The organism is Lentzea alba (genome assembly GCF_011067745.1).
GTDB lineage: Bacteria > Actinomycetota > Actinomycetes > Mycobacteriales > Pseudonocardiaceae > Lentzea > Lentzea alba.
The window spans coordinates 284,425-340,236 of the sequence record NZ_JAAMPJ010000002.1 but is presented as its reverse complement, the minus strand read 5'-3'; the positions used below and the strand labels follow the sequence as shown (position 1 = coordinate 340,236).

Annotated in this window: 60 protein-coding genes and 1 tRNA gene (2 of these 61 cut by a window edge); 35 read left to right on the top strand and 26 right to left on the bottom strand. The window is 66.3% G+C overall.

Going from position 1 to position 55,812, the window contains the following annotated elements:
* Positions 1–122, bottom strand: partial view of an IniB N-terminal domain-containing protein gene (locus tag G7043_RS09920; RefSeq protein WP_166045277.1) — the 5' end (the start) only. 787 nt of this gene lie to the left of the window's left edge; the window shows 122 of its 909 coding nt (coding positions 1–122); its start codon is at positions 120–122; its stop codon lies beyond the left edge, outside the window.
* A 227-nt stretch (positions 123–349) separates the two neighbouring features.
* Here G7043_RS09920 and G7043_RS09915 point away from each other — a divergent pair, with 227 nt between their 5' ends.
* The 3 genes from G7043_RS09915 (at position 350) to G7043_RS09905 (ending at position 6,154) form a co-directional block, all read left to right on the top strand.
* Entirely contained in the window at positions 350–1,558 is a 1,209-nt protein-coding gene (locus tag G7043_RS09915) for an Hsp70 family protein (RefSeq protein WP_166045276.1), read from the top strand.
* Positions 1,559–1,560: 2 nt separating this feature from the next.
* Positions 1,561–3,876, top strand: coding sequence for a helix-turn-helix transcriptional regulator (locus G7043_RS09910; RefSeq protein ID WP_166045275.1), 2,316 nt, complete (start codon positions 1,561–1,563; stop codon positions 3,874–3,876).
* Positions 3,877–4,099: 223 nt separating this feature from the next.
* Complete coding sequence (locus tag G7043_RS09905) at positions 4,100–6,154, top strand: diguanylate cyclase domain-containing protein (RefSeq protein ID WP_166045274.1); 2,055 nt, start codon at positions 4,100–4,102, stop codon at positions 6,152–6,154.
* Here the strand turns inward: G7043_RS09905 and G7043_RS09900 are convergent.
* The 9 genes from G7043_RS09900 to G7043_RS09865 all read right to left on the bottom strand — a co-directional run bounded on the left by G7043_RS09900 (position 6,129) and on the right by G7043_RS09865 (position 17,263).
* Positions 6,129–6,626, bottom strand: coding sequence for a DUF2165 domain-containing protein (locus G7043_RS09900; protein WP_166045273.1), 498 nt, complete (start codon positions 6,624–6,626; stop codon positions 6,129–6,131). The genes G7043_RS09905 and G7043_RS09900 overlap by 26 nt on opposite strands.
* 69 nt (positions 6,627–6,695) lie before the next feature.
* On the bottom strand, positions 6,696–10,373 hold the full coding sequence (locus G7043_RS09895) for an nSTAND1 domain-containing NTPase (RefSeq protein ID WP_313887782.1): 3,678 nt from the start codon (positions 10,371–10,373) through the stop codon (positions 6,696–6,698).
* A gap of 382 nt (positions 10,374–10,755) precedes the next feature.
* The gene (locus tag G7043_RS09890) at positions 10,756–11,655 is read right to left on the bottom strand and encodes an LCP family protein (RefSeq protein WP_166045271.1); all 900 of its coding nucleotides are present in this window, start codon (positions 11,653–11,655) and stop codon (positions 10,756–10,758) included.
* A gap of 46 nt (positions 11,656–11,701) precedes the next feature.
* On the bottom strand, positions 11,702–12,643 hold the full coding sequence (locus G7043_RS09885; RefSeq protein WP_166045270.1) for a nucleoside hydrolase: 942 nt from the start codon (positions 12,641–12,643) through the stop codon (positions 11,702–11,704).
* 30 nt (positions 12,644–12,673) lie between these two features.
* A complete protein-coding gene (locus tag G7043_RS09880; protein ID WP_166045269.1) occupies positions 12,674–13,435 on the bottom strand; it encodes a hypothetical protein in 762 nt (253 codons plus the stop codon).
* Complete coding sequence (locus tag G7043_RS09875) at positions 13,432–13,962, bottom strand: SigE family RNA polymerase sigma factor (RefSeq protein ID WP_166045268.1); 531 nt, start codon at positions 13,960–13,962, stop codon at positions 13,432–13,434. The genes G7043_RS09880 and G7043_RS09875 overlap by 4 nt, the downstream gene beginning before the upstream one ends.
* Positions 13,963–14,072: 110 nt before the next feature.
* A complete protein-coding gene (locus G7043_RS09870; protein WP_166045267.1) occupies positions 14,073–16,733 on the bottom strand; it encodes an RICIN domain-containing protein in 2,661 nt (886 codons plus the stop codon).
* A gap of 82 nt (positions 16,734–16,815) precedes the next feature.
* Positions 16,816–16,950 (bottom strand): hypothetical protein, encoded by a 135-nt coding sequence (locus G7043_RS49300; RefSeq protein WP_278185721.1) that lies wholly within the window; start codon positions 16,948–16,950, stop codon positions 16,816–16,818.
* Between the two features lies 1 nt (position 16,951).
* A complete protein-coding gene (locus tag G7043_RS09865; protein WP_166045266.1) occupies positions 16,952–17,263 on the bottom strand; it encodes a hypothetical protein in 312 nt (103 codons plus the stop codon).
* Here G7043_RS09865 and G7043_RS09860 point away from each other — a divergent pair.
* Both G7043_RS09860 and G7043_RS09855 read left to right on the top strand, forming a co-directional pair.
* A complete protein-coding gene (locus G7043_RS09860; protein ID WP_242642087.1) occupies positions 17,256–17,459 on the top strand; it encodes an SDR family oxidoreductase in 204 nt (67 codons plus the stop codon). The two genes, G7043_RS09865 and G7043_RS09860, sit on opposite strands and share 8 nt — an antisense overlap.
* A 73-nt stretch (positions 17,460–17,532) precedes the next feature.
* Positions 17,533–18,006 (top strand): GNAT family N-acetyltransferase, encoded by a 474-nt coding sequence (locus G7043_RS09855; RefSeq protein WP_166045265.1) that lies wholly within the window; start codon positions 17,533–17,535, stop codon positions 18,004–18,006.
* Positions 18,007–18,152: 146 nt separating this feature from the next.
* Here G7043_RS09855 and G7043_RS09850 read toward each other — a convergent pair whose 3' ends face one another.
* The gene (locus tag G7043_RS09850) at positions 18,153–18,653 is read right to left on the bottom strand and encodes a hypothetical protein (RefSeq protein WP_166045264.1); all 501 of its coding nucleotides are present in this window, start codon (positions 18,651–18,653) and stop codon (positions 18,153–18,155) included.
* 220 nt (positions 18,654–18,873) lie between these two features.
* Between G7043_RS09850 and G7043_RS09845 the strand changes: the two genes are divergently transcribed.
* From G7043_RS09845 to G7043_RS09835, 4 genes are all read left to right on the top strand, one after another.
* Positions 18,874–19,353, top strand: coding sequence for a hypothetical protein (locus G7043_RS09845; RefSeq protein WP_166045263.1), 480 nt, complete (start codon positions 18,874–18,876; stop codon positions 19,351–19,353).
* A gap of 378 nt (positions 19,354–19,731) precedes the next feature.
* Positions 19,732–19,854, top strand: a complete 123-nt coding sequence (locus tag G7043_RS49295) for a hypothetical protein (RefSeq protein ID WP_278185720.1) — start codon at positions 19,732–19,734, stop codon at positions 19,852–19,854.
* Positions 19,855–20,113: 259 nt separating this feature from the next.
* Positions 20,114–21,673 carry an ATP-dependent nuclease gene (locus G7043_RS09840; protein WP_166045262.1) on the top strand — a complete coding sequence of 520 codons (1,560 nt, stop codon included), beginning with the start codon at positions 20,114–20,116 and terminating at the stop codon, positions 21,671–21,673.
* Positions 21,674–21,901: 228 nt separating this feature from the next.
* Positions 21,902–22,468, top strand: a complete 567-nt coding sequence (locus G7043_RS09835; RefSeq protein WP_313887781.1) for an HD domain-containing protein — start codon at positions 21,902–21,904, stop codon at positions 22,466–22,468.
* Here the strand turns inward: G7043_RS09835 and G7043_RS09830 are convergent.
* Both G7043_RS09830 and G7043_RS09825 read right to left on the bottom strand, forming a co-directional pair.
* The gene (locus tag G7043_RS09830) at positions 22,453–22,926 is read right to left on the bottom strand and encodes an NUDIX hydrolase (RefSeq protein ID WP_166045261.1); all 474 of its coding nucleotides are present in this window, start codon (positions 22,924–22,926) and stop codon (positions 22,453–22,455) included. The two genes, G7043_RS09835 and G7043_RS09830, sit on opposite strands and share 16 nt — an antisense overlap.
* A 10-nt stretch (positions 22,927–22,936) precedes the next feature.
* Entirely contained in the window at positions 22,937–23,680 is a 744-nt protein-coding gene (locus G7043_RS09825) for a DUF5919 domain-containing protein (protein ID WP_166045260.1), read from the bottom strand.
* A 159-nt stretch (positions 23,681–23,839) separates the two neighbouring features.
* On the opposite strand from G7043_RS09825, the gene G7043_RS09820 reads away from it, so the two are divergent.
* From G7043_RS09820 to G7043_RS09780, 10 genes are all read left to right on the top strand, one after another.
* Entirely contained in the window at positions 23,840–24,295 is a 456-nt protein-coding gene (locus G7043_RS09820; protein ID WP_166045259.1) for a hypothetical protein, read from the top strand.
* A 3-nt stretch (positions 24,296–24,298) separates the two neighbouring features.
* The gene (locus G7043_RS09815) at positions 24,299–24,499 is read left to right on the top strand and encodes a hypothetical protein (protein WP_109629226.1); all 201 of its coding nucleotides are present in this window, start codon (positions 24,299–24,301) and stop codon (positions 24,497–24,499) included.
* Positions 24,499–24,759 carry a hypothetical protein gene (locus G7043_RS09810; RefSeq protein ID WP_109629224.1) on the top strand — a complete coding sequence of 87 codons (261 nt, stop codon included), beginning with the start codon at positions 24,499–24,501 and terminating at the stop codon, positions 24,757–24,759. Before G7043_RS09815 ends, G7043_RS09810 begins: the two co-directional genes overlap by 1 nt.
* Positions 24,746–24,997, top strand: coding sequence for an AMED_5909 family protein (locus tag G7043_RS09805; protein WP_242642086.1), 252 nt, complete (start codon positions 24,746–24,748; stop codon positions 24,995–24,997). Before G7043_RS09810 ends, G7043_RS09805 begins: the two co-directional genes overlap by 14 nt.
* A 411-nt stretch (positions 24,998–25,408) precedes the next feature.
* Entirely contained in the window at positions 25,409–25,915 is a 507-nt protein-coding gene (locus G7043_RS48195; protein ID WP_242642085.1) for a hypothetical protein, read from the top strand.
* Positions 25,916–25,992: 77 nt separating this feature from the next.
* The gene (locus tag G7043_RS48190) at positions 25,993–26,898 is read left to right on the top strand and encodes an FtsK/SpoIIIE domain-containing protein (protein ID WP_313887780.1); all 906 of its coding nucleotides are present in this window, start codon (positions 25,993–25,995) and stop codon (positions 26,896–26,898) included.
* Between the two features lie 26 nt (positions 26,899–26,924).
* Positions 26,925–28,499 carry a replication initiator gene (locus G7043_RS09795; protein ID WP_207311009.1) on the top strand — a complete coding sequence of 525 codons (1,575 nt, stop codon included), beginning with the start codon at positions 26,925–26,927 and terminating at the stop codon, positions 28,497–28,499.
* A 12-nt stretch (positions 28,500–28,511) separates the two neighbouring features.
* Positions 28,512–28,721 carry a helix-turn-helix transcriptional regulator gene (locus G7043_RS50360; RefSeq protein ID WP_166045257.1) on the top strand — a complete coding sequence of 70 codons (210 nt, stop codon included), beginning with the start codon at positions 28,512–28,514 and terminating at the stop codon, positions 28,719–28,721.
* Positions 28,718–30,133, top strand: a complete 1,416-nt coding sequence (locus G7043_RS48185) for a tyrosine-type recombinase/integrase (RefSeq protein WP_166045256.1) — start codon at positions 28,718–28,720, stop codon at positions 30,131–30,133. Before G7043_RS50360 ends, G7043_RS48185 begins: the two co-directional genes overlap by 4 nt.
* Positions 30,134–30,204: 71 nt before the next feature.
* Entirely contained in the window at positions 30,205–32,970 is a 2,766-nt protein-coding gene (locus tag G7043_RS09780; protein ID WP_166045255.1) for a hypothetical protein, read from the top strand.
* Between the two features lie 525 nt (positions 32,971–33,495).
* Here the strand turns inward: G7043_RS09780 and G7043_RS09775 are convergent.
* Positions 33,496–33,571 (bottom strand) — tRNA-Arg (locus tag G7043_RS09775).
* A 241-nt stretch (positions 33,572–33,812) separates the two neighbouring features.
* On the opposite strand from G7043_RS09775, the gene G7043_RS09770 reads away from it, so the two are divergent.
* Genes G7043_RS09770 through G7043_RS09760 form a run of 3 tightly spaced genes read left to right on the top strand, consistent with a single transcriptional unit; the run spans position 33,813 to position 35,758 of the window.
* Positions 33,813–34,580: a hypothetical protein gene (locus G7043_RS09770; RefSeq protein WP_313887779.1), complete on the top strand. Its 768-nt coding sequence runs from the start codon at positions 33,813–33,815 to the stop codon at positions 34,578–34,580.
* Positions 34,581–34,590: 10 nt separating this feature from the next.
* A complete protein-coding gene (locus G7043_RS09765) occupies positions 34,591–35,328 on the top strand; it encodes an FkbM family methyltransferase (protein ID WP_166045254.1) in 738 nt (245 codons plus the stop codon).
* Between the two features lie 16 nt (positions 35,329–35,344).
* Positions 35,345–35,758, top strand: coding sequence for a hypothetical protein (locus tag G7043_RS09760; protein ID WP_166045253.1), 414 nt, complete (start codon positions 35,345–35,347; stop codon positions 35,756–35,758).
* Positions 35,759–35,804: 46 nt separating this feature from the next.
* Here G7043_RS09760 and G7043_RS09755 read toward each other — a convergent pair whose 3' ends face one another.
* Positions 35,805–39,002 (bottom strand): penicillin acylase family protein, encoded by a 3,198-nt coding sequence (locus G7043_RS09755; RefSeq protein WP_166045252.1) that lies wholly within the window; start codon positions 39,000–39,002, stop codon positions 35,805–35,807.
* Positions 39,003–39,408: 406 nt separating this feature from the next.
* Between G7043_RS09755 and G7043_RS09750 the strand changes: the two genes are divergently transcribed.
* On the top strand, positions 39,409–40,056 hold the full coding sequence (locus tag G7043_RS09750; RefSeq protein ID WP_030467690.1) for a response regulator: 648 nt from the start codon (positions 39,409–39,411) through the stop codon (positions 40,054–40,056).
* Between the two features lie 62 nt (positions 40,057–40,118).
* Here the strand turns inward: G7043_RS09750 and G7043_RS09745 are convergent, their stop codons facing one another.
* The 3 genes from G7043_RS09745 to bluB all read right to left on the bottom strand — a co-directional run bounded on the left by G7043_RS09745 (position 40,119) and on the right by bluB (position 43,040).
* Positions 40,119–41,576: a GGDEF domain-containing protein gene (locus tag G7043_RS09745; protein ID WP_242642084.1), complete on the bottom strand. Its 1,458-nt coding sequence runs from the start codon at positions 41,574–41,576 to the stop codon at positions 40,119–40,121.
* 86 nt (positions 41,577–41,662) lie between these two features.
* Complete coding sequence (locus tag G7043_RS09740) at positions 41,663–42,409, bottom strand: glycosyltransferase (protein ID WP_242642083.1); 747 nt, start codon at positions 42,407–42,409, stop codon at positions 41,663–41,665.
* A 4-nt stretch (positions 42,410–42,413) separates the two neighbouring features.
* Positions 42,414–43,040: a 5,6-dimethylbenzimidazole synthase gene (bluB, locus tag G7043_RS09735; protein ID WP_166045249.1), complete on the bottom strand. Its 627-nt coding sequence runs from the start codon at positions 43,038–43,040 to the stop codon at positions 42,414–42,416.
* An 84-nt stretch (positions 43,041–43,124) separates the two neighbouring features.
* On the opposite strand from bluB, the gene G7043_RS09730 reads away from it, so the two are divergent.
* The gene (locus tag G7043_RS09730; protein WP_166045248.1) at positions 43,125–43,481 is read left to right on the top strand and encodes a hypothetical protein; all 357 of its coding nucleotides are present in this window, start codon (positions 43,125–43,127) and stop codon (positions 43,479–43,481) included.
* Here the strand turns inward: G7043_RS09730 and rpsR are convergent.
* Genes rpsR through rpmB form a run of 4 tightly spaced genes read right to left on the bottom strand, consistent with a single transcriptional unit; the run spans position 43,429 to position 44,351 of the window.
* Complete coding sequence (gene rpsR / locus G7043_RS09725; RefSeq protein ID WP_166045247.1) at positions 43,429–43,659, bottom strand: 30S ribosomal protein S18; 231 nt, start codon at positions 43,657–43,659, stop codon at positions 43,429–43,431. The two genes, G7043_RS09730 and rpsR, sit on opposite strands and share 53 nt — an antisense overlap.
* Positions 43,659–43,952 carry a 30S ribosomal protein S14 gene (gene rpsN / locus G7043_RS09720; protein ID WP_166045246.1) on the bottom strand — a complete coding sequence of 98 codons (294 nt, stop codon included), beginning with the start codon at positions 43,950–43,952 and terminating at the stop codon, positions 43,659–43,661. Before rpsN ends, rpsR begins: the two co-directional genes overlap by 1 nt.
* 1 nt (position 43,953) lies before the next feature.
* Complete coding sequence (gene rpmG, locus G7043_RS09715) at positions 43,954–44,121, bottom strand: 50S ribosomal protein L33 (protein WP_086666242.1); 168 nt, start codon at positions 44,119–44,121, stop codon at positions 43,954–43,956.
* Positions 44,121–44,351, bottom strand: coding sequence for a 50S ribosomal protein L28 (rpmB, locus tag G7043_RS09710; protein ID WP_207310916.1), 231 nt, complete (start codon positions 44,349–44,351; stop codon positions 44,121–44,123). Before rpmB ends, rpmG begins: the two co-directional genes overlap by 1 nt.
* 49 nt (positions 44,352–44,400) lie before the next feature.
* Between rpmB and G7043_RS49825 the strand changes: the two genes are divergently transcribed.
* The 3 genes from G7043_RS49825 to rpmF are packed head-to-tail and all read left to right on the top strand — an operon-like array spanning position 44,401 to position 45,694.
* Positions 44,401–45,285, top strand: coding sequence for a GTP-binding protein (locus tag G7043_RS49825; protein ID WP_166045244.1), 885 nt, complete (start codon positions 44,401–44,403; stop codon positions 45,283–45,285).
* Positions 45,282–45,533, top strand: coding sequence for a type B 50S ribosomal protein L31 (locus G7043_RS09700; protein WP_166045243.1), 252 nt, complete (start codon positions 45,282–45,284; stop codon positions 45,531–45,533). The genes G7043_RS49825 and G7043_RS09700 overlap by 4 nt, the downstream gene beginning before the upstream one ends.
* A complete protein-coding gene (rpmF, locus tag G7043_RS09695) occupies positions 45,533–45,694 on the top strand; it encodes a 50S ribosomal protein L32 (protein ID WP_166045242.1) in 162 nt (53 codons plus the stop codon). Before G7043_RS09700 ends, rpmF begins: the two co-directional genes overlap by 1 nt.
* Here rpmF and G7043_RS09690 read toward each other — a convergent pair.
* Positions 45,691–46,338, bottom strand: a complete 648-nt coding sequence (locus tag G7043_RS09690) for a histidine phosphatase family protein (protein ID WP_166045241.1) — start codon at positions 46,336–46,338, stop codon at positions 45,691–45,693. The genes rpmF and G7043_RS09690 overlap by 4 nt on opposite strands.
* Before the next feature lie 74 nt (positions 46,339–46,412).
* Here G7043_RS09690 and G7043_RS09685 point away from each other — a divergent pair, with 74 nt between their 5' ends.
* From G7043_RS09685 to lepB, 8 genes are all read left to right on the top strand, one after another.
* Positions 46,413–46,730 (top strand): EthD family reductase, encoded by a 318-nt coding sequence (locus G7043_RS09685; protein WP_166045240.1) that lies wholly within the window; start codon positions 46,413–46,415, stop codon positions 46,728–46,730.
* Positions 46,727–47,542, top strand: coding sequence for a 3-hydroxyacyl-CoA dehydrogenase family protein (locus G7043_RS09680; protein WP_166045239.1), 816 nt, complete (start codon positions 46,727–46,729; stop codon positions 47,540–47,542). The genes G7043_RS09685 and G7043_RS09680 overlap by 4 nt, the downstream gene beginning before the upstream one ends.
* Before the next feature lie 9 nt (positions 47,543–47,551).
* Positions 47,552–48,709 (top strand): GNAT family N-acetyltransferase, encoded by a 1,158-nt coding sequence (locus G7043_RS09675; RefSeq protein ID WP_166045238.1) that lies wholly within the window; start codon positions 47,552–47,554, stop codon positions 48,707–48,709.
* Between the two features lie 97 nt (positions 48,710–48,806).
* A complete protein-coding gene (locus G7043_RS09670) occupies positions 48,807–49,790 on the top strand; it encodes a nucleotidyltransferase domain-containing protein (protein WP_313887778.1) in 984 nt (327 codons plus the stop codon).
* Positions 49,791–49,811: 21 nt separating this feature from the next.
* Positions 49,812–50,423, top strand: a complete 612-nt coding sequence (locus G7043_RS09665; RefSeq protein WP_166045237.1) for a trimeric intracellular cation channel family protein — start codon at positions 49,812–49,814, stop codon at positions 50,421–50,423.
* A gap of 69 nt (positions 50,424–50,492) precedes the next feature.
* On the top strand, positions 50,493–51,188 hold the full coding sequence (locus tag G7043_RS09660) for a response regulator transcription factor (RefSeq protein ID WP_166045236.1): 696 nt from the start codon (positions 50,493–50,495) through the stop codon (positions 51,186–51,188).
* Complete coding sequence (locus G7043_RS09655) at positions 51,185–52,570, top strand: HAMP domain-containing sensor histidine kinase (RefSeq protein WP_390827106.1); 1,386 nt, start codon at positions 51,185–51,187, stop codon at positions 52,568–52,570. Before G7043_RS09660 ends, G7043_RS09655 begins: the two co-directional genes overlap by 4 nt.
* Before the next feature lie 10 nt (positions 52,571–52,580).
* Positions 52,581–53,420: a signal peptidase I gene (gene lepB, locus G7043_RS09650; RefSeq protein WP_313887777.1), complete on the top strand. Its 840-nt coding sequence runs from the start codon at positions 52,581–52,583 to the stop codon at positions 53,418–53,420.
* A gap of 81 nt (positions 53,421–53,501) precedes the next feature.
* On the opposite strand, the gene G7043_RS09645 is transcribed toward lepB, so the two are convergent.
* The 3 genes in view from G7043_RS09645 to G7043_RS09635 are tightly spaced (each overlapping or abutting the next) and all read right to left on the bottom strand, a layout consistent with a single transcriptional unit that may run on beyond the window.
* Positions 53,502–54,404, bottom strand: coding sequence for a carbohydrate ABC transporter permease (locus tag G7043_RS09645; RefSeq protein ID WP_313887776.1), 903 nt, complete (start codon positions 54,402–54,404; stop codon positions 53,502–53,504).
* A complete protein-coding gene (locus tag G7043_RS09640; protein ID WP_313887775.1) occupies positions 54,401–55,357 on the bottom strand; it encodes a carbohydrate ABC transporter permease in 957 nt (318 codons plus the stop codon). Before G7043_RS09640 ends, G7043_RS09645 begins: the two co-directional genes overlap by 4 nt.
* Positions 55,354–55,812, bottom strand: the 3' portion of a protein-coding gene (locus G7043_RS09635) for an ABC transporter substrate-binding protein (protein ID WP_166045235.1). It continues 852 nt past the right edge of the window; 459 of the gene's 1,311 nt are visible here — the last part of the coding sequence; the start codon falls outside the window, past its right edge; its stop codon occupies positions 55,354–55,356. Before G7043_RS09635 ends, G7043_RS09640 begins: the two co-directional genes overlap by 4 nt.

Below are 55,812 nucleotides of genomic sequence, written 5' to 3'. Positions count from 1 at the left end.
GTGATGTCGGCCAGCCCAGCCTGCTCCAGGGTGCCCTGAGCATCGGTGGCGAACGCGGCCTTGAGGGACGGGTCGCTGAGCAGGTTGAGCACGAAGTCGTGGAGCGTGCTGGGCTGGATCATCTGAAGGAACTCCTGTTGAGGCGGTGTTTGCACGTGGCATGGGGTGTGTGCACCCAGAAAGCTATGAGAGCGGGGCCACCCCAACATCGGGGATCACTCCCAGTGAATCCCCGTTCCCCGATGGGGTGACGCTCGTTGACCCCCTAGGGGCTTAGGGGCGGTGCTTGAGTGCCTCTTGTTCACCCGTGTAGGTACTGATCGCTGCTGCGAACAGGTGAGGAAGAGACTTGGCGTACGTACTCGGAGTCGATGTCGGGACCACCCGCACGACTGCTGCGGTGTGCCGCCTCGACGGCGCCAGGGACGCGGAGATCGCGCTGGTGGTTCCGTCGTTTCTGCAGCTCACCGAGGCTGGGACGTTCTCGGTCGGTGAGCACGGGGTGCCCGGCTGGACGGCCACCGGCTTCGCCCGGCGGATCGGCGACGCGGTGCCGTTCTCGCTGGGCCCGGAGACGTGCCCGGCCGAGGAACTGACCGCGTTGCTGATCATGTGGGTCATCGGTGAGGTGGTCGCCCGAGAGGGTGAACAGCCCCGTCACGTGGCGGTGAGCCACCCGGCCGGGTGGGGCCCCTATCGGCGAGGACAGCTCTACGCGGCGTTGCGGGCGGTCGGCGTGCACGACGTGACGCTCGTGCCGGAGCCGTTGGCGGCCGCCGAGAACCACGCCGTGCGCTCCCGTGTGGTGCCTGACGCGTCGTTGGCGGTGTTCTCGCTGGGCAGCCACGCGTTCTCGGCGTCGGTCGTGCGGCGATCGCAGTCGCGGACGTTCGAGCTGGTCAACCACGTCGACGGCGTCGACCACCACACCGGTGCCGACTTCGACGACCTGCTGGCCGGCCTGGTGCGCGGCCGGCTCGGCAAGGACGGACTCGTCTCCGCCGCCGAGTGCGAGGCGGCCAAGCGGGCGTTCGGCGCGTCCGTGGTGATCAGCGGGGTCGAGATCGGCCGCGACGAGTTCGTCGAGGAGATCCGCCCGTCGGTCGACCACCTGGTCAGCACGTTCGTCCGGGCGCTGGGCACGGCGCAGCCCGACGCGGTGCTGCTCGTCGGCGGCGCCTGCCGGATGCCGGTGATCGGCGACGCGCTGTCGGCCTCCGTCGACTGCCGGGTGCTGGCCGAGGTCGCGCCGGAGCACTCGGTCGCGAAGGGCCTGGCGGTCGCCGCCCGGCTGGTCGTGGTGGGCCCGGAGGCCGAGCCGGAACCGTTCGACACGTCCGTTCTGGTGCACACCCGGGAAGCGTCGTTGCGGTTCCCGGTCGGCGAGATCGCCCGCACCGACGACGAGGAGTTCACCGCTCCACCACCGCGCCCACCGGTGGACGTTTCTCCCCTGGAACTGCCGCCGACGCGGGTGAAGCGCGTGGCGACCGCGCTGAAGCCCGCCGGCCGCCGGTCCCGGAACGACTCCCGACACGACGATGAGGATGGCCGTTGAGCGTGACCACGCGAGCCAGGTTGGTGCTGGACCCCTCGGTACGAGGTGTCCTCGACCGGATCAACGACGCCGAGCCGGGCGACCGCCTGCGCGTTGTCGTTGCGGCGCCTGGTGGTTACGGCAAGTCAGCCCTGCTTTCCGAGATCACCAACTCCGCGGTGCGCGTGGTCGACGACGCGCACCTGCTGGACGACGGTGCCTTGCGCGCTCTGGCTGCTGAGCCGTTGCTCGTCCTGGCTTACCGCCCTTGGCCGCGCCGTGCGGTGCTGGCCGAGCTGACGCGCGGCGCGGTGGTTGTGCCGTTGGCGCCGTTTTCCCGGGAGCAGGTCCGCGAGTTCCTGCACGCGCCGAAGCCCGTGGTGGACTTCGTGTTCGCCCAGACCGGTGGCGTGCCAGGACTGGTGGAGCGGCTCGGCGCGGTGTCCGAGGTCTCCGCCGACGCGTTGAGCGCGTTCCGCGCCGAGCTCGACTGGATCGACCCGGACCTGCAGAAGTTCCTGCTGGCCGCCGAGGCCGGTGCCGCTCAGCGCCTGGATCTGCTCTCGACGTTGCTGGACAAGGACTTCGACGAGGTCAGCGACATCATCGAGGCCGCTCGCGCCACCGGTCTGCTGGCCGAGGACGGCACCTTGCACCCGCTCGCACTTCGCGCGGTGGGAGCGTTGACCCGCGCCGAGCGCCGGATCGCGGTGCGGCAGAAGCTGGCTCAGCTCCAGCTCGACCGCGGTGGACCCGTCCTGGATCTCGTGCGTCCGTTGCTGGACACCGGGATCGGCGGCCCGGTGTTCGCCGCGGCCGCTCGGGAGGCGCTGTCCGCCGATCCCGGGTTGGCTGCCCGGTTGTTCAAGGCCTCCACCGGTGGTGGGGCACCCTCGGCGGAGACCGCTGCGCAGTGGGCCACGGCTTCGGCGATGGCCGGTGATCTGGATTCCGCGCTGCGGCTCGCTGACCAGGTGATTTCCGCTCAGGACACGCCGCATCGCCGTACCGCTGCCGAGGTTGCCGCGGTGGCGTTGGCCCACCGCGGACAGTTGGCCCGGAGCACCGAGCTGTTCCGGTGGGCTGCCACGCCTTACGCGGCCGCGTTCGCCGGGATCGGGTTGATCGGGACCGGGCACCTCTTCGAGGAGCTTCCTCCGCAGCCGCCGACGATGCTCGGTGGTGCGGCTTCCCTGATGCTGCAGGGAGTTCGCCAGTCGGTCGCCGGCGCGGAGACCGTCGCACTGTCCACTTTGGTCCGTGCTTCGTCGATGCTGGAGCCTGCGGGCGGGGCGGTGTTGTTGCCGGACAGTCCGGCTGCGCTCGCCGCTCTGGTGGCTGTGCACTGCGGTGAGCCGAACGTGGCCGAGTCCGTGCTGGATCGGGCGGTGGAGACCGGTACCGGTGGTGTGCTGATGTCGGTGCGGCATCGGCTGTTGCAGGCCTGGTTGCAGATGTTGCGCGGGAACCTGACCGTGGCGCGCGAGACGTTGATGTCGGTTCGAGGCGCTTTCGAGCCTCGGGACTGGATCTTCGCCGTGGCGCTCGAGGTCGGGGTTGCCCGGCGGAACTCCGACCTGGCCACGTTGCGGCGTACGTGGGAACAGGCCTGCGAGGCGGTGCTGCGGCACCCCGTGGACCTGTTCAGCCTGTTGCCGCTGGGGGAGTTCGCGGCTGCTGCTGCTCGGTTGCGGGATCAGGAACGGTTGGCACCGCACCTGGCACAGGCGTCCGCTTTGTTGCGGTCGTTGGGGAATCCGCCGTTGTGGGCCACGCAGCTGCACTGGAGCTTGCTGCACGCGGCGATCATCGACGAGAACACCGCGGCGGCTGAAGAACATGCGGCCGCGTTGGCGGTGAATCGGGAGCGATCTCGGTACTGCGCGATTCTGTCTTCCGCCGCTGAATGTTGGCTGGACGTGGTGGCCGGCAAGGTGGACGCGGACCGCGTCGAGGAAGCTGCCCGGAGTCTGCACGCGGTGGGGCTGTGGTGGGACGCCTCGCGGTTGGCCGGGCAGGCGGCGATCCGGACTTCCGATCGGCAGGCGATGGTCCGGCTGCTGGACTGCGCCCGGTTGTTGCAGGGGAGGCCGGTTTCGGCCAGGAGGTCTCCGGAGAGCGATGCTCCTGTCCTGACCGAGGACGCCGGGAAGTTGAGCGATAGGGAGAGGGAGGTCGCCCAGTTGGTGCTGGAGGGGATGACCTACAAGCAGGTCGGGGACCGGTTGTTCATCTCCGCCAAGACCGTCGAGCACCACATGGCCCGGATGCGGCAGCGGCTGGGATCCACTTCCCGGTCGGATCTGCTCGCTCAGTTGCGGCACATCATGGGGTCCTGAGCGCGTTCACCGTTCACCGCAGACTGGCTGCCGGTAGGCGCCCGTGCCCCGAACGAAGGTCTCCGGGTTGCGCCGTGCCGTGACAAAATTGCTCCGATCGAGCGAGTAAAGGTTGTAACGCTACGAGATCGCTGTACCCCTGTTGGGGCGAACGCCCCTGCGCAATGGGACGGTGTGGTTTGCTGGCGGTAGGCTTCCGCACCGTTGCTGCCGAGCAGGTCAGGTGGATGATTTGCCGAGCCAGGACGACGCCGGATCGTCGCGCCCGACAGGACGTGACGAACTGGCGCGTGACTGGGCGATCAACGTCAGCCGGACCGCGTACATCCCGTTCTCGGCCGCGAAGCTGACCGAGGAGCTGCACGAGCTGCTCAACGTCGTTGCCGAAGCCATCGCCCAGGATCCTGCTCTTGCCGCTCAGGTCGGCACTCGCCTCGTCGAGATCCACTGCGTCGGCGCGGAGAGCCTGCCGAAGTCGGTCGAGGTCCTCGCGCGGTTCGTGGTGCAGCAGGGTGCGGACGCCGAGCGGGCGGCGCTCGTCATCGGCGCCGTGGCGGCCGCGTACACCGCGGCCATTCAGGCGTTCGTGCTGGAGCAGCAGGAAAGTGTCAGCCAGGCGTTGTTGAAGGCGAACCGGGCTGTGCAGCTGGACTTGCAGGCCAGCGAGGAACGGTTCGAGGACATCTTCGCGCATTCGTCCACGGGCATCGCGATGGTGAGTCTGTCCGGGGAGTTGGAACGGGCGAACGAGGCGTTGTGCACCATTCTCCGGCGCGAGGACGTTGCCGGGATGACGCTCACCGATCTCATCGCGCCCGCGGATCTGCCGTTGATCAACGATGCGTTGGCCAGCTTGAAGTACGGGCGGATGCGGCGGATCGAGGAACGGCCCCGGCTGATCGACCGGGACGGCGAGCACTTCCGGGTGTTGCTCGCGGCGACCGTGCAGAAGGACGCCGAGGACAACCCGAAGCACTTCGTCGTGATGATCGACGACGACAGCCAGCTCACGTTGCTCGGTGGGCGGCTGCAGTACCAGTCGTTGCACGACGCGTTGACCGGGTTGCCGAACCGGCAGTACCTCACGACTCGGCTGGAGTCGTTGCTGCACAGCGATGTCGAGCACGGCGTGACGCTGTACCACCTCGACCTGGACGCCTTCGCGGTGATCACCGACGGGCTGGGACGCGAGATCGGCGACCGGGTGTTGAAGCTCGTGGCCGAGCGGTTGAGCGCCGTGTTCGCGAGCGAGAAGGCCATGGTCGCCCGGCTCGAAGGTGACGAGTTCGCCGTGCTGGTCGAGAACGGGCCGGACACGCCGGACGTGGACACGACGATCCGGACGATCGAGCACGAGCTGGCCGAGCCGGTCTACTTCGACGGGCACGGGGTCGCGGTGTCCGCGTCGATCGGTGTGTTGCCGCGGCTGCATCCCGGTGGCAATCCGGCCGACGTGCTGCGGGCGTCGGACATGACGTTGCGACGGGCCAAGCGCAGTGGGCCGCGGCAGTGGGGATTGCACGACGCCACACTGGACAAGCGGGAGCAGGAGGAGTTCGCGCTCGCCGCCGTGATGCCGGGGGCGTGGGAGAGCGGCGAGATCGAGGTCGTGTTCAACCCCGTGATGCGGCTGGACGGGGCGGCGCGGGTGTGCGTCGAGGCCGAGCTGAACTGGCGGCACCGGGACGCAGGGCTGATCGCGCACGAGAAGTGCGTGTCGATGGCCGAGCACACCGGGTTGATGTTGCCGCTGGGCGAGTGGATGTTGCGCACGGCCGCGGAGACGGCGCGCGGGCACGACGAGATCCTCGCCGTCTGCCTGACCGAGAGCATGGCGAACAGTCCGGACCTGGTGCGCGACGTGCGGCGGGTGCTGGCGGACACCGGGTTGCAGGCGGGCAGGTTGTTGCTCGGCTTTCCGGTGCACGTGCTCGCGTCCGAGGACAGCGAGGCCGCCGACAACCTCGACCTGCTGTCCGACATGGGCATCCACATCGGAGCCCGCGACTTCAAGGGTTCCACGGCGGAGATCGAACTGGTCCGCTCGCTCGGCGTGAAGGCCGTGCGGGTGAAGGGGCGGGCACAGAAGCCGGACGACCTGGTGTCGCACGTGCTCAGCGACCTCGTCGGGTTCGTGCACGAGGCCGGTGGTCTCGTGGTGATCGACGCGATCGAGGACGCTGAGCAGCGCGACTGGTGGAGTGAGCTGGGTGCCGACGCGGGCGTCGGGCCGGTGTTCTGCGTGGAGCCGACTACTGAGTGGCCCGCCGCGGACTGAGGTGCACGAGGATCAGCGCGAAGCCCGCGATGGTCACCATCCGCAGGGCCGCGGGGATGCCGTTCCAGTCCTTCGACTGCCACATGGCGAACCACTCACCACCGATCGTCATGAACCCGCCGAGGAACAGCGCCATGATCATCAGCAGACCGGCGGACGCGAACTTGCGCGCGCTGTCCTCCCGGTCGCGGACGTAGGCGACGGTGCCGGCGATCAGCAGGACCGCGGAGATCGCCTCCCACAGGATGATCAGGACGTAGACGATCGTGACGATCGCGGGACTGGTGATGGCACGCCATTTCAGACCCTGTCCGAACGTGGTGTCCATGGCGAGGACGTGCTGCACGAACGCTTCGTTGGTGCCGTAGTCCGTGACGTTGCCGAACACCACGAGAAGCATGTTGAGAGCGATGAACCCGACGGTCACCGCGACGATCGCGCGCAAGCTGCCGACCCGAGCAAGAAGACGCATGGAGCGGACAGTAATCGATGCGGTGCTGCAGGTGAGGCAGTTGCGCGGACTCTCGTCGACCAGGCCGGCTCAGCAGGGATTTTGGAACTCCACCTGGGGCAGTCTCGCCTCCCACAGGTCCTTTGTGAGCGCTCCTCGGCTGCTCGTGCAGATGCGCTCGGCCTCGTGCGCGACGTCGAGGTCCCACAGGCGCAGCACGCCGTCGCCCGAACTGATCATCAGCACCCGGCTGTCCGGTCTGAAGTGGACGAACGGCTCGGCTCCCGAGGCCAGCGCCATCGGCTGGCCCAGCGCGACCACCTCGGCGGGATTGCTGATGTCCCACAACCGGAACGTCTTGTCCGAGCTGCCGCTCGCGAGCGTCTTCCCGTCCTGCGTCACCGCGAGCGAGCTGACCTGCTGGGTCCCTCCGGTGAGCACGCTGAGCGCCACCGGCTTCTCCCGGTCGCGCACGTCGAAGAGCCGGATCGCCTTGTCGGTTCCCCCGGTGATCAGCGTGTGGCCGTCCGGGGTGTAGACGGCGCGCTGCACGGGTTCGTGGTGGTCGTCCACCGGCTTGCCCAGCAGCCGCGGTTTCGCGGGGTCGGTCATGTCCCACAGCCGGAACGTGCGGTCGCTGCTCGCGGTCACCATGGTCTTGCCGTCCGGGCTGAACGTCACGTCGTTGACGTACCCGTCGTGTCCGGTCAGCGGATCGCCCAGCTGGACGGGGTGCGCGGGATCGCTGATGTTCCACACCCGCACCGACTTGTCGTCGTTGCCGGTCACCATGGTCCTGCCGTCGGGTGAGAACGCGAGCGGGTTCGTGAACCGGGTGGTGAGCGTGATCGGCGGTCCGAACGGCACGACGTGGGCGGGATCGCTGGTGTTCCACAACCGCACCACTCCGTCGCCGGTGGCGGTGCCGAGCACCTTGTCGTCCTGCGTGAGCTTCACCCTGATGCCGATCCGCTCCGGGCCGACCTGCGCCGATCCGACGGGCTTGAGCGCGAACGGGTCCGTGTTGTCCCACAGTTGCACCGTCTTGCTGCCGTTACCGCCCACGAGCAGCTTGCCGTCCGGGCTGAACGTGGGCGGCCCCACGTTCGAGACGGCGATCGGCACCGAGTTCCGCGGCAACGACCACAGGCGGACGGAGTTCTCGCCCGCCCCCGTCGCGAGGGTCCGGCCGTCCGGGGTGAAGCCGACCGCGAACACGCCGCCGCTGGGTGCCGCGAGCGGTTTGCCGAACTGGATCACGTTGGCCGGGTCGGTGACGTTCCACAACCGGGCGGTGGCGTCCGACGCGCCACTCGCCAGGAGACGCCCGTCGGGGCTGAACTTCACCGACCACACAGCCGCGGTGTGGCCCACGAGCGCATCGCCGATCGGTGCCTGCGTCGCGGGGTCCCACAGCCGCACGGTGTTGTCGTCGCTGCCGGACGCGAGGAGCTTGCCGTCGGGGCTGAAGGTCACCGAATGCACGCCGTTGGTGTGCCCGGTCAGCGGCTTGCCGATCATGGTCCTGGTCGCGACGTCCCAGAGCCGGATGTTCTGGTCGTCGCCGGACGTGGCGAGCGTCCTGCCGTCGGGGGAGAAGGCGAGCGTCCTGACCGCCGCGGTGGCGCCGCGCAGTGGTTCGCCGAGCGGCGTGGGGTGCGCGGGATCGCTGACGTTCCACAGCCGCGCGGTCTTGTCCTCGTTCGCCGCGGCGAGGATCTTGCCGTCGGGGCTGAACTCCAGCAGGTAGCTCGTGCCGTTGCCGGTCTCGATGGTGTGCAGGAGCTTCGGATCGGTTCTGTCGGCGATGTCCCAGAGCTTGATCGTCTTGTCGTTGCCGGTGGTGGCGAGGACCTTGTCGTCGGGGGAGAAGACCGCGGAGGTGAGCCAGTCCTTGTGGCCGGTGATCACCGCGAGCGGTTTCGGGTTCGAGCGGTCGCGCACGTCCCACAGGCGTGCGGTGCGGTCGTAGCTCGCGGTCGCGAGGACCGAGCCGTCCTTGGTGAACGACGTCAGGTACACCGCACCGGTGTGCCCCTTCAACGGCACGCCCAGCGGAGTCTGCTGGTCCGCGATCAGCTTGGACGCCACGTCCTGGTCGTCGGGCCGCATCCGGTGCGCGGCGAGCAGCATCTGGGCGGCCAGCGACGGATCGGTGTCGGTGATTCGGTCCGCCTCGGCCACGACCTGGCGGAACACCGCGTCGTTGCGCTGCCGCACGGCGATCACCGCGGCGCTGGCCGCGATCAGCGCGAACACCACCACGAGGGACACGGCGCTGCGGCGCAACCAGACGCTCTTGCGGTGCTGGCGTTCGGAGGCCTGCACGAACTCCTTCGCGAGCGTGGTGACCTGCTGCTGCCGCGCGCCCTCCAGCCGTGCGCCGCGGTAGAGCAACGACGAGTCGCGGTCGCTGGAGGCCCACGTCGCCGCGTCCTCCTCCAGCCGCTGCCGGGAAAGGTTGCCGGCGCGGTCCTCGTCGATCCAGCTGCGCAGCCGCGGCCAGGCGTGCAGCAACGCCTCGTGCGTGATCTCCACGCTGCCGGCGTCGACCGTGATCAGGCGGGCGCGGGTGAGGACCTCGAGCGCGCGTTCCGTGGCGGCGAGGTTCGCGGAGGCCTCGAGCAGGTTGTGGCGGCTCGACCGGCGACGGGTGTCCTGAGTGTCGTCGCCGACCCGGACCAGGCGCAGGAGCAGCTGTTTCGCGGCGGCGCGGGCCGGTTCGTCGAGGTCGGACCAGGCGCGTTCGGCGGTGGTGGCCACCGCGCCCTGGATGCCGCCGGCCGCCCGGTAACCGGCGATCGTGAGCCGGCCCGCCTGCCTGCGTTGCCACGTGACCAGCAGGGCGTGGCTGAGCAACGGGAGCGCGCCCGCGTCGTAGACGTCCTTGCCGCGGCGGTTGTGCGCGCCGAGGTCGCGCAGCATGAGGTCGACGAGACCCGGTTCGAGCTGCAGGCCGGCGGCCTTGGCCGGGTTCGTCACGGCGTCGCGCACCTCGGCCGCCGACATCGCGCCGAGCACCATCTGCCTGCTCTGCAACGCCTCGGCGAGCTCGGGGAAGTCGAGGCAGCGCGCGTAGAAGTCGGCCCGCACACCGAGCACGACCGCGGTCTTCTCCGCCGCCGCGTGCAGCGCCTGCACGAAGATCCGCAGCCGGTTCTCGTCGCCGCCGAGCGTGAACGCCTCCTCGAACTGGTCGACGATCACCACCCGGCTGCCGACCGCGATCTGCACTTTGTCCGCGAACTCGGTCAGCACGTCGGAGTCGGCCGCCGCCTCCAGCGTGACGATCAGTTCCGGCACCTGGAGCGCCAATTCCTTCAGCGGATCGGTGCCGGGTGAGATGATGATCGTGTCTTTGTCGAGGCGCGGCAGCACACCGGCCTTCATCAAACTCGACTTTCCGGCGCCGGACGCGCCGACGAGCATTGTGATGCCGTTTTCGTTCAGCCGGTCGAGAAGAGCTTTCGTCGCCCTTTCCCGGCCGAAGAACCAATTCGCGTCCTGTGGTCCGAACGCGCTCAGGCCCATGTACGGACAGACGGCACTGTCTTCCGGAGGGGGTGTGTCCGTGTCGGTGACGGGACTCGCGAGCGCTTCCTCCCAGAGAGTGCGCCACGCGTCCATGTCGTACAGTCCGTCGATCGCCGGCTGGGGCTTGCGCTTGCGGGCCTCGCCGACGAGCACCTCGAGGACCGCGCTCAGCCCGCTGAACCTGGCGGGCACATTTCGCCCGCGTCGCCAGTCGCTGACGCGCTGAGCGGGCACGCGAACTGGTCTGCCCTGTTCGTCCGTTCGGCGGGCACGGGCGACCGACTCCGTGACTCGCTTGAGGGGAGGGTCACCTGCCTCCGCGTAGAGCAGCGCAAAGCGCTCCGCGAAGACGCCACGGGGTCCCAATCGGCCTCCACCTCGTCCGGACCGGAAAACGTGGACCACCCGCCTGAGCTGCGGCGCACGCACCGGACAGGAGGTCAGAAGCCCACCCTAACGAGGTGGTCTGACAACCTCGACCCCACGTCCATCACGAGACCGGGAGACCGTCACGGTGGTAGTGGCTAACTGGGGCAAATCCTCCACGGCTGAGGAGCGCTGGGGGTCTCCTCAGCCGTGGCCTTGGCCAAGCGAATGGCAGGGTGCTGCCTGCTAGTCAGGCGGCCGTCCAGAGCGCATCCGCTTCCGGTTGCTTGGGCTGGACCCGGTTCGGGTCGGGCAGGTAGGACTCGGTCGGCAGCGTCACGTAGGTGATGCTCTCCGGTTTCAACGCGGTGAGTTTGCCCGCGAGGTCCGCCAATTTCGCGATCGAGCCGATTTCGGTGTCCGTCACGATCGACTTCGTCAGGATGTCGGCGAGTTCGAGCGTTTTCTGCGGACTGGCCAGCCAGTTCTCGTTCGCGAGTTTCTCGCTCAACGCTTTCATGAACAGCTGCTGGTTCTTGATCCGGTTCAGGTCGCTGCCGTCACCGATGCTGTAGCGCGTCCGCACGAATGCGAGCGCCTGCGTTCCGTTGAGCTTCGTAGGCCCGGCCGGCACGTGCAGCCCGCTCTTCTCGTCGTCGATCGCCTCGGGCATCGTGACGTCGATTCCGCCGAGCCGGTCGACGACGTCGCGGAAACCGTTGAAGTCGATCTGCACGAAGTGGTCGATCCGGATGCCGCTCAGCTGCTCGACCGTCGCCACCGTGCACGCCGCGCCACCCGTGGAGAAGGCGCTGTTGAACATGGCGATGGCGGCCGGCGGGTTGGTTCCGCACTGCGGCCTCGGCACCATCGTGTCGCGCGGGATGCTGACCACGCGGGCCTGGTCGCCCTTCGCGTTGAGCTGCACGACCATCGCGGTGTCGGAGCGGCCGTCGTCCTTGCCGATCAGCAGGATGTTGAGCGGACGGCCGGGCGTCGCCGGAGGCCTGGCGTGGGTGATCTCCTTCGCGAGATCCACGGTCTTGAGATTGCTCTCCAGCCGCCAGTAGGAGCCCCCGACCACGACGCCCGCCGTGATGACCACGGCGGCCCCCGAGACCGCGAGCCATCGTTTCAAGTGGACGTTCATACCTCTGACGGTCCCGGCTGTTTGTCCGGATCCCGTCGGAGGATTGTCATGGTTGTGTCACAGCGTGCCTCAGCTGGTCGAGGAACCGGTCCTTGTCGGCCGTGACGGCGTACCTGGCCTTCGTGCGTTCGGTCGCGATGTCCCGGCCGAACGGGCTGCCCTCGGCCAGGAACCGTTGGTCGGCCACCAGTGCGCCGCGCGTGTACCGGCCGGTGAGCTCGATCGCGAACCGGTCTTCTTCGTAGGTGGCCAGTTCGGGGTGGAGCATGATCGCGGCTGCGAGCGGGTCGTGCGGCACGAACCCGGTCCGTCCCAGAAAACTCTCGTAGAAGTCCGCGTAGAACTTGAGGAACTGCCGCGCGTAGTTGTCCTGCGGGAGCGCTTCCAGCCACTCGCCGGGCGCGTGGCTCGCCATCGTGACGTCGAGGCCGACGATCGTGAGGTTCTCGAAGCCGGCCCCGAGGACGAGGTCCGCGGCCTCCGGGTCGTGCCAGAAGTTGGCCTCGGCGTAGGAGGTGATGTTGCCCGGGACGTTGAGCGCGCCGCCCATGACCACGACCTGGTCGAGCAACTGCGGGAGGCGCGGCTCGATCTGCAGCGCCAGCGCGACGTTGGTGAGCGGCCCGATCGCGAGCAGGCTCAGTTCGCCGGGCGCTTGCCTGGCCAGGTCCGCGAGCTGCTCGGCCGCGCTCTGCTCGACGTGGGTCGAGGTGGGCGTGTCTCCCGCGCAACCGCCGAGCCCGTCCGGGCCGTGCACGTCCTCCGCTGTCATGAGCGGCTGCGCGAGCGGTTTCGCGGCGCCCATGGCAACAGGTGCGTCGATGTTCAGCCGCTCGGTGAGCCTGAGCGCGTTGGCCGTCGCCACGTCGACCGGCACGTTCCCGTGCACCGTGCCGATGGCGACCACTTCGGTGTCCGGTTGTGCGCGCAGGTAGTACAGAGCAAGGGCGTCATCGATGCCGGGGTCCGCGTCCACGATGATCCGCATGCGCCCGATCATTCCATCGGGAGATGATCGTCAAGGCGTGAAACCGCCCCACACCGCGTAGTCGCGACCCGCTGCCGTGGCCATCACGCCGTAGCGGTCAGCCTTCCCGTCCCGAGCGCCGCGGGTGTGGCCGTACTGCACGGCGAAGACCTGCTGTGCGGCAGGCACGGTGCGACCGGGCTTGAGATCCCAGCGGTAGACCACCTCACCGTTGATTTCCTGCACGGTGACGGTGAAGTCGTCACCGGGCGCGGTCTGCCACTGGCCGGAGCTCTGCACGCCGCCGGTCTGGGCGATGTGCACCTGCACGGTGAGCTTGGTCAGCGGCTGGGTCAGGTCGAGGACGAGTGTGTCCTGTGTCCAGAAGGTGTGGCTGTTCGGATCGACGGATCCCGTCGACGACAACGGCCCGTCCGACAGCCGGTGCTCCGTCTTCGGGTTCGTGGTGCCCGGCGGGTCCTGCCGGGTGATGACCGGGGGCGTGGAGCTGCCGGTGGGGCTGGGTGGCGTTGGACTGGGCCTGCTCACCGAGTTCGGGACGGCGGGCATGGTCGTCTCGGCGGGCGGTCCGGTCCGGACGATGCCCGCGAAGGCGATTCCCGCGGTGACCAGGACACCGGCCGCGGCCACGCCGGCGAGCGCCACCCTGGACCAGGACCTGCCGATGCCCGGCGCGGGACGAGTCACCGTGGTGTCGGCCATGCCGCGGTTGACGCGGGCGAGCATCCGGACGCGGTCGGGCTGATGCGCCTCGGCCGCCTCCCGCAGTCGCCTGCTGATCCGCTCGTTCACCGGTTCCCCCTTCCCACGACCACGTTCGCGGCCGCTCGCGCACCGAGCGCGCGTTCCAACTCGGCCATTCCCTTGGAGGTCTGGCTCTTCACCGCACCGACCGAGATGCCCAGCGCGAGCGCGGTGTCCTTCTCCGACAGGTCGAAGGCGTGCCGCAGGACGACACAGGCCCGCTTGCGGAACGGCAACCGGTCGAGTGCCGCTCGCACGTCCACCACGGCGGCGATGTCCGGGCCCTGCACCGGCTGTGGACCACGGGACCAGAACAGAGCGATCCGACGTCGTTCGCGCGTCGCGGCACGGATGCGTTCCCGCGCCATGTTCGCGACCACGCCACGGGCGTACGCGAGCGGATGTTCGGCCTCGCGCAGCCGGTCCCAGCGTTGCCACAGCGCGACCAGGGCGTCCGCGGCCAGATCATCGGCTGCGTCCGCCTCGCCGGTCAGCAACCAGGCGAAGCGGGCCAGTTCGGCGTGGTGGCGTTCGAAGAAGTCGTGGAACTCCGCCGATCTGTGGTCGACGAGCATGTTTCTCGGTTGCCCTCTCCCTGCCATGGCCCCATCGGGCGGCAATGTACCTGCGGCGCTGGAAGGCCGGGCGGCCACGACCCGGGGCACGGGCCGTGGCCGCCCGGTGGTCAGGACGGCTCGCCGATCAGCACGCCGCGACCGTTGGAGCCCGCGTAGACGCGGCCGTACACGTCGGGGTCACCGGTGATCACGCCGCCGACGGTTCCGCCGAACTGGGTGCGGTCGTCGTTGATCCGCGTCCAGGCCGTGCCGCCGTCGACGGACCGGAAGATCCCGGTGACGCCGTTCACCGTGCCGATGAGGTAGAGAGTCTGGCGGGCGGAACCGGGGGCCGCTTTGCCGAAGCCGACGGCTCCGGCCTGCTGCACACCGCCGATCTTGCTGAACGTCGCTCCGCCATCGCTCGAGTGCAGAAGCCCGCCGCCGTTCGCGATCCACAGGTCGCCGGGAAGGCCGGGGGTCGCCTGGACGCGTTCCCCCGCGAGGCCGCGGGCGCGGGCGGTGAAGCTCCTGCCGCCGTCGGTGCTGGCGAACAAGGTTCCGTCGCGCAGTGCGTAGAAGGTGTCCGCCTTGGCACGGTCGGCCACCACGGCCGCGCCGGAGGTCAGACCGGAGGACGCCGTCCAGGTCTTGCCCAGGTCCGTGGAGACGTGTGGCACCTGCCCGGACGCGGTCCACACCACGGTGCCGCCGTCGGCCGAGATCGCCACGGTGCCACCGCCCGCCGCGCTCACCGGAGCTCCCGTGAACGGCTTCCAGGTGGCGCCGCCGTCGGTGGAGTAGGCACCGCGCTGTTCCCCGCTGTAGCCGACGCGGACCACGATGTTCGGCTTGGCCTGCGCGAAGTCGATGCCGGTGGTGTTGCTGAAGCGCGGTCCGGACGAGGCACCGGCCGGCACCTCGTTCAGGTCGTCGTGGCGGAAGCCACCGATGTCGCCGAGTGCGCTGACCAGCTTGCCGCCCGGCGGCGCGACCAAGCCGAGCACCGCCGTCTCCTCCAGGCCCTTGACCGGGATCGTCCAGTGCGTGGAGCCGCCCTGGTCCGCCGCGGTCACGTCCTTGCTCGCCCACAGGCCCGATCCGGTGCCGTAGATGACGTGCCCGGAGTCGAAGGGGTCGATCGCCAGCGCGCCCATCCAGTGGCCGATGTGGTCGCCGACGTACGGCGCTCCGGACGCGTCGCGCACCGACTTGTCGCCGAGTGCCTTCCAGGTGGCGCCGCCATCGGTGGAGCGGAACAGCTCGTCCGACGGCCACCAGCGGTCGAGGGTCGTGACCATCACCGTGGCCGGACGCTGCGGGTCCACCGCGAGACCCGCGTAGCCGAAACCGTTGCCGGGCATCGGCGAGATGTCCTTCCAGGTGCCGTTGTACTTCCAGACCGAACCAGCCTTCACGCCGTTCGGTCCGGGGACGTCGGTGTAGGTCAGGTACAGCGATCCGTCGCCGGACAGGACACCGTGGTGCGGCAGTTGACCGGTGGGCTGACCGGGCACGGCCTGCCAGGTGGCACCGCCGTCGGTCGAGCGGTACAGCGACGTGGTCCTGTCGGCGACACCCACGTAGATCGTCTTGCTGCCGGCCGGTCCGAAGGTCACGAAGGACAGGCCAACGCCGCTGCTGGCGCCGTCCTTGACGGGGAAGCTCGAGACCTGGCTCCACGTGACGCCGAAGTCGGTGCTGCGCCACAGCCCGTTCTTGCGGGTGCCCAGGTACAGCGTGCGGTGGTCGGCGGGGTCGATCGCGAGCCGCTCGCCCATGGATCGGCCGTCCTCGTTGCCGCCCAGCTTGAACGGCAGGTCGGTGCGCTGGAAGGTCCTGCCCTGGTCGGTGGAACGCAGGATGGAACCGTTGCCCGCCCACCCGTTGGTGTAGGTGCCGGAGGCGAGGTACACGCGTTCGGGATCGGCGGGGTCGGTCGCCAGGCTCTCGATGCCCAGCAGGTTCCAGTCCCCGACCCAGTCGGTCAGCGGGATCCACTGGCTCGCCTTGGCGTCCCAGCGGTACGCGCCACCCATGTCGGTGCGCGCGTACAGCAGGTCCTTGCGGCTGGGGTTGAAGACGAACCCGGTGACGAACCCTCCACCCCCGATCGGCGCGTTGCGCCAGGAGTACTTGCCGGACGCCGTGGGCGCCGCCGGTGTGGACGGTGCGGCGGACGTGGTCGGTGAGGGCTTCGGCTGCGCGACCACGGCCGGAGGCTTGGGCGTTGCGGGGGCAGCGACCTTCGCGAGCTTCCAGCGCTGATCGGCGCCGCCCTGATCGGCGGCCTGCACGACCGCCTGCTTGTCAGCGCCGTCGTGCACGCACAACGCCATCCCGCTGCTGCGCGAGACGATCTTCACCTCGCCGTCGCCGACCTCGCTGATCTTCCACTGCTGGGAGGGCGCGCCGGTGTCCGACTGCTGCTCGACGCCTGCGTCCCGCACTCCCAGGACCTTCGAGCTGTTGTGGTTGACCAGCTGGTGGAAACCCTCCCCGACCGGCCTGACGCGCCACTGCTGGCTGGCGGAACCGGTGGCGGGCTGCTCCTGCTGGATCCGGACGCCGTCCGCGCTGTCCGCACCGGCCACGTCCAGCGCGTAGCCGCTGCGCGCGGAGACGAACTGGTAGTAGGCGGCGGAGTCCACGGACACCGCGTCCTTCGTGAACAGCACGTAGGACAGGCAGGAACCGGCGACCGCCGACGCGCTCAGCGCCAGGGCGATCACCCTCCCACGGCGGGTGCGGGCCCGCCTCCGGTCCGGTGTGGACACGGGCTTCTTCATCGCAGCAACTCCCAGGGGCTTGACCGTCTTCAGCACCTGGTTGCCGCGGAGGGCAGAAAGGTTTCCGTCCGAGCTGCTCTTTTCATCCGGGCGGCGCGTGGTGGTCGAGGATCGCCGTGACCAGTGCACGTGCGCTGGCCGGCGGTCCGTCCGCGCTCATCGCCTGCGCGGTGCTGTTCGCGCCTTCCCAGATGATCGACAACTGGTCGGCGAGCACCTCAGGCTCCGCAACCCCCCAGTCGCGCCGCCAGTTCACCGAACCGCCGGCGCACCCAGACCTTCGCGCCGACCGCGCGCTGGTGGGCGGGCAATGCGTCGTCGGGAAACTCCGCGAGCGTCATCATGCAGGCGCAGCCGCGAAACACCTCGGGACGGATGTCCTCGGCGAGCGCGTCGAACATGGCGAGGATGCCCGCACGCGGGTCGGGACCGGCCGCGGCGACAGCGGCGTCGAAGCGGTCCTCCGATCGTTGCCGTGACCTGGCGGCGTAAGCCGCGACCAGCTCGTCCTTGGTCGCGATCTTGTCCACGCCCGTCGCACGAATGCCCTGCCAGCAGAAGAGACGACTCGCGACGTCGAGTCACCTCGGCCGGGTCGGTGCGGCAGCCGACATCGCCGACGCGGTCGCGTTCTTCACCACGCCGGACAGCAGGTGGGTCACCGGTCAGGTCCTGGAGGTCAACGGTGGCCTCTACCTCGGGCCGCGGGCGTCCCTGCACCACTGACTATTTCGGTGTCGCCCTGCGCGTGCGGGTAGTACAAAGCGAGATGATCCGCATGTACCCATTGGGGGATGACATGACAGTCCGTCTCGCTGACGTCTCCGACGCTCCTGCGGTGGCCGCCGTGCAGGTGCAGACCTGGCGGACCGCGTACCAGGGCCTGATGCCGGACGAGGTGCTCGCCGCCCAGTCGGTCGAAGCGCGCACGTCGATGTGGCAACGCCTCATCCCGAACGGCGGCGTCTGGGTGGCGCTCGTCGATGACGAGGTGGTCGGCTTCGCCGCCGCCGGCCCGTCCCGCGACCCCGACGCGCCGTTCGAGCTGTACGCGATCTACGTGCTGTCCGCCGCGGCGGGCAAAGGCCTGGGTTTCGAGCTGACGAAGGCCGCGCTGGGCGACGAGCCGGACGTGATCGTCTGGGTGCTGGACACGAACGTGCAGGCCCGCCGCTTCTACGAGCGCATCGGGTTCCGCGCCGATGGCGTCACGAAAACGGAGATGGAGCGCGGGGCAGAGCTGACCGAGGTCCGCTACCGCCGCACGCTCTAGCGTCGGACGGTGATCTCGTCGACGAGCACTCCGGTCTCGTTCACGTGGTCCGGGGCGGCCCGAGATCGGCGATCAGGCCGTGAACGAGAAGGCTTTCGGAGTTGTCGGCGCCGTGCTGAACTTCGTACTTCTGCTGGTCGCTTTGGCTATCGAGCAGCCGTGATCACCAGCACCGAGTAGACCTCACCGAGGTCGATCACCACGACCTCGACCACGCCGGCGCAACCCTCACCCGGCAGAACGACATCGGCCCTGAACCACAACCCACCCGAGATCCGCGACGAACGCGCATCTCTCAACCGAGCGTCATCCGGCCACTCCCGCCGCAGAAACTCCTCTGCCTCCACCATCGCCACGACGGCAGGCTTGTCCCCTTTGGGAACCTCGATCACGTCCCACGCAGCCCCGGGCTCGACGGTGTTCACGACAGCGGAATCACCATTCGCCCCAGCCAACGGCACCCCGAACACACTCACCATCTCGGGCCGCTTGACCACCGAGACCAGCACCAGACCGACGACAGCGAACACCAGCGCCACGCCCGTCATCGTCGCCCCGCTCATGTGCAGTCCGCCGTGGACGGTGCGCACCTGAGCGGCGAACCGAGCCTTGCCGCTCAGCTCGTTGCGCCCCCCTCTGCCGGCCACGTCGCCTCCCACCCGATGAACGGTGTGGTTACAGAAATACGCGGCAATTCTGAGAGAAGAGTTCAGCAAAGGCTGAGAATGTCCGCGGTCCTCTCAGCATGGAATAGCGGCCTCCACGCATCCCGATCGTCACCAGCCTTCACCAGGCGGGAATCCGCGCCCGGCGATCACCACGTTCTTTGCCTACCATCGTCCCTCCGCCGACCTGGGAGGTGCCGTGGTGTTTCGCCCAGTGTTCCGCCGCAACCTGGAGTCGCGCGAGGCCTCGATAGCCCGCCAGGTCTTCGGCGACGCCCTGGACATCAGTGCCCTACGCCTGGCCGAGGGCGGCCTGCTGGGCAGCTTCGGCGTGGCCCGCACCCTGCCGCGCCTGGTCACGTTCCCTCGCGGAGTCCTGACGGCGCCACAACACCAGGCGCGCTACGAGCGCTGGCTGGTGCACGAACTGACCCACGCCTACCAGTACCAACACGGCCGCAGCGTCCTCAGCATGCTCCCGACCGCGTTTGCCGGGTTCTTCGTGAAGGGGCTCTACGACTACGGCGGCGCCGAGGGGCTGCGCGGGAAGACGTTCGCCGACTTCAACACCGAGCAGCAGGCCAACATCATGGCCGACTACTACTACCTGAGCACCTACGAACCGCACCACGACCTGGCGGCCTACGAGCCGTACATTGAATTCGTGCGCTCGGGGGCGTGACGAAAAGATCAAGCTCTGACCGCGTTGCCGCTGGTCAGAGCTTGATTCACCCGGCGAAAGGTGGTGCCCCAGGCAGGATTCGAACCTGCGACACACGGTTTAGGAAGGCACGTCAGGCATCGGGCGCTCCGTGCCTGCTGACCTGCGGCTTCGGCTGCTGCCGTTGTGGCGCTTGGGCTCCGCGTTTCGCAATGGTTTCGCGGTTCGCGTCCTGCCACTTCTCGGCCATCAACCCGATCCCCAGCCTGCACGCGGCCGGTGCCGTCGAGTCAAGGTACGCCCTCCAGCCTTGACGCGTCGGTGCTGGCCGTTCGTCATGCTCGCGGGGACGGGTTGGCGGCGTGCTGTCTGCTTGTCGACAAGGAGCCTCGTCGACGTGTGCTCATGATCGGTGGCAAGGCGGCGGAGCCGGCGCGGCAGTCGAGCGCCCGGACCGGCAAGTCCGCGGTGACCCTGACGGCGCTCGTCGGGAGCTGCTGGCCGGCATGGCTCTACGGGTGAGCTCGTCGGTTGGGGCAAGGCCGGAGGACGGCGCGCAGCGCCGCCCGGCCGACCGGCGCAGCGAAGCGGATGCCGGGAGTGCCGGGATGGAAGGTGTTCGCCGTACGTGCGGAGCGTGCCGCCAGAGGCGGCCTTGATCCTGTAGAGCTGATTTCGGCAAGTCAGATTGGTGACGCTTCGCTTCCAAGTCGAGCACGCTTGACACAGAAACGGTGTTTTGATCCAAGGTGACAGTGGGCACGCACCTTATCATCATGCGATGAAGCTCACCGCTGTAAGAATCAAGAACTTCAGAAGTATTGCCGACACCGGTGTCGTTGAGTTGGGCGACATAAACGTGATTGTCGGTCGAAATAATAGCGGCAAATCTGCCTTCGTCCGTGCGCTTCACATGATTCAGCAGGGCGGCGTTTATGAAAACTCCCCCGTGCGATTGAATGAAACATCTGGATCCGTGCACTACACAATCAAGGGTGACCGGCTTACGGATGACGTCAACAAGTACTTCAATATTCAGTTCGGAAGTGATGCTAGTGGAATCCGTACACTCGGAATCGGGATGGAATTCTTCCGGTCTGGCGACAAGATGGTGGTCAACCGGAAGGCACTTGCTGTAAGTATGACAAATGGTGCCGAGAACGAACTTGGATTTGAAGAGATCCGCGCGTCAGAGCCGAGGAATTATATCTACCCTTATTTGTCAAATCGGAAAGTTGCAACTTACAGTGAGAGTGTAGATCTCCTAAGTACTCGACGGGTTTCTAGCGACCTTTCGAATCTCTACGCCAAAATTGATCGAATCTCTACTCCTCAGCACCACGCGTACGAGAAGTTCTCCGAATTGTGTGCCAAGGTGATTGGATTCCAAGTCGGCACTCAAGCTTCTGGGGAAGGTAAGGTTGCAGGCATTCCGATCGGTCGAGAAGATTATGTTGCACTCTCCTCAATGGGGGAAGGTGTGCCGAACCTCCTCGGCCTTATTGTCAACCTTTGTGTTGCGGAAGGAAACTTGTTCCTAATTGAAGAGCTTGAGAATGACATCCACCCGCAGGCGTTGAAAGCACTCCTTGAGGCTATTGTTGAGAGTTCTGACAGGAATCAGTTTGTAGTATCAACTCATTCTAACGTGGTTTTGCGTCATCTGGGTTCTGCTCCGAACTGCAAGGTTTTCTCGGTGTCGGTATCGGCTCCTCCTCGTGAGATTCCGGTTTCTACCCTGACTGAGGTTGGGCAGACGTCCTCGGCGAGAATAGGCGTGCTGCGCGAGCTAGGCTATGAACTGTATGACTTTGAGCTTTGGGACGGCTGGTTGATACTCGAAGAGTCAACCGCAGAAGCAATTATCAGGCGATTTCTAATTCCATGGTTTGCTCCAGGTCTGAATCGCGTTCGAACGCTCGCCGCTGGCGGCACTGCGAAAGCCGAACCTGCCTTCGAGGACTTCCGTAGACTCTTCCTCTATCTGCACCTTGAAGCGCAGTATCACGAACGGGCATGGGTCATGCTCGACGGAGATCCGAGCGGTCGTGAAGTGATCGATAAACTGCGTGAAAAGTATGGAACCACCTGGCCTCAGGAGCATTTCGATGTATTCAGTGAGCATGATTTCGAGCGGTACTATCCGTTGCGATTCTCTGAGGAGTCGGATCGAGTTCTCTCGCTGAATCACCGGGAGAAGCGTCCTGCAAAAAAGGCGCTCTTTGACATAGTGGTTGAGTGGTGTCTTCAAAATGAGGAACTCGCAAAAGCTGAGTTTGCGGAATCTGCTGCTGAAATTATCAACTTCCTTCAGGCGGTTGAGCGCAAGATTAGATGCTAGGTTGCCGGGTGTTAATCCATCTCTCTTAGTGGGATTGCCTGAAGCGTGTTGCTGAACAAACGTCCTATCTGAAATGGTGGCAACTCGAACACCGAGCCGCCTTGGCGATGACCTGAACCCACTCGTTCGTGAAGAATTCGAGGATCCATGGTGCCTTTGGCAGGATAAACGTGATGTTCAGGTTGTTGCATGGTGACCGCCGGGCAGTCATCGGCTAGGTTGGCAAGGGTGGACCTCGTTGAGCGGGCGATGCTACTCGCGGAGCAGGAACTTGCTGCTGAACTGCCGACTCGTTGGCTTCATGTTCAAGGGGTGGCAGACAGGGCCAAGTTGGCCGCATCTACGTTTTCTGTAGAGGACGGAAATCTCCTTGTGGCGGCCTCCATCCTTCATGACGTCGGATATGCTCCAAGGCTTGCGAAGTGTCGGTTCCATCCGCTCGATGGTGCCGCCTATTTGGAAGACCTCAAATTTCCTGAGCGGCTGTGCGCGCTTGTGGCCCATCACTCGTGCGCGTACCGAGAGGCTGAGCTTCGAGGGGTGTCGGCCGAACTCGCACGCTGGACGGACGAGAGCACGCCTCTGCGTGATGCCCTCTGGTGGGCCGACATGACGACCACGCCTGAAGGTGAACCCACGAGCGTGCACGACCGGATCGAGGAGATCCAGAAGCGCTACGGCCCGGAAGACCTGGTCACCTTCTTCATCCGGCAGGCCAAGCCTGAATTGGTCGGCGCGGTCGAACGCACCGAGAAATGGCTACGCGTGGCGGGAGTCGACTACACCGCGAAGTAGGGCGTCGTGCGCTCCTGGAACCCGTGCTCGATCCGAAGTCGGATGGACGGGTGGATGTTGAGCGCGTCGAGGTCTCCGCGGCTTACCCAATGAACTTCGCTGGACTCGTTGCTCGTGCGCAGCTCGCCGCCGATCAGCCGCGCTCGGAAGCAGATGGAGAACTGCTGCCGTACCTCGCCGTCCGTGTACGCGATGACGTGTGTGGGGTCGGAGTAGACGCCGATGATGTCGACGGGCTCGACGTCGATCCCGGTCTCTTCCTTGACCTCGCGGATGACGGTGTGGCCTATGGTCTCGCCGACGTCCTGTGCTCCGCCGGGGATTGAGTATAGGTCGTTGTCGGTGCGTCGGATCATCAACAGCCGGCCGTGCTCGTCCTGCACGAACGCGGTCACCGCCACCACGATGTTGGTCGCTTTGGGGGCGTTGGGATCGTTGTAGTGATCGGTGCGAGCCATACCTACTTGCCTACCACTTCGGTGGCTTTGCGCCGTCCCACACGCCCTGGAAGCTCTCGGCGTACGTCTCGAACAGGTCGCCGCCGGACAGTCGGCGCAGGTGCAGGACCGGGGCGTGAGCTGCCATGAAGCCGTGGACGTGCGTGTTCACGAGCATCTCGTCGTCAAAGCGGTAGATCGAGTTGTAGAGAGTCGTCCCATGTACGCGGATCTCTACGCCGGACACCTCTGCCAACGGCTTGTAGACCGCAAGAGCATTCCGGATCTTCGCGCCGAGCGTGCTCTTCCCGATTCCCTCTTCCTCGCTGCGTCGAGCTACCTCGCGGCTTGCCGGGTCTCCGAGCAACAGGCGGATCTTGACGCCGTCCTCTGCCTTCTGGCGAAGCGTCCTGATCAGCGCGGGGTTGTCCACGAGGAACATGCCGGCGTAAACCAGGATCGAGATACTGATCTTCGACTGCTCGATCAGGTGTCCCCAGATGTCCTGCGGTACGGCGTGGCGGTGTGCGTAGACCTGCACGACCTCGGACTCGTTGATCTCTTTCTTCTTCTCCGGCGCGACGGCGTCCGGCCAGAGGTATGTCTCCGTCTCGCGGACCATGGCGGCGATGGCGTGCCGGTGGCGCGGGTACGGCGTGCGGTCCTGGGTGATCCACCGTTCGACCGTCTTCGGGTCGACGCCGGTGGCCTTGGCCACCTCATCGAAGCCCAAAGTGTTGCGCAGCAACGCATCCCGCAAGCGTTGGTTCGGCATGACCGCACCCTCCGTACAACTAGGGACGTCTTCAAGCTAACAGAGACGTCTGTAGTTGTCCTGTTGTGTGGTGTTGACGTCCTGCGGATTCGTCGAAAGTCGTAGGTGTCGAGATGTCGGGGAACGGCCCCGACCGGCACAAACGACAGGAGAACGACGATGGCGATCACAGGTGGGAGCAGGTTCCCGGCGGGTCATGACTTCGTGTTCCCGCGGGGTGCGCTCGTGATGGGCGTCGAGCCGGTGCTCAAGTTCCAGTCAGCGGAGGACCGCGCCAAGGGCCTGCCCGTCGAGCAGGAGGTCGACAAGGAGAACGGACTCCTTGTGTGGTCTGTCCTGGTGATCGACCAGGCGGCCGAGCGCAAGACGGACGCGGCGGTCACGGTCAAGATCTCGGCGCCTCACCGGCCGGTGCCGCCCGAGGCGATCCCCGGTACGGACATCCGCCCGGCCGTGTTCGAGGGGCTTACGGTCACGCCGTGGATCGACGACAAGGGCTGCCGTGGCGGCCATGTCGGTGAGCGTCACCGCTGCCGGGCCAAGCTCGGGTACAGCCTGCGCGCCACCGGCATGAAGGCGGCCGCCGCGGCCAAGCCTGCATCTAAGGCAGCGTGATCCGTGGCCGACTTGATGCGCCTGCACCTGACGGCGAACCTGCCGATTCGGGTGGAACCGCTCGTCTTCGCTGGACGGGTTGAGTTCCGGCTGGGCAACGCCTTCCCGGCGGTGCTGGTCGTTGACGCTGAAGCACTTCCCCGGCTCGCCGAAGCGGTCGCGGAAGGTCAGGCCGCTCTCGACGCTGCGCGAGGTGGTCAGTGATGGGGTTCAACGCCACCTGCACGCCCGGCTTCGACGCCGCTGCGGCCATGGTCCACGTGACGCCAGAGGTCCCCGCCCTGGCGATCTTCTTCGACCCGGTCAACATCGCGGTCCAGCTTCCGCCCTTCCCAGGTGGCGCGGACGTGCTGATGCGGTTCTGCCGGGAGCTGTCGCGCGAGGCGGCGAAGCTGGCCGACTACCTCGGCAACCAGGAAGGGCGTCACGCGCTCGCGGAGGGAGACCCCGATGTCCGCGGTTGAGGTCATGACCTGGAGTCGGGCGGAACAGGTCAAGACGCTGAGCGAGGCGCATGACGTGCTGAGCAAGCTCCTGCCCAATCCCAAGTCCAAGCCTGAGGTGCTGAAGGACTACTACCTGCGCTCGGCTGCCATCTATGCGCGCGTCGCGGAGACCGATCGCAGTCACCACCACGAGGCCATCTACTGGGCCAACCGTGAGCGTGAGAAGGGCGAGGCGATCAAGCTCCGCAAGAGCTAGTTAAGTCCTGTTTGGACAGAGCGTGTGACCGTGCTGGGTCATGCGGCGATGCCGCACGTCTTGTTGCGGCGCAAAGAGAACCTGAGACGCAGGAGCGGAAACCGGCTACCAACCTTGCCGCTCCTGCATTGCTCACCCAACGTGGGAGTGAACAAAGATGAGCGTAGAGCCTGAGCGCATCCGTGCGCTAGACAGGGCCACAAAGCAAAGGCTGTGGGATCGAATGATCTCCAGCATGCAGACCGTTTCCAGCTACGTCGTTTTGCTTGATGACGGCGGCCTGGAAACGTTGGAACTCACCGCTGCACAGGCCGAGGGCTTCGAGTGCCTGACGTGTAAGGCGCAGTGCTCGAACAGCGCGGGGTCCTTCGTGCCCGTTGGTCGGATCCCGAGCGTGGGTTCCGTCTTTCAGTGCATCGCGTGCTCGGTGGGTGCGCGATGAAGGGCAACCGGTGGGTTGATCCCGCGCCGTTCGAGGGCGCGCGTCCGCAGGTCCCTTGGTGGGTATGGCTTCCCGGCTGGGTCAAGCTCGTGCTCGCACCATTCGCACTGCTGTGGCTGGCGCTTCGTCTGGCCGCGAAGTTCGTCATGCTGACCGTTCGATACCCGATCGCCGTCACGGCCGGCCTCGGTGGGGACGTCGCCTATCGGCAGTTCGGGCTCTCCCCGCTGGTGCTGGCGCTGCTGTCACTCGTGTGCGCCCTGACCGTCTGGTACGGCCTCGATCGGGACTCGTTCTTGCGGCACGGCTGGTATCGCGTGCTCACAGAGTGGCGGCGGCTCAGCGTGTACGTGCCGCAGTGGCGCACCGTGATGCGCCTCGCTGAGATGACCAAAGAAGTCCGCGGGAAGGAGTACCTCCCGAAGCTGCGCCGCGTCCGATCTGAGGGTTGGCGGGACAAAGTCCGGGTGGGATGATTCCTGCGCAGTCGCCGGAGCAGTGGGAAGCACGTCGAGACAACCTGGCGCACTCGTTCAACGCTCGGTCGTGCCGAGTGCGGGTGCTGAAGCCTCGATTGCTTGAGCTCGACTTCATCCACGCTGACCCGCTGGCCCGACCGGTTGCTGTGCCGCAACTCGCCGATGCCGGAGAGGTCGATCTCAAACGCGTGGTCGTCGGCCAGACCGAGACCGGTAAGTCCTGGCGGCTCAAGCTGCTCGGCTCTCAGGTCCTCGTTGTCGGCGTTCCCGGCGCGGGCAAAGGCTCGGTGCTGTGGTCGATCGTGTGGCAGCTCGCCCCGGCCATCAAAGCAGGAATGGTCCGCCTCGTCGGCATCGATCCCAAGGGCGGCATGGAGTTAGGGCAGTGTCCGGACGCGTTCGAGAAGGTCGTCTACGACAATGGCCCTGAAGCTGTTGCCCTGCTTGAAGAAATCGCGGCAGAGGTCAAAGAGCGCGCCACTCGCTACCGGGGCATTCGGCGCCTCTGGGCGCGCAATACGGGTGAGCCGTTCACGGTCCTGATCGTTGATGAGCTGGCGGACCTGATCGCTTACCAGTCGGACCGGAACCTGCGTGAGCGTGCGACGCGGGCTATCCAGACGATCACCTCGCAGGGGCGCGCACCTGGCTATGCCGTTGTGGGTCTGGTCCAGGACCCGCGCAAGGAGATCGTGAGCTTCCGGCACCTGTTCACCACCCGCGTGGCACTGCGTCTCGATGAGCCGGTGCAGGTGGACATGGTCCTGGGTGACGGCGTCCGGCAACGCGGTGCGGCTGCCCACGAGATCAGCGAGAACACGCCCGGTGTCGCGTGGGGCAAGGAGGACGGGCAGCGCGAACCGGAGCGTGCGCGGGCTTTCAACGTCACGGATGCGGACCTGGTCGAGCTGGGCGTCTACCTCGCTCCGGCCACGGTCCACGAGTTCCCCGAGCTGACTGAGGGGCGTGAGGCGGCGTGACTGAGTACCTCACTCGTTCGGAGCGGATGAAGCAGCCGGCCGCGCTCGACGTGGCTCGGGCTGTCGCTGAAGAACACGGCGTGTGTGTTCGGCCGTTGGCCAAGGAGCGGATCGACCTCGACACCGGACGCGTGGACATCGTGCCTGTACCGTGCGGCTCGACGGTCGCGAGTGTGTGTCCTACCTGTGCTGAGAAGAACCGGCGTCTGCGGATGGCGCAGTGCCGTGAGGGTTGGCACCTGGCAGAGGAACCAGACTTCACGCCGGACGCTCCGAGCGACGAACAGCGGGAGTTGGCTGCTTACCGGGCCGACCTGGTCAAGGCCTTCCGCCTGGCCCTCGATGAGGGTGACGAAGTTGGAGCGGAGGAGGTTCGGGAAGAGGTCGCGGAGGTCGACGCCGAACTTCGGCAACTGGGAGTCCGCGGTTCGCTCCCGCCTCTGGAGATCCCGTTCAAGGCTGCTCGGAAGCGGTCGACCAGGCGGCGGCAGGACGCGCCCAACCTGCCTCGACGGCCGGTCAGCAGGCGCACTGTGGGCAAGGTCTTCGGCGGCAAGTACCAGCCCTCGACGTTCCTCACACTGACCCTCGACACCTACGGCAAGGTCCGTAGCGATGGCACACCAGTTGATCCGACGTCGTACGACTATCGCCGTGCTGCAAGGGATGCGGTGCATTTTGCCGCGCTGCTCGACCGGTTCGTCCAGAACCTTCGGCGCTGTGTTGGCTGGGAAGTTCAGTACTTCTCGACGGTCGAGCCACAGCGTCGGCTTGCTCCGCACTGGCACGCGGCGGTTCGCGGATCGATCTCGCGAGCGGAGTTGCGGGCGGTCGCTGAGGCCACGTATCACCAGGTCTGGTGGCCTGAACATGACGAGATCAAGTACAGCAGCGACAACCTGCCAGTGTGGGATGTCCGGGCCAAGGGCTTCGTTGATCCGCAGACGCGGAGGGCCTTGCCTAGCTGGGAAGACGCCGTCAGCGAAGTTGAGCGTCCGGCTCATGTGGCGCGGTTCGGGGTGCAAGTGCACTCCAAGGGCATCCTCGGCGGCACTGAAGAGGCCGGCCGTCACATCGGCTACCTGACGAAGTACCTCACCAAGAGCATCAACGAGTGTTTTGAGCCGCAGACCGCGCGCCAGGGGGACCACGCCGAACGGTTGTGCGCGGAGCTGGCTGTGACGCCCTGCTCGCCGCAGTGCGCGGTGTGGTTGCTGTACGGCGTCCAGCCTCGTGGGGCTCGACTGTCCACGGTGCCTGGGAAGTGCAAAGGCAAGGCACACAAGCGAACCACGCTCGGCGTTGCTGGTCGGCGGGTGCTGGTGTCGCGCAAGTGGTCTGGGAAGTCGCTCGCTGACCACAAGCACGACCGCAAGGCATTCGTTCGGCAACTGCTCGCGGACGTCGGGATCAAGCCTGAGGACCAGGCGCAGCGCGTCGTCTGGAACAACCTCCAGCCCGGTGATCCGAACGTGCCGCCACGGGCGCACCTGCTTCTGAGTGCCGTCGCTGAGCGGCACAGGTGGAAGGCCGAATACACGGCCGCGCTGCTCGCATCTGCCGGACCTTCAGAAAGTTCGGCAACTCATCTAGCTGCGTAAACGGGGGGAACCATGAACGGTAAGGCACGTGAGATCGCTGAACTGATGTCTGTTCCGGAGATGCTGGAAGCGCTTGGCGGGGACGTCTCCAGGGACACGTTCTACAAGTGGCGGCAAACGGGGAAGGGGCCTCGTTGCTTCCCGCTCCCGAACGGGGAGCTGCGGTGTCGGCGCACGGACTTCCTGGACTGGATGGATGACCTCTACGGGCGGGCCGCATGAGCGAGACGACGCTGAAGGTCACCTTCTGGGAGATCGCCGACTGGACGAAGAAGAAGACGGCCAAGGGCAAGAAGCGGCCGAAGCCGTGGGGCGTCCGGTGGGTGACGGAGAAGAAGAGCCACTCGGAATGGTTCGCGAACAAGGCGCAGGCGATCAACCGGCGTTCCGACCTGATGAAGGCGGCGCGGCTCGGTGAAGAGTTCGATGTGGAGACTGGGCTTCCGCTGTCGGAGCTGAAGCGGAAGAACTCCTTCTCGTTCTTGGAGTTTGCTCAGTCCTATGTGGATATGAAGTGGCCCGACTCGGCTGCGAAGACGCGGAGCAGCACGGTGGATGCGCTGGCGACTGCGTGCGCTGCGTTCGTGAAGAGCGGGCCTAGCCGGCCGGAGTTGACGGAGCTGCGCGGAGTGCTCACTCGTCACCTATTGCCGCCGACGACTCGTGACGATCAGCTCGACCGCGAACAGCAGGAGGTCGCGGACTGGCTGGCTCGGTACTCCCGGCCTCTGTATGACATGACCGACGCTGTGGCCGTTCGGGAGGTTCTGGACGCGCTGGCCACGAAACTCGATGGCAAGTCCGCGGCTGCAACCGTGTACTCGCGGAAGCGGGCTGTGCTGTTTAACCTGCTGGCGTTAGCGGTCGAGCGGGAGTTGATCCCGGACAACCCGTTGAACCGGATCAAGCGCAAGGTCGCGAAGCTCGTGGAGCAGGTGGACCCGCGCGTGGTGGCCAATCCTCGGCAGATTGAGGAGCTACTGACGGCGGTGTCGTACGTCGGGCGGCGGAACGCTGATCGGGGCGCGCACCTCGAAGCGTTCTTTGCCACCTGCTACTACGCGGCGGCGCGGCCGGCTGAAGGGCTCGGGCTCAAGCTGGACGACTGCACGCTTCCCGATGAGGGCTGGGGCCTGCTCATGCTCGGTGAGTCCAGGCCATCGGCGGGGAAGCGGTGGACTGACTCGGGAGAGGTGCACGACCAGCGCGGGCTGAAGCACCGTGGCGCGAAAGACGTGCGGCCCGTGCCGATTCCGCCTGTCCACGTGCGGCGGCTTCGAGAACACATCGACCGATTCGGTGTCGGCTCGGATGGCCGACTGTTCTGGTCGCCAAACGATGGCGTGGTGTCGTCCTCGACCTACTACCGAGTCTGGCGCGACGCCCGCGAGTATGCGCTCGCACCTGCTCAGGTGACTTCGCCGCTCGCTGGGCGGCCGTACGACCTGAGGCACGCGGCCGTGTCGCTTTGGCTCAACGGAGGCGTCCCGGCTACCGAGGTCGCGGAGCGGGCTGGGCACTCTGTAGAGGTTCTGCTCAAGGTCTACGCGAAGTGCGTCGACGGGCAGCGGGACCAGATCAACGAGCTGATCGAGGGGTTGTTCTTCGGGCGCGATCTGAGAGAGCGCTGTTAGTTGATCAAAGCCCGCCGACTCGCGGACATATGGAGCAGAGCTCGCGGCGACTTAGGTCCTAGAATCGAGCAATGCTGGAGGCCGTGGTGCAGTCTTACCGGAAAGTAATGGCGTGGAGAGTTGTCGGCTCCTACGTGATTATCGTGCTTGCCACGGCGGTAGGGGCACGGTTTATCGAAGTAGGTCTTTTTGCAAGCCTTGCCCCCAGTGCTCGCGATGCACTTAGTGTCATGTGGCAAGTGCACGGGGCTATCATCTCTGTCGGTTTTACGGGTTTGGCGATCACGTTTCAGCTTCTCGCGGATCCGCAAGTTTCTCCTGGCCCTGCTCGTCGTTCGGTGATGCGTCGGATAAGGTTCAATCAACTTCTGGTTGTTGGCATTGCATCAGATATCGCGACAGGCATGGCGGCGATCTGGTTTCATAGTCACGCAAATGTCTTCCTTATGTTCATGCTCGCTTTCGTGCCAAGCATCCTAGCGATCGGGGTAACCTACGCGTATTCAGCTCATCTCTTTGGTCGTCCTCACGAGGTTGAGGATCTGACGCTCGACGATCTAATTGCTACCATCCGTGATACGGCCCGTCAGCTCGCCTGCTACAATGAAAAAGCCAGTAAACTCGATGAGGTTGTACGCAAGCTTCCGAGTATTGCTCTTGGGCGGAATGCCGACCCGTCCTCGGTGCCGACCCTAGTCGTGAGAGTTCCTGAACCTGTACCACCTGGGCTTATTCAGGGATTTGATACGAAAAAGCTTGAACAAATCTCAAGCCTCTTGGTCAGTGCGGGGGCTATGAAAGATATTCAATCTGGCGAGAGCAAGAGTCCTGTCGCGTATCTAAGGGCTCATCTAGGACGCAAGCCTCTTTCTGGCCACGGAGTCATCGATGTGTTCAATATCGATCACTTGCCTGATCGCGTGCGCGATCAGTTGGAGAAGCTGGCGGCCAGCGCTCTTGTTGTGGTTGATAAGGCCGATGATCCGGCACTTCTTCTCCTGAGGGCGCTTGAAGACCTTCAGGAAGTCCTAATAGTGGCCATGCAGGCTGCGAGGTATCCAAGCGTTAAGCGCGGATTTGAACACTATCGAAAGATAGTAGTGAGCGTACGCAGCGTCATGGAGGGAGCATCTGGGAGGCTGGCTGTCGATTCGTACGAGACGAATTGGCGATGGCTGGATTCCCATATTTGGGAGATAAACGATATCGCGGCAAGGGCTGGCGAGAGAGTTGCTATTGCAGCTACAGGTGCGGTCTATGGTCGTTGTGTCGATGCGTTGTCAAGTACAGACATTGGCTTCTTTGCCGCGCAAGCCCAAAACTACTCGCAGCTTTGGTCGACGCTGCTACTGAAAGCGGATGAGAATGAGAATGCGCTGGAGCATCTCCTGGTGTCGCTTAGGGACCTGACTGAATACACGGTACCCTACAGGGTCAAACATGAGGAGAAAATTGACAGCTTTGCGGCAGCCGCGCTTGGAGTTTGGATATCGATCCTGAGTGAGGCGTACGAAAAGAATAAAGATCAATGGGCTACTCGTGCGCTTACCTACCACTCGGGGTTGTATAGGTTCACGGCGAAGACTTCGCAGATGAAGTCTGAGGTGCAGCAGTCTGCGATCTTGCTAATCGCGTGGCTTCTGTATCGTCGTGATACCTTTGGTGTCGATACGGGCGGCGCAATTAGCCAGGTCCTTTCTAGTATCAAGCTCGACTTCAGTGATATGAATAGTGCGTTGAGGGCTGCGGTTGGGGCAAGGCGTAGCGAAAACTATGATCTCATCAGGCGATGGGAAATGACTTCAGCTATGCCTATGTATGAGGCGCGTTTGGTTCGGGCTAGTGAGTTTGTTTTCAAGGCAGGAATTCTCGTGCTGACCAAGCTTCCTCCGTTGGCCCCCGGAAGTGTTCCGAGAGAGTTTTACGACTACTCGCTTGCGGCCGGGCAGTATATCGAGCCTTTGAAGTCTGAGATCGACCCGTCGTGGGGAATTAAAGAAGAGTATCTTGATACGGTCGCAAGTGCTCTAAAGCTAGTGATTGAGCGATATCGGGGAGAGTCGCAGCAGAGGCTGAAGGCTGCGAAACTGGAGGAAGAGCGAGTTTCCAAATTCTTGGAGGCGCTTGCGGATGAGGTCCGTCAGTCAAGCAGGCTGCTGGAGCTTGTTGAGCCCAGTGAAGATCAGCAAGTGGACTCTGAGAATTCGCGAGTTTTTGGGCAACGGCTCAGCGTCCCGAAACTCTACTTTGTAGAAACTGAGGTCCATGGAGACCCTGATCATCTTGGCGCCAACGTTGGACGCATGATTCGAGTTAGCGAAGAGCGCTTGGCGCTAATTCAGTTGTTCTCTTGGGGTAAGTCGACGTCTCTAAGCTTTGTGAATTCCGCGCGGAAGATTTCGAGGTGGGCTGAGCTAGCCTCGGCTCCCGTTGTCCTTCTATTCGGTTCGTACGACGTCGCCTCCCTTCTAAACTTCAACTATGACACCTCGACGATCAAGGTTGATGGCGTAACTATTGAGGCGCTTCAAGTTTACGTTCTCAATGATGTTGAAGAGCATATTGCACTGCTTGATCGAGCAAAGCTTCCTCGCCTGGTGCGTCGACCTGAGCAAGGCGGTTCCTTGAAGGAGATCGAGGGGACCCAAGTATCCGTATCAGTTGTTGATAAGGGGGATACGGATTCTGATGGTGTCCCAAGTGTAGAGGTCGAGTTCGGTAGCCTCGTGCAACCTGTGCATCCTGAGATTACAGAGGTCGAGTTCATTCGTATTACAGACCTGCCGACTGAACATTTCCGTGTTGATGATTTTGCGGAAGACGTCCCGCGGTCGTAGTCCGTTGTGGGTGTCGGAGCGCTTGGGAGAACGGCGCGGTTGGTCCGCTGCGAGCGGGCGATCTGTGACAACCGGTGGTTAAGCCGAAGTTGATTGAGGTGGACTTTTCGGTGGTTCACGTGCTGAGTTGCCGGAGCGGCAGGCTTTAAGGGCCTGAGGCGAGTTGGCTAACGGCACACTCCCGGACGGAGCCTGCTCATGCTGGCCTCGCCGCTCGCTTGGTGACCGGACGACCTGGAGGCACGCGGCTCTGTCTCTAGCTCACGCGGCGGCGTGCCGGCCACCGAGGTCGCGGAGTGGACAGGCACTCGGGGAAGTGCCGCTCAAGATCCACGCAAGTGCACCGATGGGCAGCGGGCCAGATCAAGGAGAGTTCGAGAGGCTGTGCCTGGGCTCGATCTGTTTCGCGATGGTTTCGCAGACGGCGGCAAACAGGGGCAGATTCCCGCTGACGGTGACTGACCAAAAAGATCAAGCCCTGACCGCGTTGCCGCTGGTCAGAGCTTGATTTCACCCGGCGAAAGGTGGTGCCCCAGGCAGGATTCGAACCTGCGACACACGGTTTAGGAAACCGATGCTCTATCCCCTGAGCTACTAGGGCTGGCGACAGCAGTCTACCGGGACGCCGCCACCGAGTTGACCAGCGCCCCCGCCTACCGCCGACCCGAGACCGCTCACGCTCGGTGAGGGAACGGCCGAGACCCGTGCGGCCGTTGGAGGGAAGTGAGGCACGCCACCTTCTGTTGGGTAGAAACGTCAGGTACGCAAGGCGTGTGAGCAGACCCTGGCCCGACTTCCGTCCTGGACCGCTTGGCGCCCTCAAGGCTTGGTGGCGGCGGCGCGTGCCCAGGCGTGCTGAGGACATCACCTTCGTGCCGCCGGTGAGCAGTCATCAGCACGAGTTCGAGACGCCGTTGCCCAGCGCTGTGTACGGGCTGGACTTTCAGATCAAGCTGATCGTCAACTGGCGGCTTGATCTGGCGACCGGGTTGAGGCACAACTCGCCGAAGAACGCTGCCATCCATCACATCTTGCAGCGGGCCAAGGAGATCAGCGGCAAGGCGATGTTGGTGCACCACGCGGCCCTGCAGGTGCAGTTGGGGGATGAGCTCGCCACTGAGCGGCAGGTGCCCGGGACGCACGTGTGGGCGAGGGCCGAGCAGGTGAAGATCAGTGTCAACGAGGACGACCTCGAGATGGCGCGGAAGCACATCGAGCTGCTCCGGAACTCCACGTTCAAGTTGGCTGAGCGGGATGTTGAACGGGCGGAGATCCGGTACCTGCGGGACGAGGTGTTGACGGACGTCGGCACCGCCACGATTTGGTGGTTGCAGCGCAACGGGTACCGGGTTGAGGAGGCGGTGAAGTTGTCCGGGCACCTCGCTGAGCTGGTCAAGATCGCTCAGCTTGAGCCGACGACGCACTGGGCCGAGTCGCTGGTCAGCAGTGTCGAGCGGGCGTTGCCCGAGTTGGAGGACCGGCATCGGAAGGACCTCAGGCAGCATCTGGCCAAGGCGTTGAGCGTTTATGGCGGGTCGCGGGTGGCTGCCGAGTTCGCGGATCAGATCGGGTTGCCAGCGGGCGAACAGCACACCAACGGGCACGTCTAGGGTGGTTCGGGTGTTGACCGAACTTCGCAGTGCCGCGGTGGTTGCCGGGTTGCGGGCGCTCGCCCGGCTCACGCCCTATGCCGAGGCGGAGCTCCTCGGGCTCCGTAAGATCATCAAGCCTGGGGACGTCTGCGTTGACGTCGGGGCGGCTTTGGGGTTGTACACGGTCACGTTGTCCAGACTCGTTGGTCCACAAGGGACTGTGCACAGCGTGGAGCCGTTGGTGTTCGCGCATCCTGCGTTGTCGTACGTCCTGAGGCCGCGAGAAGGGCGCAACATCAAGAGGCACTCGGTTGCCCTTGGGGCCGAGCGGCATGGGCGCGAGGTCATGAGCGTGCCGGTGCGGCACGGGAGTCCCGTCACCGGGCGGTCGTTCTTGACGGTGGGGGCCAAGGGGCTGGGGTCCAACGAGGAGTTCGACCAGCACCTCGACGTGTTGGTCAAGACGGACACGCTCGATCACTTCGTCGAGGAGAACGGGATCGGGCGGCTCGACTTCGTCAAGGCGGACGTCGAGGGGGCCGAGCTGCGGGTGCTCGAGGGGGCGAAGGAGACCATCGAGCGGTTCAAGCCGGCGTTCCTGCTGGAGATCGAGGAACGGCACGTCGAACGGTTCGGGTACCAGGCGAAGGACGTCGCGGACTTCCTCACCGAGCGCGGGTACCGGATGAGCACCTGGCACGGCAGTGAGTGGGTGCCGACCGGCAACATCGGTGACGAGGCGCGGAACTACTTGTTCAGGGCCTAGCAGGACCACGTCGGCGGTGAACAGGTTCTGGGAGCATCCGCACTTCCGCGAGCTCGCCGCGCTGGACCTGCCGGCCGGCGACTTCGCCGTCACGGGCAGCGGTGTGTTGTTCGCCCATGGATTGATCGCCGATCCCCGCGATCTCGACGTGCTGACTCGCGGGCTCGCCTGGGAGCGGGTCACGCAACTCGCGGCGCCGCAGCCGATGCCGTTCACCGCCGGCGAGGCCGTGGTGAGCGGGTGCCTGGAGTTCGTCGACCGGTGGTTTTCCGACATGTGGGTTGTTGATGAGCTCATCGACGACGCCGATGTGTTGCACGGCTTCAGGTTCGTGCGGCTGGACGTCATCCGGGCGACGAAGGTGATGCTGGGGCGGCCGCGGGACCTGGAGCATCTGGCGCTCATGGACGAGAAAGTCCGGGAAAAGTAGAGGACGCCGACCCCTGGGGGTGGATCGGCGTCCTCATCTCGAAGGCCTACAAGCTGTAGACCTCAAGCTCGTACAGGGAGTATCCGTAACGAGTGGCCCGTTGGGTACCCGTCAGTCGGAGGTATCTCGCGTCCTGTGGCGTGAACGCTACGACATCGTCGCCGCCATCGCCAGCACTTGTGGAGAAAACGTTCCGCCAGTTCGTGCCGTCATTGGAAACTTCGATGCGGTAGCCGCTGCCGAACGCCGATTCCCAGTGCAACACTGCGCGACCGATTCGTTGCACAGAGCCAAGGTCGACCTGGATCCATTGGTTGTCGCTCCAGTCGCTCGCCCAGCGCGACGTGGGGTTTCCGTCCAGCACGTTCGACGGCGGGAGGTTGTTGGCACCCGTCTCGTGCGACGACGCGGAAGCGGTTTTGCGTGCTGCCAGGTTGGTGATGTTCTGGCTGCGGCGGGACGGGAACTGCACGACCTGCTGGTAGGTCGGGCGGTTCTGCCAGTGGATCTTGTCCTGGGTGATGCCGCCCATGGCGCGGTGGATGATCGTGTCCGCGCACCACTGGTCGCCCGCGGCGCAGTCGGCGTCACCCGGGTAGACCTGGTTGGCCGGCTTGGCGACGGCCGCGGTCAGGGAGTCCACCAGGGCGGTGCGGCAGCCGGACAAGGTGCCGCCGCCGCAGTAGGTCTGCGGGAAGGCGCCCTGGACCGGGTCGCCGAGGACCTTGCGCAGGTCCTTGTCCACGTAGCCCCACCAGCCGTACTGGAACGAGGAACCCTTGTGCGGTGCGGCGCCGTGGGTGTCGGACGGGGACTCGTCGATCTGCTGGGCGGCCGCGATGGCGTCGTACAAACCATCACCCAGCGATGTTTTGAACTGCGCCTGCACCAGCAGGGGCCACCAGGCATCGAGAACTCGAATGGCCTCGGCGTGGGCGTAGGTCTTGCTGCCCTTCGCGGTCTCCTTGCGCAACGAACCGGAGCGCTGCCAGTCCTTCAGCTTCTGCACGACGGGAGCGAGCGCCGGGGTCACGGGTGACGACTCGACGACGCGCAGCAACTCGGGCAGCACCTGCTCGGCGCGCAGGTCGGCCACCGCGGCCTCGCCCATGGCGCGAGTCAACGACGCACGCGTGACCTTCTGGCCCGAGTTGATCAGCGCGCGGACCCGGCCGTCCAGCAGGTCGCCACGGTGCACGGCGCTGTGGCCGAAGCCACCGAAGGTGAAGTCCTTGGCCTGCTTGTTGTTCCAGGAGATGTAGTAGTCCTGGTTGATCGAGTTCGGGTGGCCGGCGAACGGCATGTAGGAGGCGACGTTCTCGTTGCCGTCCCAGTTGACCCACTCGTACTCGGCGCGGCCCCACGTCGGCAGGTTCGGGTCCACAGTGGAGCGACGCACCGGGTTCAGGCCCGAGTTGAAGTACGCCGCGTCACGGGAGTCCACGTAGAACCAGTTGAACGCGTAACCGATGTTGTTGGCCGCGCGCTGGAAGTCGGTGGCGGAACGGATCGCGGAAGGATCGTTCAGCTCCTGGAACCCGATGATCGAGTCGACCTCGTGCATGTAGGTCGAACGCAACGTCGTGTACGCCACGATCTTGCCGCCTACGGTCGCACGCGAAGTCACCAGGCCGTACTTCGTCCGCCACATCACCAACGTGTAGGAACCGGCGGCCGTGCCGTCGGCGACCGTGGGCTTCCAGGCGTTCTTGCGCTCCAGGCGTTCCATCGGCGTGCAAACGCCGTGGAACAGGTAGCTCGACGAAGCCTTCGTGGGAGCGGAGCCGTCCGGGTTGCACAGCTCGACGGCGTAGGTGTCGACGATGTCCTGCCCGGAAGAAGTGGCGCTCCACGAGTAGTCGACACCGCGGCCGAGCTGCACGTACATCGAGACGCCCGCGAACGCGACACCGCGCGAACGCACCCCGGGACCGTTGAGCTCCTGCAGCATCAACAACTGCGGCGCGAAGTAGCCGGTCTGCGGGCCCCACACGGCGATCGGGTTGCCGGTGTCGGTGAAGGCGCCGGACACGGCCAGCGCGTTGGACATGCCGTGCTTCTTGTTCAGCAGGTCGGCGGGCAGAACGCCGTCCTCGAAAATTCCGCGAGCCTTCGCCACGTCAGCGGTAGCCGGCGCCGAAGCCGTGGTACCCGTGCCGCCCACCTCGTCGTAGACCATCCGCTCCGGCGTGATGCTGCCGGAGTCGGGCAGCGCCACGCCCTGGGGAGAAACGGGAGAGGCCGCGTACGGGAACGACTGTCCGTTGTGGAGGGTGAGCACGGCCTCGGGGTCGTTCTGCGCCCGGAACGCCTTCCACACCTGCTCACCGACGGTGGCACCGTACTTGTTCTGCGCGGCCAGCTTCACCAGCGCGGACTGCACCTCACCGCCGCCGCCGGCGCCGAACAGGCCGCCGACGACCGAGGCGATCGCCACCATGTCGGTCGACTTGAACGGCTGGATGTCGTTCCAGTTCGTGACAGAGTCGGCGTGCCCGGTCAGCACGTACTCGCCGGGGAAGTTCCGCGCCGAGATCGACTGCGTGATGTACGCGTTGATCCCGGAGATGTAGTCGTTGACGTCGGCCACCGCCTGACGCCCGCGCTCGCCGTTCTTCGCGGCCGCGGTGTCGATCTGCTTCTGCAGGTCCGCCTCGGTGTACGGGATCTGGTTGTAGAAGCTCTGCTCCAGCACCCGGTTCGACGGCGCACCGCCGGCGAACCCGGAGAGCTGCCCGCGACCGAGGTGGCGGAACAGGTCCATCAACCACAACCGGTCCTGCGCGGCCGCGTAACCGGCGCCGTACATCGTGCCGGACCGCGTGGTGCCGGTGATGTGCGGCATGCCGATCTTCTTGTCGCGCACGATCGTCACGTCCGCGCGCGGCTTGATCGTGCTCTCGACCTGGTCGGAGGTCACGCCGAACGACGCGTCGTTGAAGAAGTTCGTCAGCTGGTCGTTCGTGAGGCCGCTGGCCCCGCTGACCAGGCCGTCGTACTTGCCGAGCTGGTCGGCCGAGTGTCCGGGCCTGGAGCCGAACGCTTTGTGGGCCAGGATCTCGGCCAGCGTGGCGTTGCCGTTGTTGCCGGGCGGCAGGATGTCGCCGCACTGGCCGAGGCAGTAGTCGTCGGCGGCGAACGCGGCGGCGCGAGGTTCCTCGGCTCGAGCGGTCGGGACGAGAACTAGGGAGGCGGTGACGGCGGCGGTCGCCAGCAGGGACGTCACCGGATTGGCTCTCCGCATGGCGCGAAGCTCCTCTCCGTGCAGGGCAGGGTTGCTGTGACGGACGTTACTTTCCGGTACGCCTATCGCGAAAGACCTTCGCGTTTGCGGTTCGGTCACGGTTGGGCTGCATCGATCCAGAAGCCGCCGAAGCAATTTCTGGTCCACATCTGTGCTTCTGGTACGACATTCCACTCAGTGGGATTTTCGCGTTTGGTTACTCAGGGTTCTGATGACACCGCTTACGGCCTGGTGGCATGCCTACGCAGCGAAGTCGGCGCGCAATTCCGGTAACTGTGAACGTCGTCGCCGTTCTCGAAAATCCGTTACCACATGATGAGATAACTGAGAATTAACGTGACCTTCGACGTGTGTACGCGAAGATCGCGAACATGAGGGAGCACGGAACGCCAATGCGGGAGGCGTCGTGATCAAGGTTCTGCTGGCCGACGACGAGGACCTCGTCCGTTCCGGCCTTCGCATGATCCTGAGCAGCGTCGGGGACATCGAAGTCGTCGCGGAATGCGATGACGGGCATCTGGTGGCCGACCTGGCCCGCCAGCACCGTCCTCACGTGGTCTTGCTCGACATCCGGATGCGCACGTCGGACGGTCTCGTGGCACTGCGGAGACTGCGGACCCTGCCGGATCCGCCGAGAGTCTGCATCCTGACCACCTTCGACGTCGATGAATACGTCTCGGAAGCACTGCGGCTGGGCGCGGCGGGCTTCCTCCTCAAGGACACCGAACCGGAACAGCTCGTCAAAGCCGTGCGCGACCTCGCGCGCGGGGGCGCGGTTCTCGACCCCGGTGTGGCGGCGCGGGTGCTCGCGGCCGTCGCGGACGGCGAGCGCATGGCCGAGCCGGCGCGCAGACTGCTCCAGAGCCTGTCCGAGCGCGAGCGCGAGGTGCTCGTGCTGATCGGCCAGGGCATGTCGAACGCGGAGATCGGCGGCACCCTGCACCTGTCGGAGGCGACGGTGAAGGGGTACGTGTCGTCCGTGCTCGGCAAGATCGGCGCGGTCAACCGCGTGCAGGCCGCGCTGGTGGCCTACCGAGGCGGCCTGATCGCCTAGACCTTCTGAACCATGGGGGGCACATTCATGGACCTCACGTCCATGAATGTGCCCCCCATGGACTAAGTGCCGGAGACGGTCTCGGGGACCTCGTCGATCGAGGGTTCCACTTCCACGCGGTTGCGGCCGTGTCGCTTGGCGCGGTACAGAGCCATGTCCGCGGCCGCGAACAGCTGGTCCAGCTTGGCCGGTCCCGCCGCGACCCCGATGCTCACCGTCGGCCGGCGGACCGCGCCCAGCACCATCGTCCAGTCGTGGCCGTCGACGGCCGCGCGGATCCGCTCGGCCACGTTCGGGCCGACGTCCATGTTCGGCCCGGTGTCCCCGAGCAGCACCACGAACTCGTCACCGGCCCAGCGCGCCACCAGGTCGTCCGACCGGCATTCGCGCCGCAGCAACGCCGCGATCTCGCGCAACGCCGCATCGCCGGTGGCGTGCCCGGCGTCGTCGTTGACGTTCTTGAACCAGTCCACGTCGACCAGCACCAGCCACGGCACCCGCCCGCGCGCCGCCGTCGACTCCAGCAACGCCTGAGCGGCGCGTTCGAGCCCGAGCCGGTTCGCCAGACCCGTCAACGGGTCGCGCGCCGCGGCCTCCTGCGCCGCCACGGCGAGCCGTTGTGCCTGCACGGCCACCCGGCGCTGCTCCAACGCCTGGCCGAGGCCTTCCTGCAACGTCTCCGTGGCCGTGCGCGACGCCGTCATCGACCTGCGCAACGCTTCGGCCTCGCCCACCGCGTCACCCAGTGCGTGGCAGATGTCCGCCAGCTCCGTGGAGAACCGCAGCAGCAGTGAGGTGTCGTTGATGCGTTCGGCGTTGCACACCGCACGGGACGAGAGTGTGCGCGCCTCGTCGAGATCGCCCTGTTCACGGCGCACGACGGCGAGAACCCAGTTGCCGACCGAGATGCCCCACAGGTCGGTGGCGTCCGTCGCGAGACGCAACGTCTCCGCGCCGAGCTCCTCGGCCTTGTCCAGCTGCCCGACACCGGCCAGCGAACGGCCGAGGGCCCCCATCAACGCCCGGCGCATGAGCTCGTCCTTGGCCAGCGAAAGGCCCTCGTCGAGGTACACCAGCGCTTCCTCGAAGATCGCCGGCGCGGCCGCGGGAGGTCCCGAACAGGCGCGGAAGTTCAGCGAACCACCGAGGCGCTGCAGGCAGTGGGCCAACGTGTCCGTGTTGCCCGCACGGCGCGCCACCTGCACGGACAGCCGCAGCATGTCCAGCGCGGCACGACGGTTGCCGATGCCCTCCATCAGATAGCCGAGCGAGCCCATCGTCTGGGCCACGGCAGGGCTGTCCGAACGGTCGGCGTCGAGGTCTGTCCACCCCTCGGCGGCCAATTCCAGGGCGAGTGGAATGCGGCCGAGCCGCCACGCCATGACGGCGCGGTTCACCAGTACGGCTGATCGAACCCAGCGGTCGGCGCCGGGTGACACCTTGGTGACCACCTCGTCGAAAAGACTGTTCGCCTCCGGCAAACGGCCAGCGTTGAGCAACGCGCGGACCTCTCGGTCCAACCGCGGAATCTGGCCCGCTACCAGCGGATCACGCTGCTCCACTCGTTCATCGACTCCGTTCCGACTCGCCGAGCGGCTTGCACAGGCTACCGGGCTGGTTGCGTGTACATGTGGCGCAGTGCCTGGGCTCGATCGACGATCATTCCGTAGCGCAGCTTCTTGTCAACGGGGTCGTTGTGCAGGTTCCCCGCCGTCACCTGCACTCCGTGCTTGCGGTACAGCATGCTCGGCGTCGCGATGAAGTACCCGGCCGAGACCGTCTGCAAAGCCATCAGCAGACCGGTGTCCTCGGATCGGGGCAACGCCATCCACCCACCCAGCGCAAGCAACAGGTCCCGCCGGACGCACATCGTGCCCGGGACGACGGGCAGTCGCCATTCGCCGCTGATGAACACGTCGAGCATCCAGCCGGGTTCCACCACACCTTCGCCGGGATCACCGGACGCCCACGAGACCACCTCCCCGTCGGGCAGGAGGTCGAGCGCGGCGGAGGTCACCCAGCCGACGTGCGCGTGCCGCACCAGAACCTCGACGTCGCGCCGCAGAGCGCCGTCCACCAGCAGGTCGTCGGCGTCCAGGTTCCGGACGAACTCCCCGCGGGACCGGGCGAGAGCCATGTTCCGCGCGCCCGCCGCACCTGCCGCCGGAGACGCCGAGAAGGTGACCCGCGGGTCCCCGAAGGACGGTTCCGACTCCGCGTCACCGTCGTGCTGGATCACCCATTCCCAGCTCCACCCCTCCGGCAGTTCCTGCGCGCACAAAGACTCGTACGCCTCAGGCAGGAAACGTGTGTGAGGTGGATGCACGGGCGTTACGACAGAGATAGTCCGCATCACTTCAATTTCGTCGGCCGTACGAGTCGTAGTGCAGCACGTCCTCGAGAGGCAGCCGGTTGCGCCAGCCGTGCCGTTCCAGATCGGGCGTGTCCGGTAGCGATCGCACCGGTCCGACGCACAGCCACGCCACCGGACGGACCCTCGTGGGGATGTTCAGCAGGCGGCGCAGCACATCCTCCCGGTAGAAGCTGACCCAGCCGACACCGAGGCCTTCCTCGGTCGCGGCCAGCCACAGGTTCTGGATGGCGAGGCACACGGAGTACAGGCCCGCGTCCGCGATCGCGTGCCGGCCGAGCACCGCCGGCGAGCCCCGGTCGGGGTCGTAGGTGACGACGATGCCGAGCGACGACTCCATGACGCCCTCGACCTTGATGCGGGAGAACGTCTCCGCGCGCTCCTGGTCGAGCTGGGCGGCGAACACGCTGCGCTCAGCCTGGACGTGATCCCGGAACGCCCGCCGGATCGACTCATCACGCACCAGCACGAAGTCCCACGGCTGGGAAAGGCCGACGCTCGGCGCCGCGTGCGCCGCGGTGAGCACGCGCCGCAGCACGTCGGGTGGGATTTCCTCGCCGGTGAACTCGGCACGGGTGTCCCTGCGCCGGTGAACTACTTCGTACAGGTTCATTCGTGCGATCGTGCCTCACTCGAAAGCACCAACTTCACGCTGGAGAGGTGGCGCTGATCTCACCTGAGGCGATAGACCGATCGGATGCGAAGAATGAAAGGTGGTTACGGCTCCGCGCTCGGATTCGGCGGCGGAGTCGGCGTGACCGCGTTCACCGGTGCCTGGCCGCTGCTGGCCCTCGTCCTGCTCGCCGCGGTGGTCGTGATCGTGTCCATGCGCACGACGATCGTCGGAGCAGGCCTGGCCGCACTGCAGTGCTGGGGCCTCTACGCGACCTTCTTGGTGGGTGTTCGTGGCGATCTGACGGTCGACGAACACACGACCTGGGTGCTCGCGTTGCTGGTGCAGCTCGCCGTGCTGGCGGTCGTGGCCAGCACGGCGATCCGCGTCATCGCCCTTGTGACGGGTACGGCAACAGGGCCATCTCCCGTGCGTTTTTGACAGCCGTCGCGACCTGACGCTGCTGCTGCGGCGTCAGGCCGGTCACCCGGCGGGACCGGATCTTGCCCCGGTCCGAGATGAACTTGCGCAGCAGCGTGATGTCCTTCCAGTCGACGACCGTCACGCCCTCCTTCGCGAGCAGGTTCACCCTGCGCTTCGGCGGCCTCTTCTCGCGCATCACCAGCTCGCCTTCGAGACGCCGGGAAGCTCACCGCGGTGAGCCATCTCCCGCAGCCGGATGCGGGACAGGCCGAACGCCCGGTTGTAGGCGCGCGGGCGGCCGTCTACCACGTCCCGGTTCCGCAGCCGGGTCGGCGATGCGTCCCGCGGCAGCTTCTGCAGGCCCCGCAACGCTTCCTCGCGCGTTTCGGGGTGCCGCAGCATCTCCTTGAGCTCAGCCCGCCGTTCCGCGTAGCGCGCCACGACCTCCCGGCGGCGCAGATCCGCGGCGATCTTCGACTTCTTCGCCACGTCAGCGCTCCTCTTTGAAGTCGACGTGCTTGCGCGCGACCGGGTCGTACTTGCGCAGCACCAGCCGGTCCGGATCGTTGCGGCGGTTCTTGCGGGTCACGTAGGTGTAGCCGGTGCCGGCGGTCGACCTCATCTTGATGATCGGCCGGACGTCGGTGCTCTTGGCCATCAGACCTTCACCCCAAGTTGGCGGAGCCGGGCCACAGCGGCCTCGATGCCCAGCTTGTCGACGGTCTTGATGCCCTTCGCGGACAGCGTCAGCGTCACGAACCGGTTCAGCGACGGCACGAAGTACCGCTTGCGCTGGACGTTCGGGTTCCACCGGCGCCGCGTCTTGCGTTGCGAGTGCGAGACGCGGTTGCCGAAGCCCGGCTCACGGCCGGTCAGCTGGCAGCGCATGCACACCTCCTGTTTGAAACGACTTTCGTTTTCATCTACGGTACCTCACATGGAAACCGTTGTCGTTATGGTGGCGGGGCTGGTCGACCACGACATCGCCGTGCGGGTGTGGCGCGACCGGCCTGGCTCGGTGCTGGTACGTCACGTGGCTGCGGAAACGTGCGTCCGGCGCTGGGTCGACGGCATCGTGACCGAGGTGGACCTGCTGCACAACTGCGTGTCCTGCACCGTGCGGGAGGACCTGAGGGAACTGCTCGGGACGCTCGCCGGGCACACGGTCGTGCTGCACCTGGACCCGTTGCTCGAACCGGACGCCGTGCGCCGCAACCTCGGCGTCGACGTCGAGTGCGTGATCACCGTGATCGACGCGGCGACCTGGCTGGACGACGCGTTGAGCGACGCGTCCATGACCACCGATCAGCGCACGGTGGCGCAGGTCGTCGTCGCGCAGGCCGAAGCAGCGGATGTGCTGGTGCTGCAGGGGAACGCGGACGAACGGACGCTGGCCGTGCTCGACCGGCTGGCACCCGGAGCGCATCGCTGCACGCCCGAAACCGTGGTCGTGTGCAGCCGCACGCGTCCGCGGATGATGCCGCTCACGCCCGAATGCGGTGTCTCGACGGCGGTTTTCACGGCGGACCGGCCGTTCCACCCGGCCCGCCTCAACGACGCGCTCGACTCGTTGCTCGACGGCACGGTCGTGCGCTCGCGCGGCCGGCTCTGGGTCGCGGACGAGCCGGAGATCGCGCTGCACCTGGAATCGGCGGGCTGCGGCATGCACGTCGGCGAAGGCGGCCCGCGCGAAGGCAAGACCACTCAGATCGTGGCGATCACCTTGGGTGAACCGGAAGCCATCACCGGTGCCTTCGAAGGCGCGCTGCTGACCGACGACGAACTGTCCTTCGTGGACTCGATCCGAAAGCTGGAGATGTGAAGCCCGGAATCCACCCCGACTACCACCCCGTCGTCTTCCAGGACGCGTCCACCGGCAAGACGTTCCTGACCCGCTCGACGGCGACGTCGAACCGGACCATCGAGTGGGAGGACGGCAACAGCTACCCGCTGCTGGTCGTCGACATCACCGCCGACTCGCACCCGTTCTGGACGGGCACGCAACGACTCGTGGACACCGCGGGCCGGGTCGAGAAGTTCAACCGCCGCTACGGAAAGCGAGAGCGCTGATGGCCGTCCCCAAGCGCAAGACGTCCCGCTCCAACACGCGTCACCGGCGTTCGCAGTGGAAGGCCACCGCGCCGGACCTCGTGCCCGTCAGGACGTTGGACGGCAAGGAGCTTCTCGTTCCTCGCCGCCTTGTGGCCGCTTACAAGCGCGGACTGATCTAGACCTGGTGCTGGACCGTCCCGTCCGGTGAGTCGCGCCACTGGTCGAAGGGGCGGTCCAGCTTCCACCCCGTGCCGTCGTGGTCGAGCACGCGGTTCTCGCAGGTGTCCACGTTGGACAGCGACTCGAACAGCTCGATGCTCCAGTCGAACAACCTGCGGCACAGCAACCTGATCGTCAGACCGTGCGACACGATCAGCACCGTCTTGGGATGCGCCTCGTCCTCGTTCAGCCGGACTTCGAGCCTGTCGATGAACGCGGCCAGCCGGTCGTCGACGTCTGCGCCCGACTCGCCGTTGGGCAGCCGGAAGAAGAAGTGCCCGAACGCGTGCCGCTGGTGCTTGAGCATCTCCTGCTCGGTCGGGTCCTGGAGGTTGCCCCAGTCCTGCTCGCGCAGCCGTGGTTCGTGCACGACGCGTTCGGCTCGCACGCCGAGCAGGTCGAACGTCCGGCGCGTGCGCTTGTAGGGCGACACGTAGGCCGCCACCGGTCCGGTGCCGATCAGCTCCCTGATCGTGGCGCCGGCGGCCCTGGCCTGCTGTTCGCCCAGTTCGGTGAGCGGGAGCGCGTGGTCGGGGATGCGGCAGTAGGCGAGCTCGTCGACGTTGCCGAGGCTCTGACCGTGGCGCAGCAGGATGATCCGCACCTCACCATCGTGCCTCAGCCCGGCGAGTGCTCCGGGCGTTACAGTGCTCGGCGAGTCGAGGAGGACGGTGTCACATGATCAAGTACATCGCGCTGTACAAGAAGCCCGCCGACCCCGAGGGTTTCGACGAGAAGTACTTCGGCACGCACATGCCGATCGCCGACTCGGTGCCGGGACTCGTGCGCGCCGAGGTCGCCAAGGTGCAGCGGGTCTTCCTGGCCGGGTTCCTCGGCGACACCGAGCCGTACCTGATCGCCGAGCTGTACTTCGAGTCCGCGGAGTCGATGAAGGCCGCCTTCAAGACGGCCGAGTGGGCCTCGTCCGGTGCCAACCTCAGCGAGATCGGCGGGATGGAGCTCGTGGCGATGTTCAGCGCCGAGGTCGTCTCGTGAAGGCTGTCGTGATCGGTGGCGGCACGATGGGCGCGGGCATCGTCCACGTCCTGCTCGCCCACGGCCACGAGGTGACGCTCGCGGAGGCCGACGCCGAGCGCGTCGAACAGGGCAGGCTCGCCGTCCGGCGGTCGCTCGACAAGGCGCAGGAGAAGGGCAAGCTCGCCGACGCCGAGGCGGCGTTCGCGAACCTGCGCACCGGCGAGCTGCCGGCGGACGCGGAGCTGGTCGTCGAGGCCGTGCCGGAGAACGTGCCGCTCAAGCAGAAGGTGCTGGGCGAGGCCGCGGCGAAGTGCCCGCGGGCGATCCTCGCGTCCAACACGTCGTCGCTGTCGATCGCCGAGATCGCCGCCGGCCTGCCCGGCGAACGCGTGCTGGGCATGCACTTCTTCAACCCCGTGCCGGTGCAGCAGCTCGTCGAGCTCGTGCACCACGAGGGCGTCGACCCCGCGAACGTGGCCAAGGCGCGAAGCTGGGCCGAGCAGTGGGGCAAGACCGTCATCGAGGTGCGCGACGCGCCGGGGTTCGCCACGTCACGGCTGGGCGTCGCCGTTGGCATGGAAGCGATCCGCATGCTGGAGGAGGGCGTCGCCTCCGCCGCGGACATCGACACCGGCATGAAGCTCGGTTACCGCTGGCCGATGGGCCCGCTGGAGCTCACCGACCTGGTCGGGCTCGACGTCCGGCTGGCGATCGCCGAACACCTCGCCGCCGAGCTGGGGCCGCGCTTCGAGCCGCCGCGATTGTTGCGGGACAAGGTCGCACGCGGCGAGCTGGGAAAGAAGTCGGGTCAGGGCTTCTTCTCCTGGTAGATGTTCTCCGTGCACATCCGTGAGTACACCGAGGACGACCGCGACGCCGTGTTCCGGCTTCGCAAGGTCGCGTTCAACGGGACCACGCCGTCCGGACCGTTGCTGAGGCCCGGTTCGTGCGGTCTGGCGGCCGAGATCGACGGGCGGGTCGCCGGTGTGCTCGGCATCGGCGAGTACGCGCAGTTCTACGGCGGCGCCGCGGTTCCCATGGGCGGGATCGGCGGCGTCGCCGTGGACGGCGCCTACCGCGGCCGAGGCGTGGCGAACGCGTTGCTCGACGCCGCTCTGCCGGTCATGCGGGAGCACGGGCAGCCCATCTCCGTGCTCTACGCGACCGTGCCGACGCTGTACCGGAAACGCGGCTGGGAGCGGACAGGGCTCTTCGAGTGGGTCGAGCTGCCGATGGACCGGTTGCTGGCGGTTGAGCGGCCCACCGAGCCGATACCGTCGCGCCCGGCTGTGGAGAGCGATCTCACGGCGCTGCACGACTGCTATCTCGAGGTGGCGCGGACGATCGACGGCATGGCCGACCGGCGCCCGCCGCGGATCGACCTCGCGAAGGTGCTCGAGATGGACCTGGTGAGCGTGCTGCCCGGCCCGAACGGCCTGCGCGGATATCTGACCGCCGGGCGCGAACCCGGCGGGGACATGGGCCGGTTGAAGGTCTACGACCTCATCGGCGTCGACGTCGAGGCCCAGTTGAACCTGCTCGCCTCGCTGAAGTCGTGGGCGGGCACGCTCGACGCCATCGACCTGCGGATCACCGACCCCGCGACGCTCAACCTGCTCGGTGCCACCCCGATGAGCTACTCGGTGTCGACCTCGACGTGGATGCTGCGGGTCGTCGACCTGCCCGCCGCCGTGGCCGCCCGTGGCTGGCCGCGCCTCGCGAACGCCGCCGTGGACCTGGAGATCATCGACGACCACGCGCCGTGGCACGCGGGTCCGCAACGGATCGTCGTCGAGGACGGCTCCGTGCGCGTCGAACCCGGCGGCACCGGGGCCGTGCGGCTGCACGCGCGGGCACTCGGACCGTGGTTCTCCGGCGCGCAGAACACGCATGCCTTGCGGCGTGCGGGTTTGCTGGAGGGCGACCCGGCCGACGCGGTGGTGCTGGACCAGCTCGTCGGCGCGTCCGGGGTGCCTCGGCTCGCGGACTTCTTCTGACAAAAGCGGTCTCTCAGCCTCCAAAGAGGACCTTTCGGTCGAGCAACTGCCGACGTTCGGCGGTTAGCCGAAGTGTTCGCCGGGTAAGAATGGAGGCGTGGCCGAGGACCAGGACGAGGTAAGGCACGCCTACGGCGACAACATGGGTTGGCGCCTGAAGGGCTATGCGAAGCGGCGCAGCGGGTCGCCGGTCAGCGTGCGAGACATCTCCCGCGCGCAGTTCCTGGCGATCAGACCGCTCTTCGACGCCGAGGACAACCCGTGGCTGGTGGACCTGAACGAGGTCGGCCGGGAGATCCGCCCGCGCGTCGAACAGGTGCTCGGCCCGCTTGACCCCGACCAGGACTACTACGTCACCGGGCATCCGCTGGACTGGGACAAGGACCCGGTGCAGGTCGCCCGTGACCTGCTCGACGTCCGGTATCCGCTGGCGAGGGCGGCGTTCCTCGGCGGCAGCGTGGCGGCCGGCACCTACACGGCGAACTCGGACCTGGACATGGTCGTGATCGTCGACGACCTGCCCGGCGCATTCCGCGAGACGCTGGAGCACCGCGGCTGGCCGGTCGAGCTGTTCTGTCACACCATCGAGTCGTTCCAGGACTTCGTCGCCCGGGACACGGAGGGCCGACGTCCTCCGCTGCTGCACATGTGCGCCGAGGGTTTCCTCATGCTCGACGCCGACGGCACTGGTGCGCGCATGAGGACCGAGGCGCGCGCTCTGCTGGACGCCGGCCCTCCACTCGCGACCGTCACGGAGCTGGAAGACCGCCGGTACGGCACCACCGACCTGCTTGAAGACCTCATCGGGGCACGGGACGAGGACGAACTGCTCTTCGTCGCCGCACGGCTGCTGACCTGCGTGGGGGAGCTGGCGCTGGTCGTGGAGAACCGGTGGCTCGGGCACGGGAAGTGGTTGCTGCGACGGCTGCGCGACGCCAAGGAGGACGAGCTCGTGGACTCCTACCGCGCGTTGGTCCGGGGCGAGGGCGCCGAGCGGTTCATCCGGGTCGTGGAGCGCGTTCTGGAGTCGGCGGGTGGGCGCCTGGAGGCCGGTTACCGTCGGGCAGCGCCACCGCGATAGGCGGCACTATTCTCTCCGTTCGTGCTGCTCATCGTCCTGGAGCTGATCGGGATCGCCGTGTTCGCCGCCTCCGGTTCGGTGGCCGCGGTCCGCGCTCGCCTCGACGTGTTCGGCGTGATCGTCCTGGCGCTCACCACGGCGCTGGGCGGCGGCATCATCCGGGACGTGCTGCTGGGCGTGCACCCGCCGACCAGCCTCCGGAACTGGCCGTACCTGCTGGTCGCGGGCGGTACAGGTCTGATCGTCTTCTGGTTCCACCCGCAGGTCGCGAAGCTTCGCCGGTCCGTGCTGCTGCTGGACGCCGTGGGGCTCGGTCTGTTCGTCACGTCGGGCACCACCACCGCGCTCGCTCACGGTGCGACCCCGTACGCGGCGTGCCTCATCGGTATGACGACAGGTATCGGTGGTGGTGCACTGCGTGACCTCCTCCTCCGAGAAATTCCATTGGTTCTGAGGAGAGAGATCTACGCCGTCGCAGCCCTTGCCGGCGCGGTCGTCGTCGCACTGGGTGAATGGGCGAAACTGCCGAAAGGCCTGGTCGCGCTGACTGGTGCGTCAATCATCATCACCATCAGGCTGATTGCGCTCTGGCGGAAGTGGAACGCACCCGTCGCGCGTGGCCTCGAAGGCTAACGCCGAACTCACACGTGCAGTTGAGGCCCTTCTCAGGCGACTCTCAGATCCCTCGGCAAGACTGCCCCCATGCGCATCCTCGTTGTCGACGACGACCGGGCGGTCAGGGAGTCACTCCGCCGCTCGCTCCAGTTCAACGGCTACCAGGTCGAGACCGCCGGCGACGGCATGCAGGCCCTGGAGTCGGTGACCGCCGCCAGGCCGGACGCGATGGTGCTCGACGTGATGATGCCGCGGCTGGACGGTCTCGAGGTGTGCCGCAGGTTGCGCAGCACCGGTGACGACCTGCCGATCCTCGTGCTGACCGCGCGGGACGCCGTGAGCGACCGCGTGTCCGGGTTGGACGCCGGTGCCGACGACTACCTCCCCAAGCCGTTCGCGCTGGAGGAGTTGCTGGCGAGGCTGCGCGCCCTGCTGCGCCGTGCCGCCCACGACGACGACGCCGCCCAGCAGTCCGCCGCCGTGCTCAAGTTCGCCGACCTGGAGCTGGACCCGTCCACCAGGGACGTCCGCCGCGGCGAACGCTCCATCAGTCTCACCCGCACCGAGTTCGCGCTGCTCGAGCTCCTGCTGGCGCACCCGCGCCAGGTGCTGACTCGCAGCCGCATCCTGGAGGACGTGTGGGGATACGACTTCCCGACCTCGGGCAACGCACTCGAGGTCTACGTCGGCTACCTGCGCCGCAAGACGGAGGCGGATGGCGAGCCGAGGCTGATCCACACGGTGCGGGGGGTGGGGTACGTCCTGCGGGAGACCCCTCCGTGATCTTCGAACCCCAGGGGCGGCTGCAGAAGGCGTCGCTGCGGGCTCGGGTCACCTGGCTCGCGGCGTTCTGCGTCGCCGGAGCCGTCGCGCTGGTGTCGTTCGGCGCCTACATGATCGTCCGCAAGAGCGTGTACGACGCGCTCGACGAGAGCCTGCGCTCCCGTGCCGCCACGGTGGCCACGGGCGGCAAGGTGACGACGCCGGACGAGGTCGAGAACTTCCCTGCGGCGTTCCTCGCGGCCGGTGACGTGAAGATGGGCCTGCTGCAGGCGAACACCGGGCAGATCCTCTACCCCAAGGGCTCCGACCGGCCGCCGACCGTGGAGGAGGCCTGGGACGTCGCGCAGGGCGAGCGCCCCGACTTCCTGTGGACCGACCACAAGACCGAGTCGCGGGTCATCGCCGTCAAGTACGCGCCGGGCCAGGCGGTGATCATCGCCCAGTCGATGCAGCCGCAGCGGACGACGCTGGCCAAGCTCAGCGTGGTGCTGCTGCTCATCGGCGGTGCCGGCGTGCTGCTCGCGGCCATCGCGGGCACAGCCGTCGCGCGCACGGGTCTGCGTCCGGTGCAACGGCTGACAGAGGCCACCGAACGTGTCGCGAACACGGGTGACCTGACGCCGATACCGGTTTCGGGCGACGACGAGCTCGCGCGCCTCACGCACAGCTTCAACGCCATGCTCGGCGCGGTCGCGGAATCGCAGGAGCGACAACGCCGGCTGGTCGCCGACGCGGGCCACGAGCTGCGCACGCCGTTGACGTCCATGCGCACGAACCTGGAGCTGCTGTTGGCGTCGGAACGTCCGAATTCGCCCACCCTGTCCGAAGAGGACAAGCGGGAGATCCAGTCGGACGTGCGCGCCCAGATCGACGAACTGACCACGTTGATCGGTGACCTGGTCGAACTGGCCCGTGAGGACGCCCCGCAGGTGGTGCATGAGCCCGTCGACCTCGTCGAGGTGGTAGAACGGTCTCTGGACCGCGCGCGCCGACGCGCTTCGAACGTCACGTTCGACGTGCAGCTGCAACCGTGGACACTTCTGGGTGATTCGAGTGCTCTCGAGCGCGCGGTGCTGAACCTCCTCGACAACGCGGTGAAGTTCAGCCCCTCGGGCTCAGCGGTGCGGCTGAACGTCCGCCAGGTGGGCGACGGCAGCGCCGTGGTGGAGGTGGCGGACGCGGGTCCCGGTATCGCGGACGCCGATCTACCTCACGTTTTCGAACGGTTCTACCGATCGTCCGAGGCACGGACCCTGCCGGGTTCCGGTCTGGGACTCGCCATCGTCAAGCAGGTGGCACAACGGCACGGCGGCACGGCCACGGCGGGCAGAGCCCCCGAAGGCGGGGCCCTGTTCACGTTGCGCCTACCCGGTCGTCCGTAAGGTGGGGCGTGTGAGTCATCGCGTGAACGACGATTCTTCGTCGACCTGGGAGACGACGCCTCCCACCGGAGACGGCCCCGCTGAACCGACGACGCGCTTTTCGACGTCCGGTTCGCGGTCATCGTCGGCTTCTTACGGCGAAGACCCGGCGCCGAGGTTCTCCAAGAAGAAGGTGAAGAAGAAGCAGCCGTTCTGGAAAGAGCTGCTGGTCATCTTCAGCGTGGCGCTGCTGCTGACCGTCGTCATCCAGACTTTCATCGCGCGTGTGTTCGTCATCCCGTCGGCCTCGATGGAGACGACGCTGCACGGTTGCACGGGCTGCGTGAACGACAAGGTGCTGGTCGAGAAGATCGGTTACCTGTTCCACGACCCCCAGCCGGGTGACGTCATCGTCTTCCGCGGCCCGCCGAACTGGACCGGTGGCAAGCAGCCTCCGAACTTCATCACCGGCACGCTGCAGGACCTCGGCTCGATGGTGAACCTGTCCGAGCCCAGCGGCACGGACTTCATCAAGCGCGTCATCGCCGTCGGCGGCCAGACCGTCGAGTGCTGCGACGACCAGGGCCGGGTGATGGTCGACGGCCAGCCGCTGGACGAGCCGTACCTGAACTTCGGCGGCGGCCCGCGCCAGCAGGACTCGTTCGAGAAGGTCACCGTCCCCGCGGGCAAGCTGTGGGTGATGGGCGACAACCGCAACAACTCGGCGGACTCGCGCAAGCACGGCGACCCGACGCCTGCCGACGGCGCGATCCCGATCTCCAACGTGGTGGGCAAGGCCCGCGTCATCGTGATCCCGGTCGGGCGGTGGGGTTCGATCTCGGACTACAACCCGCAGACCGGCGGCAAGTAGCCACCCAAACAACCATGGGGGGCACATTCATGGACCTCAGGTCCATGAATGTGCCCCCCATGGTTTGTGCGGGGGTGCGGGTCAGCCCTTGGTGGAGCCCAGCGTCAGGCCGCCCACGAACTGCCGCTGCAGCACGAAGAACACGACCAGCGTGGGCAACGCGACCAGCAGCGATCCCGCCGCGATCAGGTTGTTGTCCGTGAAGAACGTGCCCTTGAGGTTCTGCAACGCCGAGGTGACCGGCATCTTGTCGCCGTCCTGGATCAGCACCAACGCCCACAGGAAGTCGTTGTAGATCCAGGTGAACTCCAGCGTAGCCAGAGCGGCCAGCACCGGCCGGCACAACGGCAGGGTCAGCTGCCAGTACTGCCGGAACACCGACGCGCCGTCCACACGGGCGGCCTCGGTCAGCTCGTACGGGATCGTCTTCATGTAGTTCGACAGCACGAACGTGCAGAAGCCGGACTGGAAGGCGATGTGGATCAGGATCACGCCGAGCTGCGAGTCGATCAGCGAACCGCTCGCACTGATCCACTCGGGGACCTCGATCAGCCGGTACAGCCTCCACAGCGGTGTCACGACCACCTGCTGCGGCAACAGGTTGCCCGCGGTGAAGATCATGAGCAGGGCCAGGTTGAACTTGAAGCTGAACCGGGACACGCCGAACGCCACCATGGAGCTGAGCAGCAGCGTGATGATCAGCGCCGGGATGGTGATCAGGAACGTGTTCCAGTAGAAGTGCGGCAGGTCGCCGATCTCCCACGCCTTCGCGAAGTTCTCGAGCGTGAGCGACTTCGCGATGGAGAAGTAGCCGTTGACCGACGTGTCGTCGTACGTCCGCAGCGAGGCGTAGACCGCCCACAGCAGCGGTGCCAGAGTCATCAGGCACGTCAGGATCAGGAAGGTGTGCAACGCGACCCTGGCGGGGGTCACCGTCCTCTTCTTGACAACCGGCACCGAGGGCCGTTCTAGCGTGGCCGTCACGAGCGGTTCTCCTTGCTGAACGTCTGGTACAGGTACGGGATGATGACGCCGAGCGAGATCGTCAGCAGGATCACCGCGACCGCGGAACCACGGCCGATGCGCGAAGCCTCACCGATGATGTTGTCGGTCACCAGCACCGACAGCAGCTCGAGGCCGTTGCGCCCCTTGTTGATGACGTACACGATGTCGAACGCGCGCAGCGCCTCGATCACCGTCACCACGGCCACCACGATGTTCACCGGCTTCATCACCGGGAAGGTGACGCGGAAGAACGTCTGCGTCGCCGAGGCGCCGTCCAGTGCGGCGGCTTCCTTCAACGACGGGTCGACGCCCTTCAAACCGGCCAAGTACAGCAGCATGATGTAGCCGGTGTGCCGCCACGCGGCCGCGACGAGCACCGCGTAGAGGTTGATGTCCGAGTCGCCGATCCAGTCGACGGGCTTGTCGCTCAGACCCAGCAGCGAGTTCAGCAGGCCGCCGTCCGGCGTGTAGATCAGCTGCCAGATGAAGCCGATCAACGCGAGCGACAGCACCATCGGCATGTACAGCGCGCTTTGGTAGATCCGGCTGAACTTGAGCTCGCGGTCGAGCAGCACGGCCAGCAGCAGGCCCGCGCAGGTCGGCACGATGAGCAGGAAGGCCAGCCAGATCAGGTTGTGCTGCACCGCCGGCCAGAACCGCGGGTACTCGGTGAAGATCTCGACGTAGTTCCCGACGCCGATCCACTCGATGTCCTCGAACCCGCCGATGCCGTTCCATCTGCTGAACGACAACGCGATCGAGCCCAGCGCCGGGATCCACACGAACAGCACGTGCACGATCGTGGGGATGCCGAGCATGAGCCCCAGCACCAGTTTGTCCGTGCCGGCGAGGGCCGTGGCACGCTTTCCACGCCGACGAGGCGGCGGCCCCTGGGGGGCCACCGCCTTCGGCTTCTCCTGCAACGCGGTCACTTGAAGATGTTCTTCGCCTGGTCGGCCATGCCCTTGAGCACGGTGTCGATGTCGTCGGGGTTCTTGACGAACGAGATGAGGCCGTTGGTCGCCGCCTCGCTCGCGAAACCGGGGTCGGTGTCGCGGTCGAGGAACTGCGTGATGTGCTTCGCGTTCTTGATGGTGTCCGCCACCTTCTTCTGCAGCGGGCTGTAGCCGGAGGTGTCCGCCTTCTGGTTGGTCGCGACCGCGGTCGGGTCGGCCTTGAGGTAGGCGAGCTGAGGTTCGGCGCTCGACAGGTACTCGAGCAGCTTGGCCGCACCCTCGGGGTTGGCCGGCTTCTTCGCCATCATGTAGCCGTCGATCGGCGCCTCGACCGTGTCGATGCCGTGCTCCGGGTTGATCTCCGGGAACGGGAAGAAGTCCAGGTCGGCCTTGTCCGCGTCCGGGAACTGCTGCCCCACGAACGCGCCCAG

Excerpts from the sequence above, each read along its gene's own strand:
- G7043_RS09870 (WP_166045267.1), bottom strand. The coding sequence starts at position 16,733 with ATGAAGAAGCCCGTGTCCACACCGGACCGGAGGCGGGCCCGCACCCGC.
- G7043_RS09740 (WP_242642083.1), bottom strand. The coding sequence starts at position 42,409 with ATGCGGACTATCTCTGTCGTAACGCCCGTGCATCCACCTCACACACGT.
- G7043_RS09755 (WP_166045252.1), bottom strand. The coding sequence starts at position 39,002 with ATGCGGAGAGCCAATCCGGTGACGTCCCTGCTGGCGACCGCCGCCGTC.
- G7043_RS49825 (WP_166045244.1), top strand. The coding sequence starts at position 44,401 with ATGGAAACCGTTGTCGTTATGGTGGCGGGGCTGGTCGACCACGACATC.
- G7043_RS48185 (WP_166045256.1), top strand. The coding sequence starts at position 28,718 with ATGAGCGAGACGACGCTGAAGGTCACCTTCTGGGAGATCGCCGACTGG.
- G7043_RS09795 (WP_207311009.1), top strand. The coding sequence starts at position 26,925 with ATGAAGCAGCCGGCCGCGCTCGACGTGGCTCGGGCTGTCGCTGAAGAA.
- rpsR (WP_166045247.1), bottom strand. The coding sequence starts at position 43,659 with ATGCGCGAGAAGAGGCCGCCGAAGCGCAGGGTGAACCTGCTCGCGAAG.
- G7043_RS09660 (WP_166045236.1), top strand. The coding sequence starts at position 50,493 with ATGCGCATCCTCGTTGTCGACGACGACCGGGCGGTCAGGGAGTCACTC.
- G7043_RS09685 (WP_166045240.1), top strand. The coding sequence starts at position 46,413 with ATGATCAAGTACATCGCGCTGTACAAGAAGCCCGCCGACCCCGAGGGT.
- bluB (WP_166045249.1), bottom strand. The coding sequence starts at position 43,040 with ATGAACCTGTACGAAGTAGTTCACCGGCGCAGGGACACCCGTGCCGAG.
- G7043_RS09825 (WP_166045260.1), bottom strand. The coding sequence starts at position 23,680 with ATGCCGAACCAACGCTTGCGGGATGCGTTGCTGCGCAACACTTTGGGC.
- G7043_RS09780 (WP_166045255.1), top strand. The coding sequence starts at position 30,205 with ATGCTGGAGGCCGTGGTGCAGTCTTACCGGAAAGTAATGGCGTGGAGA.
- G7043_RS50360 (WP_166045257.1), top strand. The coding sequence starts at position 28,512 with ATGAACGGTAAGGCACGTGAGATCGCTGAACTGATGTCTGTTCCGGAG.
- G7043_RS09730 (WP_166045248.1), top strand. The coding sequence starts at position 43,125 with ATGCGAAGAATGAAAGGTGGTTACGGCTCCGCGCTCGGATTCGGCGGC.
- G7043_RS09810 (WP_109629224.1), top strand. The coding sequence starts at position 24,499 with ATGGGGTTCAACGCCACCTGCACGCCCGGCTTCGACGCCGCTGCGGCC.
- G7043_RS09885 (WP_166045270.1), bottom strand. The coding sequence starts at position 12,643 with ATGCGGATCATCGTGGACGCGGACCCCGGCATCGATGACGCCCTTGCT.
- G7043_RS09805 (WP_242642086.1), top strand. The coding sequence starts at position 24,746 with ATGTCCGCGGTTGAGGTCATGACCTGGAGTCGGGCGGAACAGGTCAAG.
- G7043_RS09900 (WP_166045273.1), bottom strand. The coding sequence starts at position 6,626 with ATGCGTCTTCTTGCTCGGGTCGGCAGCTTGCGCGCGATCGTCGCGGTG.
- G7043_RS09830 (WP_166045261.1), bottom strand. The coding sequence starts at position 22,926 with ATGGCTCGCACCGATCACTACAACGATCCCAACGCCCCCAAAGCGACC.
- G7043_RS09890 (WP_166045271.1), bottom strand. The coding sequence starts at position 11,655 with ATGAACGTCCACTTGAAACGATGGCTCGCGGTCTCGGGGGCCGCCGTG.
- G7043_RS09875 (WP_166045268.1), bottom strand. The coding sequence starts at position 13,962 with ATGCTCGTCGACCACAGATCGGCGGAGTTCCACGACTTCTTCGAACGC.
- rpmB (WP_207310916.1), bottom strand. The coding sequence starts at position 44,351 with ATGCGCTGCCAGCTGACCGGCCGTGAGCCGGGCTTCGGCAACCGCGTC.
- rpmF (WP_166045242.1), top strand. The coding sequence starts at position 45,533 with ATGGCCGTCCCCAAGCGCAAGACGTCCCGCTCCAACACGCGTCACCGG.
- G7043_RS09855 (WP_166045265.1), top strand. The coding sequence starts at position 17,533 with ATGACAGTCCGTCTCGCTGACGTCTCCGACGCTCCTGCGGTGGCCGCC.
- rpmG (WP_086666242.1), bottom strand. The coding sequence starts at position 44,121 with ATGGCCAAGAGCACCGACGTCCGGCCGATCATCAAGATGAGGTCGACC.
- G7043_RS09840 (WP_166045262.1), top strand. The coding sequence starts at position 20,114 with ATGAAGCTCACCGCTGTAAGAATCAAGAACTTCAGAAGTATTGCCGAC.
- G7043_RS09820 (WP_166045259.1), top strand. The coding sequence starts at position 23,840 with ATGGCGATCACAGGTGGGAGCAGGTTCCCGGCGGGTCATGACTTCGTG.